52 protein-coding genes are annotated in these 55,040 nt (G+C 50.0%); 16 read left to right on the forward strand and 36 right to left on the reverse strand.

What is annotated here, in order from left to right:
* Window positions 1–4: 4 nt before the first annotated feature.
* The 3 genes from PSHG_RS08900 to polA form a co-directional block, all read right to left on the reverse strand.
* Window positions 5–748, reverse strand: a complete 744-nt coding sequence (locus tag PSHG_RS08900) for an MntP/YtaF family protein (RefSeq protein WP_010272017.1) — start codon at window positions 746–748, stop codon at window positions 5–7.
* A 131-nt stretch (window positions 749–879) separates the two neighbouring features.
* On the reverse strand, window positions 880–1,737 hold the full coding sequence (gene mutM, locus PSHG_RS08905) for a DNA-formamidopyrimidine glycosylase (RefSeq protein WP_010272019.1): 858 nt from the start codon (window positions 1,735–1,737) through the stop codon (window positions 880–882).
* A gap of 107 nt (window positions 1,738–1,844) precedes the next feature.
* Window positions 1,845–4,496 carry a DNA polymerase I gene (gene polA / locus PSHG_RS27060; protein WP_010272020.1) on the reverse strand — a complete coding sequence of 884 codons (2,652 nt, stop codon included), beginning with the start codon at window positions 4,494–4,496 and terminating at the stop codon, window positions 1,845–1,847.
* A 203-nt stretch (window positions 4,497–4,699) separates the two neighbouring features.
* Between polA and PSHG_RS08920 the strand changes: the two genes are divergently transcribed.
* A complete protein-coding gene (locus PSHG_RS08920) occupies window positions 4,700–5,458 on the forward strand; it encodes an HAD family hydrolase (RefSeq protein ID WP_010272022.1) in 759 nt (252 codons plus the stop codon).
* Window positions 5,459–5,501: 43 nt separating this feature from the next.
* On the opposite strand, the gene phoU is transcribed toward PSHG_RS08920, so the two are convergent.
* The 5 genes from phoU to PSHG_RS08945 all read right to left on the reverse strand — a co-directional run bounded on the left by phoU (window position 5,502) and on the right by PSHG_RS08945 (window position 10,358).
* Window positions 5,502–6,161, reverse strand: coding sequence for a phosphate signaling complex protein PhoU (phoU, locus tag PSHG_RS08925; RefSeq protein WP_010272024.1), 660 nt, complete (start codon window positions 6,159–6,161; stop codon window positions 5,502–5,504).
* A gap of 47 nt (window positions 6,162–6,208) precedes the next feature.
* Window positions 6,209–6,970: a phosphate ABC transporter ATP-binding protein PstB gene (gene pstB / locus PSHG_RS08930; RefSeq protein WP_010272026.1), complete on the reverse strand. Its 762-nt coding sequence runs from the start codon at window positions 6,968–6,970 to the stop codon at window positions 6,209–6,211.
* Between the two features lies 1 nt (window position 6,971).
* The gene (gene pstA / locus PSHG_RS08935) at window positions 6,972–7,835 is read right to left on the reverse strand and encodes a phosphate ABC transporter permease PstA (protein WP_010272028.1); all 864 of its coding nucleotides are present in this window, start codon (window positions 7,833–7,835) and stop codon (window positions 6,972–6,974) included.
* The gene (gene pstC / locus PSHG_RS08940; RefSeq protein ID WP_010272032.1) at window positions 7,832–8,791 is read right to left on the reverse strand and encodes a phosphate ABC transporter permease subunit PstC; all 960 of its coding nucleotides are present in this window, start codon (window positions 8,789–8,791) and stop codon (window positions 7,832–7,834) included. The genes pstA and pstC overlap by 4 nt, the downstream gene beginning before the upstream one ends.
* Before the next feature lie 640 nt (window positions 8,792–9,431).
* A complete protein-coding gene (locus PSHG_RS08945; RefSeq protein ID WP_010272035.1) occupies window positions 9,432–10,358 on the reverse strand; it encodes a phosphate ABC transporter substrate-binding protein in 927 nt (308 codons plus the stop codon).
* A 245-nt stretch (window positions 10,359–10,603) separates the two neighbouring features.
* Here PSHG_RS08945 and PSHG_RS29270 point away from each other — a divergent pair, with 245 nt between their 5' ends.
* On the forward strand, window positions 10,604–11,728 hold the full coding sequence (locus PSHG_RS29270; protein WP_010272037.1) for a LysM peptidoglycan-binding domain-containing protein: 1,125 nt from the start codon (window positions 10,604–10,606) through the stop codon (window positions 11,726–11,728).
* A gap of 342 nt (window positions 11,729–12,070) precedes the next feature.
* Here the strand turns inward: PSHG_RS29270 and PSHG_RS08955 are convergent, their stop codons facing one another.
* A complete protein-coding gene (locus PSHG_RS08955; protein ID WP_010272039.1) occupies window positions 12,071–13,156 on the reverse strand; it encodes a Gfo/Idh/MocA family protein in 1,086 nt (361 codons plus the stop codon).
* A 197-nt stretch (window positions 13,157–13,353) separates the two neighbouring features.
* Between PSHG_RS08955 and PSHG_RS08960 the strand changes: the two genes are divergently transcribed.
* Window positions 13,354–14,544, forward strand: a complete 1,191-nt coding sequence (locus PSHG_RS08960) for an oxalate decarboxylase family bicupin (RefSeq protein ID WP_010272041.1) — start codon at window positions 13,354–13,356, stop codon at window positions 14,542–14,544.
* A 159-nt stretch (window positions 14,545–14,703) separates the two neighbouring features.
* Here PSHG_RS08960 and PSHG_RS08965 read toward each other — a convergent pair whose 3' ends face one another.
* From PSHG_RS08965 to PSHG_RS27070, 4 genes are all read right to left on the reverse strand, one after another.
* Window positions 14,704–15,678 (reverse strand): Gfo/Idh/MocA family protein, encoded by a 975-nt coding sequence (locus tag PSHG_RS08965; RefSeq protein ID WP_010272043.1) that lies wholly within the window; start codon window positions 15,676–15,678, stop codon window positions 14,704–14,706.
* Between the two features lie 79 nt (window positions 15,679–15,757).
* Window positions 15,758–16,474, reverse strand: a complete 717-nt coding sequence (locus tag PSHG_RS08970; RefSeq protein ID WP_010272045.1) for a response regulator transcription factor — start codon at window positions 16,472–16,474, stop codon at window positions 15,758–15,760.
* Window positions 16,475–16,568: 94 nt separating this feature from the next.
* Window positions 16,569–16,970: a sensor histidine kinase gene (locus PSHG_RS31440; protein WP_235782041.1), complete on the reverse strand. Its 402-nt coding sequence runs from the start codon at window positions 16,968–16,970 to the stop codon at window positions 16,569–16,571.
* Window positions 16,971–16,984: 14 nt separating this feature from the next.
* Complete coding sequence (locus tag PSHG_RS27070; RefSeq protein WP_235782042.1) at window positions 16,985–18,373, reverse strand: sensor histidine kinase; 1,389 nt, start codon at window positions 18,371–18,373, stop codon at window positions 16,985–16,987.
* 562 nt (window positions 18,374–18,935) lie between these two features.
* On the opposite strand from PSHG_RS27070, the gene PSHG_RS08980 reads away from it, so the two are divergent.
* Window positions 18,936–19,784, forward strand: coding sequence for a polysaccharide deacetylase family protein (locus PSHG_RS08980; RefSeq protein ID WP_010272048.1), 849 nt, complete (start codon window positions 18,936–18,938; stop codon window positions 19,782–19,784).
* Window positions 19,785–19,836: 52 nt separating this feature from the next.
* Window positions 19,837–20,448 carry a 5'-deoxynucleotidase gene (gene yfbR / locus PSHG_RS08985; protein ID WP_010272051.1) on the forward strand — a complete coding sequence of 204 codons (612 nt, stop codon included), beginning with the start codon at window positions 19,837–19,839 and terminating at the stop codon, window positions 20,446–20,448.
* Window positions 20,449–20,497: 49 nt separating this feature from the next.
* Here yfbR and PSHG_RS08990 read toward each other — a convergent pair whose 3' ends face one another.
* From PSHG_RS08990 to PSHG_RS09045, 12 genes are all read right to left on the reverse strand, one after another.
* Window positions 20,498–20,683, reverse strand: coding sequence for a hypothetical protein (locus PSHG_RS08990; RefSeq protein ID WP_010272054.1), 186 nt, complete (start codon window positions 20,681–20,683; stop codon window positions 20,498–20,500).
* Window positions 20,684–20,878: 195 nt separating this feature from the next.
* Window positions 20,879–21,820: a malate dehydrogenase gene (gene mdh / locus PSHG_RS08995; protein ID WP_010272056.1), complete on the reverse strand. Its 942-nt coding sequence runs from the start codon at window positions 21,818–21,820 to the stop codon at window positions 20,879–20,881.
* Between the two features lie 69 nt (window positions 21,821–21,889).
* Window positions 21,890–23,188, reverse strand: a complete 1,299-nt coding sequence (gene icd / locus PSHG_RS09000) for an NADP-dependent isocitrate dehydrogenase (RefSeq protein WP_010272059.1) — start codon at window positions 23,186–23,188, stop codon at window positions 21,890–21,892.
* Window positions 23,189–23,353: 165 nt separating this feature from the next.
* A complete protein-coding gene (citZ, locus tag PSHG_RS09005) occupies window positions 23,354–24,466 on the reverse strand; it encodes a citrate synthase (RefSeq protein WP_010272062.1) in 1,113 nt (370 codons plus the stop codon).
* Between the two features lie 174 nt (window positions 24,467–24,640).
* Entirely contained in the window at window positions 24,641–25,036 is a 396-nt protein-coding gene (locus tag PSHG_RS09010; protein WP_010272064.1) for an FxsA family protein, read from the reverse strand.
* A 2-nt stretch (window positions 25,037–25,038) separates the two neighbouring features.
* Window positions 25,039–25,638 (reverse strand): acyl-CoA thioesterase, encoded by a 600-nt coding sequence (locus tag PSHG_RS09015; protein WP_010272066.1) that lies wholly within the window; start codon window positions 25,636–25,638, stop codon window positions 25,039–25,041.
* A gap of 511 nt (window positions 25,639–26,149) precedes the next feature.
* A complete protein-coding gene (gene pyk / locus PSHG_RS09020) occupies window positions 26,150–27,904 on the reverse strand; it encodes a pyruvate kinase (protein ID WP_010272068.1) in 1,755 nt (584 codons plus the stop codon).
* Between the two features lie 205 nt (window positions 27,905–28,109).
* The gene (locus tag PSHG_RS30455; RefSeq protein ID WP_157213436.1) at window positions 28,110–28,274 is read right to left on the reverse strand and encodes a hypothetical protein; all 165 of its coding nucleotides are present in this window, start codon (window positions 28,272–28,274) and stop codon (window positions 28,110–28,112) included.
* 139 nt (window positions 28,275–28,413) lie between these two features.
* Window positions 28,414–29,379 (reverse strand): acetyl-CoA carboxylase carboxyl transferase subunit alpha, encoded by a 966-nt coding sequence (accA, locus tag PSHG_RS09030; protein ID WP_010272070.1) that lies wholly within the window; start codon window positions 29,377–29,379, stop codon window positions 28,414–28,416.
* Entirely contained in the window at window positions 29,369–30,238 is an 870-nt protein-coding gene (gene accD / locus PSHG_RS09035) for an acetyl-CoA carboxylase, carboxyltransferase subunit beta (protein ID WP_010272072.1), read from the reverse strand. Before accD ends, accA begins: the two co-directional genes overlap by 11 nt.
* 37 nt (window positions 30,239–30,275) lie before the next feature.
* Window positions 30,276–30,464 (reverse strand): hypothetical protein, encoded by a 189-nt coding sequence (locus PSHG_RS09040; protein ID WP_010272074.1) that lies wholly within the window; start codon window positions 30,462–30,464, stop codon window positions 30,276–30,278.
* Between the two features lie 236 nt (window positions 30,465–30,700).
* Complete coding sequence (locus PSHG_RS09045) at window positions 30,701–34,624, reverse strand: DNA polymerase III subunit alpha (protein ID WP_010272076.1); 3,924 nt, start codon at window positions 34,622–34,624, stop codon at window positions 30,701–30,703.
* A gap of 241 nt (window positions 34,625–34,865) precedes the next feature.
* Here PSHG_RS09045 and PSHG_RS09050 point away from each other — a divergent pair, with 241 nt between their 5' ends.
* The 4 genes from PSHG_RS09050 (at window position 34,866) to PSHG_RS09065 (ending at window position 36,341) form a co-directional block, all read left to right on the forward strand.
* On the forward strand, window positions 34,866–35,198 hold the full coding sequence (locus PSHG_RS09050) for a YtrH family sporulation protein (protein ID WP_026021269.1): 333 nt from the start codon (window positions 34,866–34,868) through the stop codon (window positions 35,196–35,198).
* A complete protein-coding gene (locus tag PSHG_RS27075; protein WP_010272081.1) occupies window positions 35,195–35,674 on the forward strand; it encodes a prefoldin domain-containing protein in 480 nt (159 codons plus the stop codon). The genes PSHG_RS09050 and PSHG_RS27075 overlap by 4 nt, the downstream gene beginning before the upstream one ends.
* A 161-nt stretch (window positions 35,675–35,835) precedes the next feature.
* Window positions 35,836–35,994, forward strand: coding sequence for a hypothetical protein (locus PSHG_RS30460; protein WP_157213437.1), 159 nt, complete (start codon window positions 35,836–35,838; stop codon window positions 35,992–35,994).
* 47 nt (window positions 35,995–36,041) lie between these two features.
* Complete coding sequence (locus PSHG_RS09065; protein ID WP_010272084.1) at window positions 36,042–36,341, forward strand: YtpI family protein; 300 nt, start codon at window positions 36,042–36,044, stop codon at window positions 36,339–36,341.
* Between the two features lie 381 nt (window positions 36,342–36,722).
* Here the strand turns inward: PSHG_RS09065 and PSHG_RS09070 are convergent, their stop codons facing one another.
* The 4 genes from PSHG_RS09070 to PSHG_RS09085 all read right to left on the reverse strand — a co-directional run bounded on the left by PSHG_RS09070 (window position 36,723) and on the right by PSHG_RS09085 (window position 40,771).
* Complete coding sequence (locus tag PSHG_RS09070) at window positions 36,723–38,063, reverse strand: DRTGG domain-containing protein (RefSeq protein ID WP_010272087.1); 1,341 nt, start codon at window positions 38,061–38,063, stop codon at window positions 36,723–36,725.
* A 489-nt stretch (window positions 38,064–38,552) separates the two neighbouring features.
* Complete coding sequence (locus PSHG_RS09075) at window positions 38,553–38,840, reverse strand: hypothetical protein (protein ID WP_010272089.1); 288 nt, start codon at window positions 38,838–38,840, stop codon at window positions 38,553–38,555.
* Between the two features lie 400 nt (window positions 38,841–39,240).
* Window positions 39,241–39,582, reverse strand: coding sequence for a YlbF family regulator (locus PSHG_RS09080; RefSeq protein ID WP_010272092.1), 342 nt, complete (start codon window positions 39,580–39,582; stop codon window positions 39,241–39,243).
* A gap of 22 nt (window positions 39,583–39,604) precedes the next feature.
* Window positions 39,605–40,771: a DUF445 family protein gene (locus PSHG_RS09085; protein WP_010272094.1), complete on the reverse strand. Its 1,167-nt coding sequence runs from the start codon at window positions 40,769–40,771 to the stop codon at window positions 39,605–39,607.
* A gap of 116 nt (window positions 40,772–40,887) precedes the next feature.
* On the opposite strand from PSHG_RS09085, the gene PSHG_RS09090 reads away from it, so the two are divergent.
* From PSHG_RS09090 to PSHG_RS09110, 5 genes are all read left to right on the forward strand, one after another.
* Window positions 40,888–42,246: a YheC/YheD family endospore coat-associated protein gene (locus PSHG_RS09090; RefSeq protein WP_010272097.1), complete on the forward strand. Its 1,359-nt coding sequence runs from the start codon at window positions 40,888–40,890 to the stop codon at window positions 42,244–42,246.
* Window positions 42,247–42,260: 14 nt separating this feature from the next.
* Window positions 42,261–43,418, forward strand: a complete 1,158-nt coding sequence (locus PSHG_RS27080; protein ID WP_010272099.1) for a YheC/YheD family endospore coat-associated protein — start codon at window positions 42,261–42,263, stop codon at window positions 43,416–43,418.
* A 208-nt stretch (window positions 43,419–43,626) separates the two neighbouring features.
* The gene (locus PSHG_RS09100; RefSeq protein WP_010272101.1) at window positions 43,627–44,997 is read left to right on the forward strand and encodes a YheC/YheD family endospore coat-associated protein; all 1,371 of its coding nucleotides are present in this window, start codon (window positions 43,627–43,629) and stop codon (window positions 44,995–44,997) included.
* Window positions 44,998–46,128, forward strand: a complete 1,131-nt coding sequence (locus PSHG_RS27085) for a YheC/YheD family endospore coat-associated protein (RefSeq protein ID WP_010272104.1) — start codon at window positions 44,998–45,000, stop codon at window positions 46,126–46,128.
* 6 nt (window positions 46,129–46,134) lie between these two features.
* Window positions 46,135–47,469 carry a YheC/YheD family endospore coat-associated protein gene (locus PSHG_RS09110; protein ID WP_010272106.1) on the forward strand — a complete coding sequence of 445 codons (1,335 nt, stop codon included), beginning with the start codon at window positions 46,135–46,137 and terminating at the stop codon, window positions 47,467–47,469.
* A gap of 211 nt (window positions 47,470–47,680) precedes the next feature.
* Here PSHG_RS09110 and PSHG_RS09120 read toward each other — a convergent pair whose 3' ends face one another.
* From PSHG_RS09120 to PSHG_RS09135, 4 genes are all read right to left on the reverse strand, one after another.
* Complete coding sequence (locus PSHG_RS09120; RefSeq protein ID WP_010272107.1) at window positions 47,681–48,349, reverse strand: HAD family hydrolase; 669 nt, start codon at window positions 48,347–48,349, stop codon at window positions 47,681–47,683.
* A gap of 248 nt (window positions 48,350–48,597) precedes the next feature.
* Window positions 48,598–49,167, reverse strand: a complete 570-nt coding sequence (locus PSHG_RS09125; protein ID WP_010272108.1) for a manganese catalase family protein — start codon at window positions 49,165–49,167, stop codon at window positions 48,598–48,600.
* Window positions 49,168–49,222: 55 nt separating this feature from the next.
* On the reverse strand, window positions 49,223–49,531 hold the full coding sequence (locus PSHG_RS27090) for a spore coat protein CotJB (protein WP_010272109.1): 309 nt from the start codon (window positions 49,529–49,531) through the stop codon (window positions 49,223–49,225).
* A 16-nt stretch (window positions 49,532–49,547) separates the two neighbouring features.
* The gene (locus PSHG_RS09135; protein WP_010272110.1) at window positions 49,548–49,757 is read right to left on the reverse strand and encodes a spore coat associated protein CotJA; all 210 of its coding nucleotides are present in this window, start codon (window positions 49,755–49,757) and stop codon (window positions 49,548–49,550) included.
* A 265-nt stretch (window positions 49,758–50,022) separates the two neighbouring features.
* Between PSHG_RS09135 and PSHG_RS27095 the strand changes: the two genes are divergently transcribed.
* A complete protein-coding gene (locus PSHG_RS27095) occupies window positions 50,023–50,511 on the forward strand; it encodes a MarR family winged helix-turn-helix transcriptional regulator (protein ID WP_010272111.1) in 489 nt (162 codons plus the stop codon).
* A complete protein-coding gene (locus PSHG_RS09145; protein WP_010272113.1) occupies window positions 50,486–51,808 on the forward strand; it encodes an MFS transporter in 1,323 nt (440 codons plus the stop codon). The genes PSHG_RS27095 and PSHG_RS09145 overlap by 26 nt, the downstream gene beginning before the upstream one ends.
* Before the next feature lie 24 nt (window positions 51,809–51,832).
* Here the strand turns inward: PSHG_RS09145 and ytvI are convergent, their stop codons facing one another.
* From ytvI to PSHG_RS09165, 3 genes are all read right to left on the reverse strand, one after another.
* Complete coding sequence (ytvI, locus tag PSHG_RS09150) at window positions 51,833–52,867, reverse strand: sporulation integral membrane protein YtvI (RefSeq protein ID WP_010272115.1); 1,035 nt, start codon at window positions 52,865–52,867, stop codon at window positions 51,833–51,835.
* 44 nt (window positions 52,868–52,911) lie between these two features.
* Window positions 52,912–54,027: a radical SAM/CxCxxxxC motif protein YfkAB gene (yfkAB, locus tag PSHG_RS09155; protein ID WP_010272117.1), complete on the reverse strand. Its 1,116-nt coding sequence runs from the start codon at window positions 54,025–54,027 to the stop codon at window positions 52,912–52,914.
* 191 nt (window positions 54,028–54,218) lie between these two features.
* Entirely contained in the window at window positions 54,219–55,034 is an 816-nt protein-coding gene (locus tag PSHG_RS09165; RefSeq protein WP_042121746.1) for an undecaprenyl-diphosphate phosphatase, read from the reverse strand.
* Window positions 55,035–55,040 lie beyond the last annotated feature (6 nt).

The following is a 55,040-nucleotide window of genomic DNA, read 5'->3' on the forward strand; positions in this document are numbered from 1 at the left end:
TGCTCTACAGCCATAATTTATAGATACCGATCACCATCAGCAGGAGCCCGGGGACCCAGTTCAGCTTATGCATTAGCCGGATACCTGATAAACGAAAACCGAGATGCAGGCCCGCCGCAAGGAACAATGCTCCAAACAGGGACACGGCTGCTGCCGTAAGCCACGGGTTAAACCCCAGCATGGCGGCACCGATTCCGGCTCCGAAGGAGTCCAGCGATAAAGCCAAGCCGAGCATAGCCGCTTCTCCCGCAGAAATCACTCCTGATTTGTCCACATCGGCCGCCGATGGGGACTTTAAAATCTGAATAACGAGTCCAAGTCTTTTCATCTCGATGCGCAGCACCGATTGATTAGCGGACTTGGTTTGGTCCGCCGAAGCAGTAGGGTCAGTCGCCACGGTGTGCGCATCCCTTGCTGGAACCGGGTTCAGCACTCCCTGTTTTTGTCCCGCCTGCGGGCTCTCATTCTCCCGGGAATCCTCATGGGACCTTCTGACCTGCCATATGGAGAAAATCCCGATTCCAATTAATATAAAAGCGCCTATTGCTTCGGCCCAGCTTGTGGCAAGAAACCTCGCTAGCCAGGCTCCAAGCTGCATAGAGAGCAGAACTGTAGCCGCAGAGCATAAAGCAATGACTAAAATAGAGCGAACGGGAATCTTTAACTGCCGCAATCCGTAGGTGACACCTACACCGAATCCATCTAAACTGACGGCAAAAGCCACTAGCAACAAGGACAAGGTATACAATTCCGATCCCTCCCATAAAACTGCGGCCCTCCCTGTACGCTCACTACAGCTTTGGATATATCGCAAGCCTTAGTGAAGAAGGAGGAGCCTAGGCTATCATATGGGTTGAACCGGAAAGAAGTGCCTGTTTTTTAATTTTGCTGTATTCGCTTCCTGCTGCGTTTGGCAGGCTGACAGCGGCTGCAATAATGAGTGCCCCGGCCGCCCAGAACGATTTTCACAATCTCCTGAGTGCAGCGCGGACAGGGCTGATTATTGCGCCCGTATACATTAAGCCGCTGCTGGAACATTCCCATCTCTCCTTGTCCATTCACGTAGGACTTGATAGAAGAGCCGCCAGCATGGACAGCCTCCTGAAGCGTGCCGACAATTGCCGTGTGGAGGCTGGCCGCCTCCTGCCGCGTCAAGCTGCCGGCGGTGCGTTCGGGATGAATGCCGGCGCGGAATAACGCTTCATCCGCATAGATATTGCCGATACCGGCAATTCTCTGCTGATTGAGCAGCAATGGCTTTATTTTAGTTGAACGCCCGCGCAATTGAGCACGAAAGGCATCCAGCGTAAAGGCAGGATCAAGCGGTTCTAGTCCAAGTTTATGCAAAGGAGGCAGCTGCCATTCTTCCCCCGGGTTAAATAAATGCATCGTACCGAACTGCCGGACATCCTTATAACGAAGCTCCGTGCCATCGTCAAAATGGAAAATGACATGCGTATGCTTCTCAACCGGCTCATCACGGGAATACAGCCCGTAACGCCCTTCCATTCTCAAATGGGAAACCATGACCAGGTCATTCAAAATAAACCGGATAAATTTACCCCGCCGCTCAATGCTGGCAATACTGCGGCCGGCAAGAACCTGGCTGAACTGTTCCGGTTCCGAGGGCCTCTGGATGATCCGCGGCAGGTGAACGCTCACTTTCTCAATCCGTTTGCCGCTTACCAGCTGATTCAGAGTGCGGACTACTGTTTCGACTTCGGGAAGCTCTGGCAACTTCACTCACCTCCAGGAAAAGCAGATTATGCAGGTTGATTAAAGATTACTATTGCAGTCCGTTATATGAATAGGGTTAAATCTGGAAGACCAGGCAATTAGAAAAGCTATTTGGCCTCATACCAATTGCTGCCGAAGCTCACGTCGGCTTTAAGCGGTACACTTAAGTCGAGGGCGTTCTCCATCACATCCGGAACCAGTACCTTCATCTCTTCGAGCTCCTCTGCGGGCACCTCGAACACAAGCTCATCGTGTACCTGTAAAAGCATGCGGCTTCTGCGCTTCTCCTCTTTCAAGCGTTCAGCCACCTGAACCATGGCCAGCTTGATGATGTCCGCCGCCGTCCCTTGAATCGGCGTATTCATCGCCGTTCTTTCAGCGAAAGAGCGCAGATTGTAGTTGGAGGCCTTGATCTCCGGCAAATACCGCCTGCGGTGCAGCAAGGTTGTGACATAGCCGTCAGTGCGCGCACTGCTGACGATATCCTCCATATACTTGCGTACTCCCTGGAAGACAGCAAAGTACTGCTCAATAAATTTTGCAGCCTCTCCCCGGGTAATATCCAGGTTCTGGGACAGTCCGTAATCGCTGATTCCATATACGATACCGAAGTTTACCGCTTTGGCGGAACGGCGCATATTCGCATCGACTTCATCTTCAGCAACACCGAACACATCCATAGCCGTCTTGGTATGGATATCCATCTCCTTGAAGAAAGCCTCCATCAGCTTTTCGTCCTGAGAGATGTGGGCAAGCACTCTAAGCTCAATCTGGGAATAATCCGCAGCAAGAATGTACCAGCCTTCCTCAGACGGGACAAATGCTTTGCGAATCTTTCTGCCTTCTTCAAGCCGGATCGGAATGTTTTGCAGATTGGGGTATTGGCTGCTCAAGCGGCCTGTCGCTGCAATGGTTTGCTTATAATACGTATGAATTTTACCGGTTTCCTCGCGCACCTCTTTAAGCAAGCCTTCAATATAGGTCGATTGAAGCTTGGCCAATTGCCGGTAAATAAGCAGGTGGCGGACAATCTCATGACGCGGGGCCAGCTTCTCAAGCACCTCCGCATCGGTCGAATAGCCGGTTTTCGTTTTCTTGATAACCGGCAGGCCTAAACGGTCAAACAGCACCTCACCCAGCTGCTTGGGAGAGTTCAAATTAAATTCGCCGCCTGCCAGCTCGTGAATCTGCTTAACCAGTTCATCAATCCGTTCGCTGAGCTCTTTCCCCAGCCTCTTCAGCTCATCCGCATTGACCTTCACTCCCTGCTCCTCCATGCCGGCGAGCACATGAGACAGCGGCAGCTCCAAATCATGAAAGAGACTTTTCATATCATTGCTATCCAGCAGCTTGTCCAGCTCGGGAGACAGCTTGGCGACATAGGCCGCCTTTCGTCCCAAATGCTTAGCCAGCTCTTCAACTGCCGGCAGCTTGAATTTCGCTCCCTTGCCATACACAGCGTCATCTTCCTGCAGGCCCGGGAACGAGTAGCGGGATGCTATTGCAGCCAGGGAATGGCTGGCTTCGGTCGGGTCCAGCAAATAACCGGCCAGCTGCACATCGAAACGGCATCCCTGCAGGACGATACCCTGCCAATGCAAAGCCACTTCCGCCCGGTGCACATCGTAGGACACCTTCTCCACGTCTGCATCAGCGAGCCAATTTCTGATCGGCTCAGCCGCCTCCAGCTTTAGATCCTCGATCGCTATATAATAGCTTTCGCTGCCATCCGACAAGCCGATCCCCACCACTTCAGCCAAGTGGGGGTTATCTCCGATTGCCTCAACGTAAACGGAGCGGATACCCTGGAGCTTGGATGCTAGCTTGTCCAGGCTTTCGCTGTCAACGACCGTAACGGAAACCTCGATCGCAGTATCCGCAGCTTCCGCTCCGCCGCCGGTACCAAGCTCCATTTTGTCCAGCAGCGATTTAAATTCCAGCTTTTGAAACATCTGGCCAAGCGCTTCTTCTTCGTACCCTGAAAAGGCCATCTCATCTAGCGAAAGCTCCATCGGGACAGCACGGAAAATGGTGGCGAGCTCCTTGCTCATACGGGCATCGTCTGCGTGACTCTGCACTCTTTCCTTCATTTTTCCTTTCAGCTCGTCTGAGTTTTCCAGGACCGCTTCCACGCTTCCATACTGATGCAGGAGCTTGAGCGCCGTCTTTTCACCTACTCCGGGAATTCCCGGGATATTATCGGATGAATCTCCCATAAGCCCCTTTAAATCGATGATCTGATGCGGGGCAAGTCCGTAAGTCTCTTTAATGTAAGCGGGAGAATACAGCTCTACTTCACTAATTCCTTTGCGTGTAAGAGCGATGGTTACATGGTCGGAGGCCAGCTGCAGCATGTCCTTGTCCCCGGTGACGACCAGCACATCCAGCTTCTGATCATCCGCAAGCTTGGTCAATGTACCGATAATATCATCCGCTTCGTAGCCTTCCAGCTCAAACTGCTTAATGCCGAATGCCCCCAGCAATTGTTTGAGAATCGGGAATTGCTCGGACAGCTCGGGTGGAGTTTTCTCGCGTCCCCCCTTGTACTGCTCATAATCTTTATGGCGAAAGGTTGCTTTTCCGGCATCAAAAGCAACCAGGAAATGTGTAGGCTTCTGTTCTTCAATCAGCTTCAGCAGCATAGTGGTGAAGCCATATACAGCGTTGGTATGCAAACCGCTGGAGTTGCTCAGCAAAGGCAGCGCATAAAAAGCGCGGTAAGCAACACTGTTTCCGTCAATAACGATTAATTTACTCATGCATGCACCCCGTTTCTCATTCCAGCATTTCATGCAACATGCTCATTCTACAGACCATCATATCACACGTTAGACTTCGCTTGAAAGCAAGAGGATAAATTCGTCCTTTAATGCATATTCATGTAAATAACCCGCTTACGCAATTCAGCTGAAATGACTCTTCTTGGCCAAATCGTAAATTAACGATTCGAGGTGATTAAGGTTTGAATCCCCAATGGTCCCCCCGAAAGAAAAAAGCAATATTTTTCGATCTGAATGAAACCTTGCTCGATACAAGAAGAACCTTTACAGACAGCTTCGTCACGGTTTTACAGGATTATATCGGCCGCTGGAATCCCGATGAGGGGGTCCCTCTGGAACAGGTAGCCGCCCAGTACCAGTCTGAGTGGCGAAAACGTATCAAAAACAAGAAAAAGTCAGCGGTTCCTATGGATCGAATCAGACGAACGTCGCTGGCCGCTGCGCTGAATCCGCTGCCTCTTCCGACCAACAGGGCTTTCGTCGAAACCTTCCTGCAAAAGGTGGACCAAGTAAACGCTCAGCAGCCCAAGTTATATCCCGGCGCAAGAGAAGCTTTGCAATTTCTGTCCCGTCATTACAAATTAGCGCTGATCAGCAATGGCAAAGAGGAGAAAACCGAGCGTTATATTAACCGCCTTCACCTCCAAGACTATTTTCCCGCGTCTCATCGCTTTACTTCCGTTCGCAAGGACCGGAAGAAGCCGAATGCCTACTTGTTTCTGCAGGCTTTAAAAGCGCTTCAGATCAGCAAGGAAGAGGCGGTAATGGTCGGCAACTCTTGGCATCTGGATATTCTCGGAGCGGTGCGCTGCGGCATTGACGCGATCTGGTTCGATCCTCTGCATAAAGAAAAAAACTCCCATAAATCAATAGGGAGTCAGTCTGTCTATATCGTGCGCAGCTGGGAACAGCTTGCTTCCCTGTTTGCCCCGCATTCCTGATGCTTATAGAAATTAGCGGGCCGCCTATCGGGCTCCGATTGTGCTAGGGATTGAGATCCTTGCGCTGGCCGGTGACCAGAAAAATAACCCCTTCACCAATATTGGTCGCATGATCGGCCACCCGCTCCAGGACATGGGCGACAAGCGTTAAGTGAATGAGCTGCCGTCCGGATGCCGGCTGTTCACCGACAAGCTTGCTCAGCTCCTGCAGCAGGCCTTTGTAAATATGATCGACTTCATCGTCCTTGGCAGCCAGAGAGGCCGCCCGCTGGATATCCTGTTCTGTAAACGCGACGAGACTGTCTTTTAACATTTGAATAGCGAGCTCAGCCATACGGGGAATATCAACGAGCGGCTTGATCAGCTTTTCACCGCTTAATGTAATTGTGCCTTTGGCAATATCTACAGCATGGTCAGCCGCTCTTTCCAAATCGGTTGCAATTTTGATGGCCATGCCTATAATCCGCAAATCTTTGGCCATCGGCTGCTGCAGGGCGATCAGCCGCAGACAGCGCTCCTCTACTCTCAGCATCATCCGGTCAATGGCATCATCCTGGTCGATCACATCGCGGGCCATTTGCGGATCCAACTCGCTCAGGGACTGAACAGCAGCAGAGATTTGCCGCGTAACCTCGTTCCCCATCGTGATTAAATATTTCTGCAGCTCATCCAGTGACTGGTGATAGGTTTTTCTCGTGTCCATCGCGTTTCTCCCTCCATCGGCTTCATCCTGTAGGACAGCAACGTATATTAACCGAATCGTCCGGTAATGTAGTCCTCTGTGCGTTTATCACTCGGCGCTGTAAACATCCGGTCGGTTTGATCGGTTTCTACCAGCTGTCCGTTCAGAAAGAACGAGGTATAATCAGAAATCCTCGCAGCCTGCTGCATATTATGCGTTACGGTAATGATGGTATAGCGTTCTTTCAATTGTTGAGTAAGCTCCTCAACCTTCAGGGTCGAGATCGGATCTAGAGCCGAGGTAGGTTCATCCATCAGCAGCACATCGGGCTCCACTGCTAGCAATCTGGCGATGCATAAGCGCTGCTGCTGGCCTCCTGACAAGCCGAGAGCGGATTTATTCAACCGGTCCTTGACCTCATCCCATAATGCCGCTTGACGCAGGCTCCGCTCCACTATCGGGACAAGCTCGGATTTTTTCCGGATCCCGTGAATTCGGGGGCCATAGGCAACATTGTCAAAGATGCTCATCGGGAAAGGGTTAGGTCTTTGAAATACCATTCCGACTCTCTTGCGGAGCGATGCTACATCCATATCCTGATTGTAGATCTGCTGGCCATCTACCAATACCTTGCCTGTAATTTTCACACCGTGGATGAGATCATTCATCCGGTTCAGCGTGCGCAGGAATGTCGATTTGCCGCAGCCGGAAGGGCCGATCAAGGCGCAGATTGACTTTTCCGGAATATCCAGGTGAATATTGTTAAGCGCGTGATTGTCCCCATAATACAGATTCAGGTCGGATACATGAATTTTCGGTTGAGTAGTCATCTTAATGATTCCCTCCTGAAAGTCGTTTTTGTACAATCCTTCCGGGAATTGTGATCAACAGATTAAAGAATAATACGATAAGCACCAGCAAAGCCGCGCTCGCTTGTGCAATTTGCTCCGCATCGGGAGCCAGCGAGCTCGTTCCCGCATACCAGAGATGGAGAGAAAGCGTGCCGCCCATGGACATCGGGTTTAAGTCCGGAAAGTTTCGGGATACGGACAAACCTGCGGTGTAGATCAGCAATGCTGTCTCGCCCAGGGCTCTCCCGGCCACAAGAGTGACCCCGGTGATCAATCCTGGCAATGCGCTGGGCAGAAGCACTTTGCGGATTGCCTGCCAGCGCGTTGATCCTAGTGCCAGCGAGGCTTCCCAATAAGATTCGGGCACGGCTCTTAACGACTCCTCCGTAACCCTTACCAGCACAGGCAGATTGAGCAGCGACAAGGTAAGTGCCCCGGAGAGGATAGAGAATCGGAAGCCCAGCAGGCTGACAAACAACAAGGCGCCGAACAAACCGAATACGATGGAGGGAACCGAGGACAAAGCTTCCACCGATACTCTTACCAAATCAGTAAATTTATTTTTTTTCGCATATACGGCCAAATAAATACCGGATCCTATTCCTATTGGCAGGGAGAACAGCAAGGACAGAAACAGGATATAGAAGGAATTGAATAAAAAGGGGCCGACACCGCCGCCTGCTCTTACTTCTGAAGGTCTTCCTGTCAGAAAGCTCCACGACAGATGGGGCACACCGTCACCCAGAATTTTCACCAGGAACGCTGCCAAAATAACAATAATCACTAATCCCGACAACCAGAAGAACAATGTCGCTAACCGATCCGTCCAATGTGCTATTTTCATGGCGTTTCACTCCTTCTGGCTATTAGACGAATAATCAATATCAGCAGCAGCGAGATGAGAAGAAGCAGAAATGCCATCATATACAAGGCATTGCTCCAAGTCGTACCATAGAATGTATTCCCCATATCTTTAACGATCGCAGTCGTTAGCACGGTTGTAGATTCCAGCAAAGAGCTTGGCACCGAAACGGAGTTTCCTATTACCATAAACACCGCCATCGTTTCACCAATCGCCCTTCCCATTCCTAAAATAATGCCGGTGATAATCCCCGGGCCTGATGCGGGTATCAGCACCCGCCATATCGTCTGCCACCGGGTGGCGCCAAGCGCCAGGGAAGCCTCCTCAAGTCTGGTCGGCAGGCTGCGAATAGCATCCTCGGTGATCGACATAATCGTAGGCAATATCATGACCGCTAATATTACCGCAGCTGGTAAAAGCCCATATCCGGGCCCTCCGAACGTCCTCCCCATCCAGGGAACAATCACGGTCAAACCGATCAGCCCGTATACAACGGAGGGAATACCGACGAACAAATCGGCCGCCGGACGAAGCAGCTCCCGCATCCATTTTGGGGCGATTTTCGCCATGAACACAGCACCCGATACGGCTAGCGGCACCGCCAGCGCGATCGACAGCAGCGTAAGCAAAAGCGTGCTGTAAATAAAAGCAAAGGCGCCGAAGCGGGGCTCGCTAGCCGAAGGCGCCCAACTGGAGGAGAAGAAGAACTCGGCTATCGATATATCTCTAAATACTTGTATCCCTTGAAAACCGACAAATAAAATAATTGAAAATATTATGATTGAAACCAATGAGGCACTGCCGATAAACAGCCACTTCATCCGGAGATCCATACGCCCCTGCTTCTTCATCCACCGGTTGAATGAAGGGGATGTGCTTTGGTTATGGCTCTCTTTTTTCGAGCTTGAAGATGATGAGCTAACAGTTGAGTAGGACAAATGGAATTCCTCCTTACGAAACGCTGGTTTGCGGCAAAGTCTCACGTTAGTTTCGCGGACATTATCGCTGTAGCCATTTCATCATAGTGGATGAATGTTAAAGGGAAAGCTATGCTTTGTTAACGGATTGTAAAATTTCAACCTTGCATAAATTAACAAAAATCACCTCAGCTTTCCCTCGGTTTTTCCCCGGTTTTCCGCATACATTTCGCACTTTTCCCGGTTTTCCGCATACATTTCGCGCTTTTCCCGGTTCCGGCACTTTTTATACGATTTTCCGCATACATTTACGCCGGGGGCGCTCGCAAAAGCAAAATGTATGCGGTTCTATGCGAATTACTGTATATCTAAAAACCAGGGGCTGTCCGCAAAGCTGCTTTTTTAGTACGACATCTTAAAAAGTCAAACACCCAAGGATGCTGTTGAATCAACATTCTTGGGTGTTTAATTATGACACCTTGATTTGGAGAGGACCTATTAGACGGTCCCTTTAATTTCGATAAAAAGGACTTTCGTAATATCAGGTTCCCAGGATTTCTGGTTCGATTTCTGGTTCCATTTTCTCGTTCGATTCTCTAGTTGGATTTTCTGGTTCGATTTTCTCGTTGGACATTTGGGACAGCCCTTGTAGACTTTCGGATTATTTCAGCAAATTAGCCGGAAGGAAGCCTAATTCCTCAACTTTTTCGTTCTGGAACTCATCGCTCATGATAAAGTCCAGAAACTCCTTGACCACGCCGGTAGGTTCACCTTTGGTGTACATACGCTCCAAGCCATAGATTTTGTAGGTCCCGTCCTGAATCGTTTCTTTGGAAAAGCCTACTCCATCCAGCTTCAGAGCTTTAATGTTGTCGTTCAAATATGGGGTGTCCACATAGCCGATCGCTCCCGCAGTTGAAGCTACAGCTTGAGCAACCGTCTGACTCGATTCCTGGGTGATTCCTTCATTGGAGAAATCACGGCCGTTCATAACAAGCTCCTGAATGATTTTGCGGGAGCCTGAGCTGTCTTGACGATGAATGAGCACAATCGGCTGATCTTGTCCCCCGACTTCACTCCAATTTGTAATTTCTCCAGCGAAAATAGCGATTGCCTGCTCTTGGGTCAAATCATCTACCTGCACATCTTTATTTACAATTAATGCAAAAGGTGCGATAGCAACGATATGCTCAACGAGCTGATCCTTGAATTCATCCGCGGCAGGCACGTCCGAGTTCCCGATATCCGAGGTTCCGTCCGCAACATTCTTCACTCCGGTTCCCGAACCGCCGCCCGTTACATTGATCGTCACTTGTTGATGCAAATCCATGAACTCTTCCGCAGCCAGATTCACAAGAGGCAGCAGCGCCGTGGAACCCGATGCCGTAACGGTACCGGAGAGCTCTGTTTTCGGCTCCTCGCTTGGCGGTTGCTCGGTACCCGCGCCTCCTTGAGTGTTTCCTTCATTTGGGGTAGCAGAACCACCGCCGCCGCCACCATTTCCTCCAGCAGCTCCACAGCCGGCCAGCAGAACAATGCTAAGGATTGCGGTTAAAACAAATCTCAGTTTAGGTATCTGTCTAAGCATGTGTTGAATCCTCCCTTTTTTCGCTTCCTATTTGCAATCTCTTTCATCGGTACGTATTCATCTTAGCAGGACATTGTTAATGTTAAGTTCGTGTAACGTAAACCGAATGTAAAAATTGAAAAATAGATTATGCCCCTTTGCAGACTTTGATTAAACAGTCAAGCCCATTTTTCCGGGCGTTTGAACCTATGCCCAGAATCAATCATAGGATGGGGTAAAAAAATAAAACCTGGGAGGAAATTGTCATGTCACAAGTGCATCAAACCGAGCTTGTCGAAACAAGCGAACAGGAGGTGAGAAGACCTCCGTTCTATCCTTATCCTTTTGCCCCCTTTCCATATCCGTATCCCTTTTTCCCAAGAAGATTTTTCCCATTCTTCTTCCTTTCGCCTTTCTTGTTCCCATTCTTCCGGGAGGACGACGAGCGCAATGTCGACTTTTACACCCACCACAGCTGCAAAGAAGGAGACACTCTGGATACGTTAGCGGAGCAGTATAATGTTCCTAAGCCAGTCATGAGTGCTCTTAATCCACATATTCAAAAATCAGGGGCTCTGAAGGCTGGAGAAAAAGTAGGCATTCCCAAGCTCCATAACATGTACTGCCAAACCTTCTATCGGGAGGACGAATCCCAATTGGAATCGTTTGATGCCGCTAAGCCAGGTGCTTTGAACGTTTCTCCGAAGGGCACAGCCGGCATGCTGGAAGCATACGAATCTCATAAATCTCCCGGCTTCGCAAGCACTGCAAATATGGCTAATATGCCTAACGTCCAGGGCTTGCAGGCTTATCCGAATCTGCCCAACCAGCCAGGCGTGCAGGGGCTTCAAGCTTTCCCGAATTTGCCCAACCAGCCAGGCGTGCAGGGGCTTCAAGCTTTCCCGAATTTGCCCAACGAGCCAGGCGTGCAGGGGCTTCAAGCTTATCCGAATTTGCCCAACGAGCCAGGCGTGCAGGGGCTTCAAGCTTATCCGAATTTGCCCAACCAGCCGGGCGCGCAGGGGCTTCAAGCTTATCCGAATCTGCCCAACCAGCCAGGCGTGCAGGGGCTTCAAGCTTATCCGAATTTGCCCAACCAGCCAGGCGTGCAGGGGCTTCAAGCTTTCCCGAATCTGCCCAACCAGCCGGGTGTGCAGGGGCTTCAAGCTTTCCCGAATCTGCCCAACCAGCCAGGCGTGCAGGGGCTTCAAGCCTTCGCTAACACGCCTAATGCGGATTTTATGCGCTATCCGGGATTGCAAAGCTTGGAGGCACCGGAATTCAGCGCTAATTACGCACCTATGCCGCTGGCTCCGCACGAATTTTCCAATATGGCCACTTCCAATATGGCCAGCTTTCCAAATTCGCTAGAAAACTGGCAGGCGGACTAAGTATAACCTCTAGCGGTAACTTTTCATGGCAAGCGGAAAGCGAGTTTTCGGATATCGAAACTTTTACTTTCTAATGGGGTAAAAAAAAGCTGATCCCAGATCATGCTTCCATGATCTTAGGATCAGCTTTTTGCTTTTCTCGCTTTATTATCAGGCTTTATTACCGTCATTACCAGGCTTTACTTACCAGGTATTATTAAGGACCTTATTAAAGACCTTATTACGGACCTTATTACGGACTTTATTACCAGCCTCTTTAACTCACTTTATTACGGACTTTATTACCGGGTTTTATAACTTTGGCGCCAGCCTATTGTGTGGGCGAATGTCCGGCCGGAAATATTATTCATTGAAATAAATCGCTTTGCCCGTTCTCGAAGATTCGTAGATCGCCTCTAAAATTTCCGATACGACAAGCGCCTGCTCAGGCGTAACGACAGGGTCGGTATCATTAAGGATGGCGTTAATCCATGAGCGGGCTTCCAGCACGGCATCGTTCTCTTCTTTGGAATCGTAGAAAGCCACGCCTTTGCCGCCAAGCTGAACCTGGGTTTGATACAGCTTGCCGTGCTTTTCTCCATTGATTCGGAGTCCGTCCAGCATATCAGCCCCGCCTTCCGTGCCGCAGAGCGTTACTTTGGCTTCGCCATCCTGCAGCGTATTCAGCGCCCAGCTTGATTCCAGAACGATAGTTGCCCCGTTCTCCATCGTAATCATTCCGAATGCGGAATCTTCAACCGTGAACTTGCTCGGATCCCAAGGCCCCCATGCATTGGCTGCATTTTCCTTCTGGGAAAGCTTATGGAAGGCTGTACCCAGCACTACCTTCGGCTTGTAGTTGTTCATCATCCACAGCGTCAAATCAAGCGCGTGGGTTCCTATATCGATGAGCGGACCTCCGCCCTGTTTATCCTCATCCAGGAACACTCCCCAGGTCGGTACTGCACGGCGGCGCAAAGCATGAGCTTTGGCATAATAAATTTCACCCAATTCTCCATCAGCGCATAGTTTTTGCAAGTAAAGGGAATCCTGGCGAAAACGGTTATTGTAACCGATAGTCAGCTTTTTACCCGTACGCTTCGCAGCTTCCAGCATACGGCGGGCATCTGATGCTGTTTTGGCCATTGGCTTCTCGCACATTACATGCTTGCCTGCCTCAAGGGCCGCTATGGAAATTTCCGCATGAGAATCGTTAGGTGTACAAACATGCACTACATCAATAGACCCGTCCTGCAGCAGCTCCTTGTAGTCTTCATACACTTTGGCTCCTTCGCTTCCATATTCTTGAGCAGCTTTATGAGCACGCTCTGGAATTATGTCACAAAATGCAGTCATCTCCACGGAGTCAATTTTGGAAAGGGCTTTCAAATGTTTGCCGTTAGCTATGCCTCCACAACCAATAATGGCTACTTTCAGTTTTTTGGTCATTGTTTACTCCTCCTATACCTCCATTGATTTCCGGTACCATTCTGTTTCTTCATAGTCATTCCTCTTTAGTATAGCATTGCCTATAAAAAAATGGAGGTCTTAATTTTGCACCCACCCTAAGAATAAAAGGCTAGGCGGGGGTATATATATACATAAAAATGCCAGGACAGAACCATCAATAATAAAGAGGTGTTGCTATGTCTGACCTGCCTTCTAACCGGTCGTCCTCATCGGTCCCTCAGCCCATTCGGCGTGACGGAGCAGGGGGACCCGACCTTGGTCCCCGCAATATCGCGAGAGATTTGCAAAACCCTGATATGCTTGTCCCCCCGGTGACGGATGCAGGACTCATTCCCAATCTCAAATTCTCATTCTCCGATACGCATATGCAATTAAATCACGGCGGCTGGTCCAGGGAAATCACAGTACGGGATTTGCCAGTTGCAACAACACTGGCCGGTGTGAATATGAGCTTGACGCCTGGCGGAGTAAGAGAGCTGCATTGGCATCAGCAAGCGGAATGGTCCTTCATGCTGCTCGGTCGGGCGAGAATCACCGCTGTCGATCAATATGGGCGCAATTTTATAGCTGACGTTGGTCCGGGAGATCTGTGGTATTTTCCGCCCGGTATTCCCCACTCTATTCAAGGGCTCGAGGAAGGCTGTGAATTTTTACTCGTTTTTGATGATGGTCACTTCTCCGATCTTAATACGCTGTCCATATCCGATTGGTTTGCTCATACGCCAAGGGAAGTACTCTCCGCCAATTTTGGCGTACCGGAGAGCGCATTTAGACATATCCCTGCGGAACAAGTGTACATTTATCAAGACGAAATACCTGGCCCCCTATCATCTCAACAAATAACCTCTCCTTATGGTCAGGTTCCACTGAGCTTCAAGTACTCCTTGCTGGCCCAGCAGCCGCTCGAAACACCCGGCGGAAGCGTTCGGATTGTCGATTCCAGCAATTTTCCAATATCCAAAACAGTGGCAGCGGCTCTTGTTGAAATTAAACCGGGAGGGATGCGCGAGCTCCATTGGCATCCGAATAATGATGAATGGCAGTATTATTTGACCGGGCAAGGCCGCATGACCGTATTTGCAGGGAATGGCGCTGCAAGGACTTTTAATTATCGAGCAGGAGATGTCGGTTACGTTCCATTCGCCTTTGGCCACTATATTCAAAACACAGGCACCGACTCCCTTTGGTTTCTGGAAATGTTCAAAAGCGACCGGTTCCAGGACGTCTCTCTTAACCAATGGATGGCCTTAACCCCCCGAGAATTGATCAGCAGCAACCTTCATGTGGACTCCGAGCTGATCGATAAATTGCGCAAACAGAAATGGCCTGTAGTCAAATATCCCGGCTACTCTTATCCGCCAAGGTAGCGCAATATTTCCATCCCCTTTGCTGATTTTGTTTCTCCATCCGCTAAAGTCCCCATCTCCTTCCACTGAAAAAGGAATGCCCGGGGTTCCTGGCATTCCTTTACTTGCACATGCGCATTTGGCTTTATTCCGATTTCAACGATGTATAGGCCAACCGCTTTAAGACAAGGCTATGCGCCGTTTCTCCTCATGAGCCTTGAACAATGCATCCGATATGTTCATTTGCTGCACCGCATCCTCTACCGAGTAGGAGAGCGGCTTGTTGTTTAATATTGCTGCGGAAAAATTCTCAACCTGTGAAATGTACGCCTGAACCCGGTCTGAAATCCACTTTTGCGTATGTCCGCCATACTCGGCAATGATGGTCACACTGTTGGGCTCGATTACAGAACGCACAGACATTCTCCCTTTAGTTCCATAGAGCTCGAAGCTTGAACCATTCATCATATCGAGCGCGGCGCTGCAGTGGGCTACTCTGTTACCCGGGTAATACAAGGTCCCGACAAAACGGGAATCGACTCCTGTTTTCGCAAAAGTCAGTCTGCAGTCAACCTCTTCCGGCTCCGCCTGCATATAATAACGGCTCCAGGCTATCGGATAACAGCCCAGATCATATAAAGCTCCGCCTCCCCATTCCCGAATCCAGCGCGTGCTGTCAGGCGGCGCCATGAACGAAAAATGCCCGCACATGACTCCAATCTCGCCGATAACTCCTTCACGCAGGATCGAATGAATGGCGGAATACGCTTCCTGATGACGCCAAGCATGGGCCTCCATAATTTGAGCTCCGCTGCGCTTCGCGGCCTCCATGATTTCCAGCGCTTCACCCTTGTTCAGGGTAAACGGCTTTTCCAGCAGCACATGCTTGCCTGCTTCCAAAGCTTTGATCGCCCACTCCTTATGCAGATGATTCAGCAGGGCAATATACACCGCATCAATTTCGGGATCATCGATTAAATCCTGGTATTGGCTGTACTTAGGAGGCAAGCCATATTTCATTGAAGCTTCCTTGCTGCTGTCTTCATTGCGGCCCGCTATGCCAATCCACTCGCTGTTGTCCGCGTTATGAATCGCTAGTCCAGCCTTGGAAATAATTTTGCCCGTTCCGAGAACACCCCATCGCAATTTACGCATCCGTTCCACCTCTCTCCAAAAAGATTGAACTATTTGCTGAGCCCTATAAAGAGAACCAATGTTCCGCCCGCATACATGCTCAGCTATCCTTTTTCGATTTGTCCAGCAGCTTGTAGCCGACCCCGCGTATGGATTCTATTTGCACGGATTGCTGGTTCATTTCCAGCTTCTTGCGAAGTGAACTCACATGGACGTCCACCGTCCGCTGTCCGCCAATGTAATCGAATCCCCAGACGACATTCATCAATTCATCGCGAGTAATGACGGCTCCCTTTCTTTTAATCAGGTATAGCAGTACTTCAAACTCCTTGGGACGAAGAGCTATCGATTCTCCGTGCAGAATGACTTCATATTTTTCCGGGTAAACCTTCAATTCCCCGATACGAATAACCTGCTCGTCGTCTTCTCTTTCCAGGGTGTCTCCGTCCGCGACAGCTCTTCTCAGCACCGCTCCAACCCGGGCCAGCAGCTCAGCAACGCCAAATGGTTTTGTGATGTAGTCATCGGCACCGTGCTTCAGGCCCTGTACGATTTCCTCCTCCGCATTACGGGCCGTCAGCACAATAACAGGCGTCTGATTACCGTTGCGCCGCAGCTTCTCCAGTACCTCGAAGCCATTCATGCCCGGAAGCATAATATCGAGCAGAATCAAATCGTAATGATGCTGCAATGCCATCTTCAGGCCTTCCCCGCCATGCTCGGCCACCTGGACATCGTAACCTTCCTGGGCCAAATTATAGGATAACAGCTTGGCCAGCGTAGGCTCATCTTCTATTATTAATAATTTATGTGTCAATAGAAACCCATCCCTTATCTAAAACTGTCTATACTCCAGCAGGTAAAGCGGCGCGGCCGGTCACCCATAAGTCTATTGTTGCATAAACCGCTGGTTATGAATAGTCAGTTATTTCTTGTATAACGGGAAGTTCGATAATAAAGACAGATCCGGCCCCCAATTCACTTTCCACCCGGATGCTGCCATGATGAAGCTCCGTCAAATGCTTGACAATCGAGAGGCCAAGCCCCGTTCCTCCCGAACTTCGTGATCTCGCTTTATCAACGCGATAGAACCTTTCAAAGATGCGCGGCAGATCTTTCTTCGGTATCCCCATTCCCGTATCCGCAATGGTGATCCTCACTTTTTCCGGATCGCCTGCAGGATCCTCGACCGGGTAAGCTTCGATGCGGACACTGCCCCCTTCCGGGGTATAGGCTACCCCATTGGATAACAGGTTGACAATAATTTGCCGCATGCGGTCTTCGTCCGCCTCTATAAACAGACCGGAAGCCACCTCGGCCGTCACCTCTATATTTTTTTGCGGGCCTCCGCATTCATAAGGTGAACCGTCTGTCCGATCATTTGCTCCAGATCTACCGGAGAAAAATGCAGCGGCTCCCGCTTGGATTCAATTTTCGACAGCTCCAGCAGGTCCCCGATAATCCGGTTGATTCTTTCGCTTTCATCATGAATGATTTGCAGAAAGGAATTTGCCGTTTCCCGGTCATTGACCGCACCGGCAAGCAGCGTCTCGGCAAAGCCTTTGACCGATGCAACAGGCGTTTTCAGCTCATGGGACACATTCGCCACAAATTCGCTCCGCATCCGTTCCAGTCTCCTGACAGCAGTCAGGTTATGCAGTACGACCAGCACCCCGTAGCCTTCTTCTTGAAAATCAGGCAGCGGATTTATGCTGACATCAAGAATAGCCTCTTCCGGATAGTGTACCGTTAATTCGCTCTGAATGGATTCTTGATTGGCCAGACAAAGCTGAATTTTCTGGAGCAGCTCCTGGGGAAGCTCAACATGCTTGTACGGCCGGCCAATGACTTCACGTGATGAAATGCCAAAGATGCCTTCCCCCGAACGGTTGACCAGCACCACATTGCCGTGGCGATCAATCATCATTACCCCGCTGTGCATATTGTCCAGCACCCGCTTCAGGCGGCTCTCATTCTGCCGGGTCTGCTCCACTTGCTTCTGCAAACTGTCAGCCATCGTATTGATAGCCTTGCCTAATTGCCTGATCTCGTCCATTCCTTGTCTTTCGATACGGACTTGTGAATTATGATGAGTGATTTGTCTGGCAACCTTCGTCATTTGCTCAAGCGGCGCTGTCAATTGATTTGCGGAACGATTAGCGAAGTACATAGCTGCAGCTAAAAAAAGGATAAGTCCGGTAATAATAAAGAACCAGAGCTCATTCAAGGGAGGGTGGAAATCCTCCGTTTCCCTGGCTATTCTTATATATCCTTCAGGTGCTTGAGCATTACCGATGGCAGCAGCGGCGAACAGGATATCCTGGCCTGTACGGTGATTCATCCGTGAAGCAAAGCCCACTCCCTCATTGATCGCCTGCTGAATTTCCTCATGCTTTAACGGGCCGTCACCTGTACCGGAAATCCCTTCCGAATCAAAAAGCACCCGGCCATCAGCCAGCATCCAGGTTATTCTCGCTTCGATAGCCTGAGCCACCTTCTGCAAATAGGCGAGGAGCTCTGGATTTGCATCTCCAGCGTCCACATTCTGTCCTTCAAGCAGCACCCGAAAAATGGACAGCTCCTGCTCCATATGGGTTCGCTCCGCTTCCATTGCCTTGTCTTTTAGCCATTCGGCAGCCACTGCCCCTGTCAGAATCGAGGATAAGAAAACGAGAACGAGTACCATTAACGTGAGCTTCTTTTTGTAAGAATTCATATTCGGCTCCTTAATCAGAATGATACGGCGATGAGGTATTATAACCACTTCAACGGTTAAAAACCGGGGACAAAGGCAGGCGCTTCGCTTCTCCTGTCTCCCTCTTCCCCTCCACTTCTGCACAGTTATGATCGCAAGCACTTATTCCTGGTTTGAGCCCGTTTTTCAACACCCAATTCTTATTGCCTTCTCAGCCGCTGGATAACCTGCAGGCTCATTTTCAGTTCTATCGTAACCTGTAGCTCCCGAGAAATCCACCGAAGACCGCTATAGTTTTTTTAAGAAATTGTAAAGAAATCCTGGCTCTGTCCTTTCATGCCCAGATCCAGGCGTCCTTTGTTTGACTGTTCTCCCGGCTGTTTGGCTGTCATTTCACTTTGCATACCGAGAAGGTCCGCTGAGATCATTCCATGGCGTGGTAATCGCACTCGTGACGAGGTATAATGGAACATACGCTGACCCTTCGTCTGCCCAATAGCTTTTAACCTTCTGGCAATAACCGAATTCATTATTTTTGAAGTAGTATTTTGCATTCAAGATTATTTTATTAAGGAGTTACATCATGCTGCTGCGTATTATGATAAGTGGCCTGGTAATCGCCATGACCTGCTTTGCCGCCCTTCATTCGGGTATGGACAACTACAAGACCGGTCAATGGCATCGCGATCAGGTCGCTGTCCTTATGTATCATCATCTTCACTCTGTAGATGAAAGCTCTAGCACGATTACACCGGAACGGTTCGAGGCCCAATTAACCTATTTGCTGGAGCAGGGGTATGCATTCATCACTTTGGATGATTTCCGCAGCTATTTAGATGGAGGAACCGTCCCGGACAATGCTTTGCTGGTCACCTTTGATGACGGCTATGAAAGCTTTTATACCGAAGGCTTTCCTATTCTCGAGAAGCTGGGCATACCGGCTGTTAATTTCGCCATTACCCAGGATACTTTGAATCCGAATGCCAGCTATATTCCCTATATGTCGGAGGCTCAAATCACTGAGCTCAAGGGAATAGCCCCGCAGCTCATTGAGATTCAATGCCATACTCATGCTCTGCATAATAAGCTTGGGGATGATGCGCTGCTTACGACTCGTTTGCCATTGGAGTCGGGCCAGGAAAGCGACGCGGAGTACCACCAGCGTATCGTTCAGGATACCCGAACCTGTTTTTCCATACTCGAAGCAGCCAATGCCGGGCCTGTTGATGCTTTCGCTTATCCTTTCGGTATTTATAGTAAAGACGCGATCCAGGCTATTCAGGAAGGCGGCGTTCGCTACGCATTCACAATAGCGCCTGGAATGGCGACCCGTTCTACGAACCGCTATGCTATTCCAAGAATTAATGCAGGAAATCCTAAGATCACCCCTGAATATCTCCATAAAGCAATCCAGCGCAGAGCGCGTCCGTAAACTCATAGAAGCTGTGCGCTTCTTCTAGACAGGGGCGGGGAAGGGAGGTTGAATGGTGAGTCAATATCATTTTTTAGCGTATCTGTACCGTCTTCGTTACATTAAACGATGGAGCCTGATGCGCAATATGGTCAGCGAAAATGTGGCCGAGCACTCCTACCACGTCGCTCTGCTGACCCATGTCTTATGTACGATCGGCAATGAGATATACGGTCGCCATTACGATACCGATCGGGCCGTATCTATGGCGCTTTTCCATGATGCAACCGAGGTATTTACGGGAGATATTCCGACCCCGGTCAAGCATCAAAATAAGGACATCCTCTCCAATTTCCGGGAAATTGAACATACCGCTGCGCACAAGCTTTTGGATATGGTGCCGGAGGAATTGGCATCCGTTTATAAGCAAATGGTGGGCATTCCGCTTGCAAACGGGGAAGACGATGCTAATGCTCATAGGCTGCGAACGATCATCAAGGCAGCCGATCAACTGGACGCATTCATTAAATGTACGATGGAGCTATCTGCAGGCAACCGGGAATTTGCAGTCGCCAAGAATCAAATTGGCGAAGCTCTACAGCGGATGGAGCTGCAGGAAGTCGATTATTTCCTAACCCATTTTGCCCCGAGCCTCGAAAAAACGCTGGATGAACTGTCCGACTGAACGGACTGGCCAACCAGCGTTTTATTTTTCCCTTGCTTTATCCCTTGCTTTAGCTTACAACTTGCTTCTTTTGCTTGCGCCAAGCGTTCAGTTTGCGGCTGAATCGGTCCCAATCAGTTAAATCCACTTCCCGGCCCTGCTTCTGTTGATCCTTTATAAAGTCGTTCAATTCCTGCAAATCAGAAGTTATGGCGGATGAGCGATTTCTCGATCTACAGGTTACCGTTAATGTCATGACCCGTTTCACCTCGATGTTATTAAATGAATACGTATTTGTATTAACCTACTCATCTTTAATTGAAACGTCCGGGCTAAAACTAATCCCAAGCTCATCATGATCTCGGCTATAAGTCAAAAAACGCAAGCTCCAGGGGCTTGTACAAGGTACTTGCCTTATCCTAGAGCTTGCGCTTCTATCGCTTAAAAAATATTATCCTTGCAGCACTTTAATAACACTGCGGACGGAATCCGCCGACTTATCGAGCGCCGCTTTTTCCTCGACAGTCAGCTCCAGCTCGAATACTTTTTCAATGCCGTCGCCGCCAAGCAAAGTAGGCACACCGAGGAATAAATCCTTGTAGCCGTATTCTCCCTCCAGCAAGGCGATGGAAGGGAGTACCCGCTTCTTGTCTTTAAGAATGGCTTCCGCCATCTGAACCAGAGAAGCAGCCGGGGCGTAATACGCACTGCCGTTTCCTAGCAGGTTAACGATCTCACCGCCGCCTGTGCGGGTTCTTTGCACAATCGCTTCAATGCGGTCAGCGGGAATCAATTTTTCGATGGGAATTCCGCCTACATTGGAGTAGCGGACGAGCGGAACCATATCATCGCCATGACCGCCAAGCACAAAGCCGCGTACATCCTCCACAGATACATTCAATTCCTGGGCAATAAAGGTACAATAGCGAGCCGTATCCAGTATACCGGATTGACCGATGACACGATTCTTAGGAAAGCCTAAAGTTTGATAGGCCACATAAGTCATCGCATCGACCGGATTACTCAGAATGATGACGATGCTATCCGGACTGAACGTCTTGACATTCTCACAAACCGATTTCATAATGCCCGCATTGGTATTCACCAAATCATCGCGGCTCATTCCCGGCTTGCGCGCTATGCCCGCTGTAATAATGACAATATCGGAATTGGCAGTATCCTCATAATTCGCTGTACCGATAATGTTGCTGTCAAAGCCTTGGACAGGGCTTGCTTCCAGCATGTCCAGCGCCTTCCCCTTTGTCGGGTTCTCCAGTTGAGGAATGTCCAGTAAAACAACATCGCCTAGTTCCTTCTGGCCAATCATTAATGCGGTAGTCGCTCCGGTAAATCCTGCTCCGATAACTGAAATTTTGTTGCGGCGTATACCCATTGCTAACCATTCCTTTCTTGTTGGAGGCTTGTCTCTGGGAATCTTCGAAGCTGTGCTAAAGCTGCAAGCTTATTCCATATTTTTGATGACTTCGTCGGCAAATTCGGAGCATTTCACTTCAGTTGCTCCATCCATCAAGCGAGCAAAGTCGTAAGTAACGGTTTTGTTGTTAATGGATTGTCCCATACCTTTATAAATGAGGTCAGCCGCTTCCTGCCAGCCCAAATGCTCGAGCATCATTACACCGGACAAAATAACGGATCCAGGGTTAACTACGTCTTTGTCAGCATATTTAGGTGCAGTTCCGTGAGTCGCCTCAAAAATGGCGTGACCCGTTTGATAGTTAATATTGGCTCCAGGTGCGATACCTATACCACCTACTTGCGCAGCAAGCGCGTCGGACAGGTAGTCACCGTTCAAGTTCAGGGTCGCAATGACATCGAAGTCAGAAGAGCGAGTCAGCACCTGCTGCAGAGCGATATCGGCGATGGCGTCTTTAATAATGATTTTGCCTGCATCTTCAGCTGCTTTTTGAGCTGCGTTAGCTGCATCAGTACCTTGCTCTTCTTTAATTTTGTCATATTGAGCCCAAGTAAATACCTTATCACCGAACTCTTTTTCAGCCAGCTCATAACCCCAGTTTTTAAAGGCTCCTTCTGTAAATTTCATAATGTTGCCTTTGTGTACCAGGGTTACGCTCTTACGGTTATGCTTCAGAGCATACTCGATAGCAGCGCGGATCAAGCGGGAAGAACCTTCCTTGGAAACGGGCTTGATTCCGATACCGGAAGTTTCAGGGAAACGGATTTTGTTAACTTTCATTTCTTTTTGCAGGAATTCGATCACTTTCTTAACTTCTTCGCTGCCTTCCTGATACTCGATACCCGCATAAATATCCTCTGTGTTTTCGCGGAAAATAACCATGTCTACCAGTTCAGGGCGTTTAACCGGGGAAGGCACACCTTCAAAATAGCGGACCGGACGAAGACAAACGTAGAGGTCCAGCTCCTGGCGCAGAGCAACGTTCAAGGAACGAATACCGCCGCCGATTGGAGTAGTGAGAGGACCCTTGATCGCAACGATGTACTCGCGAATAGCGGTCAGAGTGTCTGCAGGCAGCCAGTCATTGAACTGGTTGAATGCCTTTTCGCCGGCGAATACTTCATACCATGCAATTTTTTTCTCGCCTTTGTAAGCTTTGTCTACCGCTGCATCTAGAACGCGCTTGGATGCTCTCCAAATATCACGGCCTGTTCCGTCTCCTTCGATAAATGGGATAATCGGGTTGTTAGGCACGTTGAGAACGCCGTCATTAATCGTAATTTTTTCCCCTTCGGTTGGCAAAGCATACTTTTCAAATTGAGCCATAAGCTAAAACTCCTCCTTGAAATATAGTAAGTTAGATTGGCTATAGCAATAAACTATAGAAACACACAAAGACAAACGGGTGTGCGGAAAGCTTCCGAACGGCCCGTTAGTCCGCGGCAATCAGCAAGGCTGCTGGTGTCAAACATGTTACAAGCTTGCGATGACTTATCGCTTTTCAATAGGTACGTAAGCCTGGCTGGAAGGTCCCGTATATTCGGCGCGAGGACGAATGAGACGGTTGTTCTCATACTGCTCCAGAATATGAGCGGTCCAACCGGACATGCGGCTGATCGCAAAGATTGGAGTAAACAAATCTCTCGGTATTTTCAGAGAAGTGTAAACCGATGCGGAATAGAAATCTACATTCGGCTTGAGACCTTTTAGATTGGTGACAAGCTCTTCAATTTGAACGGACATATTGTACCAGTTCATATTGTTCGTAATTTTGCCCAGCTCTTTGGACATCTTCATTAGATGCTTAGCGCGAGGATCTCCGTTCTTGTAAACGCGATGGCCAAAGCCCATAAGCTTCTCCTTGTTATCCAGCTTCTTCTTCACGTAAGCTTCAACCTGGTCCGGCGTTCCGATCTCCTCAAGCATAACCATAACCGCTTCATTTGCTCCTCCGTGAAGAGGACCTTTCAAAGCTCCGATAGCGGAGGTAACCCCGGAATAAATATCGGATAGGGTTGCAACCGTTACCCGCGCCGCGAAGGTGGAAGCATTCAGCTCATGATCAGCATGCAGGACAAGAGCTTTGTCCATAGCTTCAACGGCTATTGGCTCAGGCGTCTCGCCAGTAAGCATGTATAAGAAGTTTTCCGCGATGGATACCCCGGATTTAGGCGAAATCGGTTCCTTGCCTTCACGAATTCTGGCAAAAGCCGCTACGATTGTAGAGGTTTGGGCCTGCAGGCGAATCGCTTTGCGGATGTTCGCTTCGGGACTCATATCATTAGCTTCTTTATCAAACAAAGCCAGGCTGGAGACGGTCGAACGGAGCGCAGCCATCGGATTGGTGTCTGCAGGATAGCTCTTTATTTGATCGATCACTTGCTCAGGAACAGCACTGTTCGCTTCCAGATCCTTATGTAGCTGATCCAGCTCCGATTGAGTAGGAAGCTTGCCATACCAGAGCAAGTAGACGACTTCTTCAAAGGTGGCATTTTCAGCCAAATCATCAATATTGATGCCACGATAAGTCAACGTGCCATCAATAATAGAGCTTATCGATGAAGTTGTCGCGACAATTCCTTCTAGCCCTTTAGTCGCAGTCATCTGTTTATCTCTCCTTCTGCCATAAAATTTTTATTTCACATAGGATGGTATTTAGTTACTACATTTTATCATAATGGATTTCAGTTAAGAAGGAAACAGCAGAACCATAAAACAATATTATCACAATCATAAAGTTTTTTATCCGCTGCTCTTCACTTAGTTTCTAATTAGGCCTTAACGCCTGACAAAAAACATAAAATTTCCACGGCTCATCATCCGCTCAATTAAGCGGTACAGAACCCGTTTAGGCAAATTTCTAGTAAAGGGAAGGAGGAGGAAAATCCCCACAATGTCGGTAAAAAAGCCAGGCGCAATCAATAGTATGCCCCCGATAAAAATACAAATACCGTCCAGAATGGCGGCGGTCGGCCTTTGCCCCATGGAAGCCTGCTGCTGCGCATACTGCCAAACCCGCCGGCCCTCCCGTTTCGCCCAGTACACACCAAGTAGCCCCGTAAGAATCATAAGCAGAAACGTAACACCCCCGCCGAGCCAACGGCTGACGGTAATGATTCCCCATATTTCCAGCGCGGGAACCAGAATGATAATGGCAATCAGCCATTTACGCATCGTTATCCCTCCTCCAGGTGATGTTGCTTCAATAAAGTATAGAGCTCAGGCATGTGCTTATCCAGGCGGACAGGCTTCCACATCCGGTTGACCCATGCATGCTTGGTCCTTCCCAGAACGAGCAGCTCCCCTTCCGGCTTATCGGCTTTTTCCGAACCCAGAAACAAGGATGGAGCGGAAGATGCGGGGGATCCGGGAGTTCCGGGTGATCCGTCAGATCCGGGAGTTCCGGCAGATCCGGGAGCCCAGGGAGATGCGGAGGAAGTGGAAGAGGCGGCAGGGACCTCTTGCTGGCCATTCGCTCCTTCTGCCCTTCGAATCTCGTATAGAAAAGTCAATGAAACAGGAGCCAAAGCCATCACCCGCGTATACACCGTCACGATGTCATCATAAAAAGCAGGACGCTTGAATTGCAGCTCGGCGTCTACCAAAGGGAGAAGAAGGTCTTTCTCTTCAAGACTGCGGTAAGTGACCCCCGCCCGCCGGATCATCTCGGTTCTGCCGATTTCAAACCAATTCAAATAATTAGCATGATAGACTACGCCCATTTGGTCCGTCTCTTGATAACGAACCCGGATTTGGTGCTTTACCCATTGTGTCATGAGAACTTGCCTCCTAGAGCCGTTTACCTAGTATCTTTTGCCATTTACCTAGTATCTCTTTGCTGCTTGCCTAATATCTTTGATCGATTACCTAGTATCTCTTTTAAGAATATCATGAATACCGCCCATTTCCTAACCACTCGGGGACGTGAAGGCCCTCCTGTTCCTTATTTTGCTTCAAATCGCGGTTTTCCGGCCTTTTTGTCACAGATAAGAGCGAGGATGAGCGTTAGAAATAAAACCCTTGCTTTTTCGGCCAAATAAGAGCCAGGGCGAGCGTTAGCGCAGAACAGCTTGCTGGACTCCACCCGGCTCACGTGACACTGTGCAGACGCCTCGCGGAAAACCATGTTTGCAAAACATCTTGCGGGTTGGTGCGCGCTAAACACTAATCTAATGCTTACGAGGGATATCCGCGATATGAAGTCTATTTTTGAAACGCAGCAAACGCAAGCCCAGAGGCTGAGTTAGCCTCTGGGCTTGCGCCTGTTTTTCTTGCATCCTATCTAAATTAAATCCGATAAGCCTTACCGGAGTAAATCACGCCCAGCTCAGCATAAACGGTAGCTTCTTCATGGCTTGCGAGCAATTCCAAAGCATTGTCTACACCAACAATGACCGGAATACCCAGACTCAGGCAGACGACTGCGGCATGTGAGGTAATTCCTCCGCTCTCGGTTACGACAGCAGCAGCCTTTTCCATCGCGGGAACATAGTCCTTATCAGTAGTTAAAGCTACGAGAATATCGCCTTCCCTTACATTGTCCAAGGCTTCTTCAGCCGAACGGGCGATGACGACACGCCCTGTTGCATGCTGAGTACCAATACCTTGCCCTTTGGCAATTAACTGGCCGATGTGATGAACCTTAATCAGGTTGGTAGTTCCTGACTTGCCGACAGGTACGCCAGCCGTAATGATAACCAGATCTCCCATCCGCACCAGTTCTTTATCCAGGGCACCATTGATGGCCAGTTCAAACATTTCGTCTGTTGTGCCGGCTTCCTTACCCAACAAAGGTTCTACGCCCCAGACTAACGACATCCGACGCATCGTTCTTTCTGAACGGGTATAAGCAATAATCGGAGATTGCGGACGGTACTTCGACACCATACGAGCGGTGTAGCCGCTCTCCGTAGGCGTAATGATCGCCTTGGCCTGAAGATCCAGTGCAGTTCCGGCTACAGCCTGGCTGATCGATTCGGTAACCGTCGTCTGCTGATCACGGGTTTGTTTTAGGAAGATTTCCCTATATTGAAGCGCGCTTTCTGTCTTCTCTGCGATACGTGACATCGTCATTACCGATTCAACAGGATATTTACCCGCTGCGGTCTCCCCGGACAGCATAATGGCATCCGTGCCATCCAAAATTGCGTTAGCTACATCGTTAGCCTCTGCGCGCGTAGGTCGCGGGTTGCGCTGCATGGAGTCCAGCATTTGAGTAGCTGTAATAACCGGCTTGCCCGCTAGATTGCATTTGCGGATCATTTCTTTTTGTACCAGGGGCACTTCTTCTGCAGGAATCTCGACCCCGAGGTCTCCCCTGGCGACCATCAATCCGTCGGACACCTCCAAAATTTCATCCAGGTTGTCCACGCCTTCCTGATTCTCGATCTTGGAAATGATCTGAATATCCGAAGCATTATGGCGCTCCAACAGCTCCCGGATTTCCATTACGTCACTTGCTTTGCGCACAAAGGAAGCGGCAATAAAATCAATTCCCTGCTCAATCCCAAATACGATATCGTTCGCATCTTTTTCTGTAATCCCCGGCAGAGAGGTTTTGACACCAGGCACGTTGACACCTTTTTTGCTTTTAATCGATCCGCCGTTCACGATGATGCAATCGATTTCGCGCTCTCTGATTTCTGTCACACGCAGTTCGATCAGTCCGTCGTCAATTAAAATAGTGGAGCCAATTTCAACATCTTGAGGCAGGCTTTCATAGGTCACGGAAATCCGTTCCTTCGTACCTAAAACTTCTTCCGTTGTCAACGTTATCGATTCGTTCTCGACCAGTTCGATAGGCTCAACAGCCAATTTTCCAGTCCGGATTTCAGGTCCCTTCGTATCCAGCAGGAGCGCTACCGTCTTGTTCAGTTCCTTGCTAACTTTGCGGATGTTGTTAATACGCGAGCCATGCTCTTCAAAATCTCCGTGAGAAAAGTTCAGTCTGGCCACATTCATTCCAGCCTGGATCAGCTTTCTCAGCATTTCCGGCGGTTCGCTTGCAGGTCCGATAGTACATACAATCTTCGTTTTACGCATTTCCATGTCCTCCTGTGGGTTAACCATTCGTTAGTGCCTAGGTGAAGCAATGTGAGTCACTGGTGAAGCAATTTCATAATGCCTATTCAGTTTTATAAAATTACTTCGGGGGAAGCAATTTCATAATGCCTATTCTGTTTTTATGAAATTGCTTTGGGTGAAGCAAAAAAATTATATGATAAAACTTCAACAACGTTTAAAAGCATTATAGAAGTTTCTTCATTTCAGTATCGCCGGGCACAAGCACCGCCATGCACAAAAGCGCATTTGCCCGTTGTATTCCATGTTCCGCAAAGCGGCTGACCGCCAAGCCGATGACCTTAAGCTCACCTGGAACGTCATCAAGCTTAGCATCAGCCTGTTCTTTCATCCGCTAATAGCTGCTACCGTTCGTCTCCTGCTTGCTTTCCAGCCCGGTCAGTCGTGTTCATTGGCAGTACAAGTAGTACAAGGAGCGATAATGCGTCTATGTACGGAGCCGAAAGCTATTAACCAAGCAGGCAAAAATGCTAGATCGGGTCATCATAAGTAACCGCGCCGATGGAGCGGAACTTCTGATAACGGCCTTCCTTTAAGGCTTCTTCGGACAAAGGCAGAAGCTCCTGAAGGTGCTTCCACAGCTTGTCCCGCATATAGCCGGCCTGCTCCTCCAGATTTTTGTGAGAGCCGCCCTTCGGCTCAGGAATAATATCGTCAATTACGCCCAATTCATAAATATCCTGGGCGGTAATTCTCATAGATTCTGCTGCCTGCAACGATTTTCCGGCATCTTTGAACAAGATTGAAGCGGCACCTTCAGGTGATATGACGGAATAGATCGCATTTTCCAGCATCAGCACACGGTTGCCCACGCCCAGCGCCAGCGCACCTCCGCTACCGCCTTCCCCGATGACGGTACAAATAATAGGAACACGAAAGGAAGCCATCTCCCTCAAATTACGGGCTATCGCTTCCGCCTGACCCCGTTCTTCCGCAGCTCCTCCGGGATAAGCGCCAGAAGTGTCAATAAACGTAAAGATCGGTCGATTAAACTTGTTGGCCTGCTGCATAATTCTCAATGCCTTGCGAAAGCCTTCCGGATGGGGCATCCCGAAATTGCGGGCAATGTTGTCCTTTGTATCTTTTCCCTTCTGATGGCCGACAACGGTTACCGGTATTCCATTCAGCTTGGCCAACCCGCCGACAATAGCCAAATCGTCAGCAAACAAACGGTCACCATGCAGCTCGATAAAATCGGTAAATATATTTTGGATGTAGTCCAGCGTCGTTGGTCGCATAGGAAAACGGGCGATCTGGATCTTTTGCTTTACGCTTGATTCAGCGTAAATTTCTTCTTCCAGTCGGGCATAGCGCTGCTCCAGCCGGGAGATTTCTTCACTGAAATCGATCCCTTTTTCTTCTCCGAACTTAACCAGTTCATCGATTTTGGCGCGCAGCTCACTAAGCGGCTGTTCAAAAGGCAGCTCATTGGCCATCCGCAGCCACCCCCTTCACCGTATGCATGTCCAAAATTTGCGTGAGCATCGCTCTCATATCCTTGCGGTGCACCACCATATCCAACTGTCCGTGCTGCAGGTTGAATTCAGCGGTCTGGAAATTGCCCGGCAGCTTCTGACGGATCGTCTGCTCCACTACGCGTCTGCCCGTAAAACCGACAATCGCTCCGGGCTCAGCCATAATAATATCGCCGAGCATTGCAAAGCTGGCGCTGACCCCGCCTAATGTAGGCTCCGTAAATACTGAAATGTACAATCCGCCCTGCTCATGGAATCGGCTAATCGCCGCACTGGTCTTGGCCATCTGCATAAGAGCCAGTATGCTTTCCTGCATACGGGCCCCGCCCGATGTAGAGAAAATAATGAGCGGGTATTTCTTCTGCATGGCGATTTCGACTGCATGAGTGATCTTCTCACCGACGACACTGCCGAGTGTTCCATTGAAGAAATCATAGCTCATTACACAAACCACAACAGGAAAACCGCCAATGGTACCTTCTCCGGTAATGACTGCGTCCTTTGCTCCCGTTTTCTCCATTGTTGCCTTTAATTTATCCGTATAACCAGGGAAGTTCAGAGGATCGGCGGAGATCATTTGGCTGTCAAACTCAAATAAGCGGCCTTCATCCAAGGTCATTTGAATCCGCTCATAACCAGTCAATATAAAATGATACCCGCAGGAAGAACAGACTTTCAGGCACTTTTCCAATTCCATGCTGAATTGAATCGTTCCACACTTCGGGCACTTGTTGGCAATTCCTTCCGGAATTTCTTTCTTAGCCTTTTCCGATGGAATAGTCGCATATTTTTTCTTCTTGTGAAATAAATCCTTTAGCACGTTTACACCTCACCAGGCGTTAATTTCAGCAGGCCGGTTAGCGGTGGAGGATTGAGTTGAGCACATCCTGCACTTCTTCCAGCTCTCCTTCCGGAACTAAAATCTCGAATTGGTTTTTATTCAAGCTAATGGCCCGGATTTGGACAAGAAAGCCTTCCTCCGTCAGTCGTTGCTTTATACGTTCCGCAATTTTCACGGTCGGAGCGATATAAATGACTGTCCACATGCCCGTTAACCCCCTTAACCCTGCTTCATAAGCCCATACAATGGAATAATGATATCACAACTCGTCTTTTTCCCGCAACAAAGATTCCATCTTGACAAAGCTTGTTATGTCTGGGTCAGCTGCCGTTTGGAACAGAAAAAGAGCTCAAGAAATCGTCTCAAGTCAAGGGGGCGGCCGCTGTTTGCCGGCCCGTCCAAAGGACCGGTATTACCATAACTATGCCTGGATATTTACGATTATTTCACAACCACCGTTCTCTTTCCAAGCAGTTTTTCAATTGCCGCAAACAAAAACGGGGACGGTTTTACCCGGTATTGATCGTTCAGCATAAGGGTTTGCTGCTTGCGCTCGTAGAAAAGAACAACCGGCAGCGGTCCCGGATGCTGCTGCAGAAGCTCGCGCAGGGCATCCAGCCTTTCCGTCTTCTCAGCATCCGGCGCTATCCTGACGTACACCCGCTGCTCCGCTGCCGGCCGCTTGCGACCCGCCGGCGACGCGGATTCCCGCGGCGCTCCGCCGCGCGCCTGTCCGGCCCCCATGGTCTGAGCCGTTCGCCCCGCCTGCGTTGCTTCCGAGTCCTGCCCCTCGGGCGCGCTGCCGGGCCGCTCTGACGGGCCGCCGGCTCGGGCCGGGCCTGCGGCTGCGCCGCTTGGGCCGCCGCGGACGGCCGCTCCGGGTGCCCCCATCCGGGCACCCGGAGCGGACCGGCTCCTGCGGCGGCGATCCGCGGCGTGGCGGGCGAGCTCGCGCCACGCTTCTTCGCTGTCCAGCGCGAAGACCTGGTCGGCGATCAGCTTCGCGCTTTCGTCCTGGTGCTGGACCTTCGCTTTGACGAGCAGCAGCTGCCCTTTGTCGACCAGATCCTTGGCCCGCTTCCACGTCTCCGGGAATAGCACAACCTCGATATGGTCTATGCGGTCCTCCAGCTCCATAAAGGCCATCTGCTGGCCCTTGCGGGTGACAATCATCCGCTTGGACACAACCATTCCGGCAACCGCAACCTGGGTATGCTCCGGCAGCTCGGACAGCTGATGCAGCTCGTCCGCTTCTTCTTTTCTTAACCGCTCCGCATACTGGTCAAGGGGGTGTCCGGATAAATATAAGCCGAGCAGCTCTTTTTCCAGCTCGAGTCTCTGCATCTGTGAATAGACCGGAAGCTCCGGGTAATCGATCGTCCAGTTCGCTTCCTCATCGAAGCCAAACAGATGGAGCTGCAGCTCCTCGGATTCCTTTTTCCATTTCGCCGCGGCTTCCACAACCTCATCCAGCACGGCATACAGCTGTGCCTGGTGACCCGGCAGCGATTCGAAAGCGCCGCTCTGAATCAAAGATTCAATCACTCGCTTATTGCATGATCTCAGATCAATCCTCCGGCAAAAATCGAGCAAATCGGCAAAAGGCTTCTCCGAACGGGCCTTGCGGATGGCTTCGATAGCTTGATATCCGACATTTTTTACCGCTGCCAAGCCGAAGCGGATCGCGCCAACCGTTGCACTACGGCGCTTGCCATCCGCGCCCGATTCTGTCTCCTTTAGCCGCTTAATGGCGTCGATAGGGGAATCGCCAGGCTGCTCATGCTCGACTCCCTCTCCCCCGGCAGCGAGCGCGCCATCTGCTTCGACTGGGGTTCCCGGTGCGAAGCTCTCTGCCTCCTGCTCACCGTTTAACGGCTCATTCGCGGACAGCGACTGCTCATCTGCGTCCGCAATCGGGGTAAAATAAGTCCCGCTCTCATTCACATCAGGAGGCAGCACCTCTATCCCCATCCGCTTGCATTCATCGACATATTCCGCCACCTTGCGGTGATTTCCCATCACCGCCGTCAGCATCGAAGCCATAAATTCAACCGGGAAATGGGCTTTTAAATAAGCGGTCTGATAGGCCAGTACTCCGTAGGCCGTCGCATGAGCGCGCGGAAAACCATAGTCGGCAAAACGCACAATCATATCATAAACATGATTCGCTTCCTCCTCCCGGTAGCCCTGCTCGATGCTTCCGGCGACAAAAGCAGCGCGCTGTTCATCCAGTACCTCGCGCTTCTTCTTCGATACCGCTCTGCGCAGCAAATCCGCCTTACCCAGAGAGAAGCCGGCCATCTCTGCGGCAATCTGCATAATCTGCTCCTGGTAGACTATGATCCCGTACGTGTCTCGCAGGATCGGAACCAGTGAAGGATGAGGATATTCCACTTCGATCAGCCCGTGCTTGCCTTGAATGTATTTGGGTATAAATTCCATCGGACCCGGCCTGTACAGAGCGTTGACCGAAATAATATCTTCGAATTCGCTCGGCTTTAGTTCTCTCAGCACTCTGCGCATCCCTGGCGACTCCAGCTGGAAAACGCCGGTCGTATCCCCCCTGCTGAGCAAAGCATAAGTCGCCGGATCATCATAAGTTAAAGTGGAAAGGTCCAGATCGATCCCCCGGTCCTGCTTAATCATGCGCAGCGTCCGTTCAATTATGGACAGCGTCCGCAGACCGAGAAAGTCCATCTTCAGCAGCCCGACTGCCTCGAGGTGCTCCATTGAAAATTGGGTCAGCGCCGTACCTTCTGTTCCTTCCTGCAAAGGGACAACATTCGTCAACGGCTCCCGGGAAATGACAACACCGGCGGCATGAGTCGAAGCATGACGGGGCATGCCCTCTACCTTGCGAGCCATGTCGATTAAGCGCGCAGTGGACGGGTGGGTGCGGCACAGGCTAACCAGTTCGGGAGACAGCTCCAGCGCTTTATCCAGCTTCATTCCCGGCGCGCCCGGGATCAGCTTCGCTGCTTTGTCCACCTCATTATAAGGCAGACTCAGTGCGCGCCCCACATCCCTGACAGCCGCTCTAGCGGCCATTGTACCGAATGTGATAATTTGCGCTACACGGTCTTTGCCATACTTGCGGGATACATAATCGATCACCTCATCCCGCCGCTCGTCGCTGAAGTCGATATCAATATCCGGCATCGACACTCTTTCCGGATTGAGAAACCGCTCAAACAGCAACCGATAGCCAATCGGATCGATATTCGTTATAAACAGTACATACGCTACCAGACTGCCGGCTGAGGAGCCCCTGCCCGGTCCGACAGCAATTCCCTTCTCATGCGCATAGCGAATAAAATCCCAAACGATCAGAAAGTAATCGGAGTAGCCCATCGATTCGATGACACCCAGCTCATACGAAAGCCTCGCTTCCAGCTTGTCCCGAAAGTCCTGCTCCTGCCACTTCGGGTCTGCCTTATATCGGGCTTCAAGCCCCTCCCTGCACAGCTGTCTCAGATAGCTGCCGGCGGTGTGGGGCTCGGGTATCGGCTCGAAGGCCGGAAGAATCAGGCTGTCAAACTGCAGCTGCAGCTCGCACTTCTCCGCAATTTCTAACGTATTAGTCAAGGCCTCCGGCACATCGGCGAACAAGCGGGCCATCTCCTCGGCGGATTTGAGATAGAGCTGGTTCGTCTCCATCTTGAAGCGGTCCGGGTCGTCTACCGATTTTCCCGTGCCAATGCACAGCAGGATATCCTGCACCGCCTGATCTTCCTGGCGAATATAATGGACGTCATTGGTCGCGACAAGCGGAATATCTGCTTCCTTGGCAAGCTTTTTCAGTTCCTGCATTACTTTCCTCTGATCCAGAATGCCATGATCCTGAAGCTCCAGATAATAATCAGCCCCGAATAGCTGCTTATACCGCCTGGCCGTTTCCAGAGCCTCAAGGTACTTGTCCTGCAGCAGCAGCTGCGGAATTTCCCCTCCCAGGCAGGAGCTGAGACAAATTAATCCTTCAGCGTAGCGCGACAAATGATCAAAATCAATTCTCGGCTTGTAATGAAAGCCCTGCAGATGTCCCACAGAGCACAGCTTCATCAGGTTCCGATAGCCCGTCTCGTTCTTCGCGAGCAGGATCAGATGGTAGATTGGCTGCTCCTGGCGGCTTCCTTTGACCGCAATAGAACCAGAGGTGTAATACATTTCACAGCCGATGATCGGCTTGATTCCTCTCCGTACACAAGCCTTGTAAAAAGGGACCGTCCCGTACATGACTCCATGGTCCGTTAAGGCAAGAGACGTCATTTTAAGCTCCGAGGCCCTCTGCACCAGCTCCTCAATGCGGGCAGCACCGTCAAGCAAACTGTATTCACTATGGACATGCAGATGGACAAAGCTGCTCATATTCCGCTCTTCCTCTCTTCAAATTCGGTTGTCTTTATTTTAGCATAAAAGGGTGCATCGAAGCGAACTTATATTCGCCTCGATCGTTTGCTTGCTGCTGCAGCGGCGTTCGTTCATTTTCGCCTGTTTTCCGAAAGCCTGTCTTCTATATTCGTTTTCCCCGTCATAGACATAATTTAAGGAAGTTGTCCCTGATGTAAAGCATTCTATTATGTTAAAGGTGGGGTTTGCCATGACACCAATGACCCAATTTCTCACAAAACTGGCGATCGATTTTTCCGTTGCTTTTGGCATCGTGCTGGGCGGCAGTATGCTCGGAGGTATAGCTGCGGTTATCATTCTTCAGCCTCCGGGCGATTATATGGTCAAAATCGCAGGAAATATAAAAATTTGGGCAATGGTTGCAGCCATTGGCGGTACCATCGATCCGATTCGAGTCATTGAATTCAACTTTGCGGAAGGGTATATATCTCCCGCTATCAAACAAATCTTATATTTCATCAGCGCTTTTATCGGCGCACAAATGGCGTTTAATTTGATCGAGTGGATCGGCAAGGGCAGTGGGCCGGCATGAGAGTTCCCAACTTCAGGCGCTATACTCACTGGCTGGCGGGGCTCGGTATGTTCTTGTCCGGCATGATCGTTGGCTGCGCGGTATTCCTCAGCATTTATCAACAAAATTTTACCATTCTCGCCACACAAAAAGCCGACCTGGAAAATGAAGTGCGCGAGCTTCAAAGCACAATCGAAACTTCAGAGAAAAACCAGAAAAAAGCCGCTTATGTCGGCGGAATTTTTGTCGAATGGGAGAATCGCGACAATCTGGATGACCTGACCCGCATCGAGCTGGAAAAAAGAGTGCACAAAGACTTGTCTGTTTTAAGTGGAAAGCTGATCGCTGACATCCGCAAAGACCCTCTCCTATTCTTCAAATTAATTGAGAAGCCTTATACAGACGTGCATGATCGTGATTATGAGGTGAAGGTAGCGGCGATGCTTATCGTCCAGTCCGAGCTTAGAGTTTGGATCAGAGCCACCCTTACCAATTGATTCATACATATGTCCGCGAACAATATGCAGTATAACTATGTCCGTGAACTATGTGCAGTAAACTATGTGCCGTTAGCCATACTGTCGAATTCCCGTGATGCCCTCGCCGCGATGCTCTTGTGCGATGCCCTTGTTTGAATCATACAAGGAGCTTCTCAAGCATGACGGAAGCTGACCCTGAACCTACGCTGGCAAGCCTTCCGATTCTGACGGAAACTTGCCGTGAGCCTATGCTGGCGAACTCATTATTAAACGGCCAATTCGAAAAAAGAGGCATTGCCGCAGCAATTGATTTTTGCCGCCATAATCGTTACAGTTAGTAGCAGGACTTGGTCCGTGACTAAACTGAAAAAGGAAGTTGGTTGGCATGATCACCTGGTATCACTATGTGCTGCTTGCCTTAGTGCTTGTTTCTCTCGTTTTGTCGGTCTATTTCAGCATTCGCTACCGCCGCAGCAAGGAACCGTTAGTGCGCGGATTATTCGCAGCCAAAATGAATATAGCAATGGGCACGATGCTGATGTGCATCGCTCTTATTCAATTCCTGCTTTTCGAGCCAAGCTTTCTACGCGGAGCAATCGGGGCTGTTTTTCTAATTCTAGGCTTGTTTAATGTCTATGCCGGCTCCCGCAACCATTCCTCCTACAGCAAAAGGCTGAAATCCTAGATTTTTCGCCTAATGATGGAACTCCGCCTGCAAACACCTGCATGACTGCAAAGCTTTTATACTTGTAAATCCGCAAAACCATTAATGCTTGCTAAATCTGTAATGAAATCTGTAATACTAAAACTATAATGCTAAACCTATAATGCTTGTAAAGCCAGAACTCTGTATCCCGGTTTCGTCAATTACGCTGCTACAGTTATGTGTTTTGCAATGTTTGCGGGTTTTGCAATGTTTGCGGGTTTTGCAATGTTTGCGGGTTTTACATGTTGTGTGTTTGCGAGGCGGAATTTGAGTATTCAAGTGTATTTGCGTGTTTCCGTTTACGTCAGTTCTGTTGTTGTCGTGTTAGGCTTGCAACGCTACTTTGGGCTATTTATACTGTTAGGACTGATCGAACATTTGGGCTGTTACCATCGCTTTTGAGACGAGCTGACTGCCAAGATAGATTTCCACATCGATCTTGCCGAATTTGCGGCTCACTTCGATAACTTGCGGACGAACCTCCACCTCAGACTCCATCTGTACTGGACGCAAATAATAAGTGGACACGTTATCTATGACCAAATCCCCCTTGCGAATGTGCTGCACAGCCCAGTAAGCAGCCTGAGTCATCAGTGTTGTTAACACTCCTGCAGACGCCGTCCCAAGGTGGTTAGTCATTTGGGGAGTAATTTTTCCGTAAAAACGGATTTCCCCCTCCTCATTCACTTTCTCTTCAAACCCGCTCCAAATCAAATCCTCAAAGGTTTCACCAATCTGCGGCTGTCTCTGAATGTACTGCATCACCTTCAGAACATCCTTACGGCTGATTACGCCAACCATTTTCCGATGGGCATCAATAACCGGAAGCAGTTCTATACCTTCCCAGACCATCAGATGAGCGGCAGAAGCAATTGTGGCCTGCAGGTTGATCGTAATCGGATTACGGGTCATCAGCTTGTCAATTGTCTGCTTCACCGAAGCATCAACCATATCCTTTGAGGTAACCATACCAACCACCCGGTTCCATTCATCCACAACAGGAAAACGGTTATGTCCAGTTTCTTCAATCAACTTCCGCAAATCACTTACTTTGCTGCTAGCTTTTAACGAGTAAACCTTGCTCTGCTCCGACAAAATATCTTGAACAAGCATGATTTTCTTTTTGATCAAACGGTCATAAACCGCCCTGTTTATCATCGAAGCAACAGTAAAGGTATCATAGCTGCTTGACAGAATCGGCAGACCCAGCCTATTGGCCAGCCGGACTACTTCCTCGCTCGCTTCAAAGCCCCCGGTAATTAATACAGCTGCCCCGTGCTCTAAAGCAAATTTATGAGCTTTTTCCCGGTTACCGACTATTAACAGATTGCCTGCTTCTATGTATCTGAGCATTGCCTCTTCCTGCATTGCTCCGATAACAAATTTATTAAGGGATTTTTCCAGTCCCTCATGGCCTCCGAGCACTTGCCCATCCACAATATTAACAATCTCGGCAAAGGTGAGACGATCAATATGATGGCGCTCTTTTTTCTCAATACGTACCGATCCGATGCGCTCCTTCGTGCTGACCAGCCCTTGATTCTCCGCTTCTTTCATCGCCCGGTAAGCGGTACCTTCACTTACGCCCATATGCTTGGCTATTTGCCGAACCGAAATTTTGCTGCCTACTTCAAGCTCCTTGATATAGCTTAAAATCATCTCATGCTTGGTCGCTGCTTCCATACCCGAAGGCTCTCTCATCTGTTACACCCCATCCTACTAATCTGTACTATCTCTGTTATAGTCCATTATAGTATGGTTCCCTTGGGAAAGCTAATGCCATCCGTTTTTTCAATTGTATAAAAGAAAGGGCCTCCCATTGTTTATCCGAGCCATGATCAATGAAATTTAGTACGCGCTGCGGTGGCGTTTCTATGCGGTTTTCCGCTTACATTCCGTCTCAGCACGCTTGTTCCGCCTGCTCATTCCATTTAATGACACACGAAAAACACCACGCGCTTGAAACTGTGCGTGGTGCTGCATTTGAACTTTACATGATAGGCTGCTTTGATTTTGCTAAACTTTTTCTTGATATACTGATTTTTTGTATCCTCTGCATTCCGGTTTTACATGATATGTTACTTGGATTCGGCAGTATAGGCTATCCGTTTTGCTTCAATCAGCACTTTCTATCCCGATCGATTTGCCCCTTTCTCCAGTCCTACCGTTTTGTCTTGTTTCTGCAAGGAATTACTTTCTAACCTGGAGACGCTTGCCTTTGCCTTCGAATACTTGCTGCATCTGCCATTTTTTCATGTGCTTCACCTTGACTAATTCCTTGCGCGTTTCTTCGTCCACGCCAAGAATATAGTGCAGCTGAGCTCCAATAATCAATAGAGCAAATCCAATCCATACGATGCTAAACACCGTGGGCAGTGTAAAACCATTCCCTACCTCAAGTCGGGGGATGGCGTACATCAGCATACCTAGAGCCATGCTTAAATACAGTAAATTGGAAAAATCCTTTACTTTCTTCATCACTTCTACCCCTCCCTAGCTTGTATAATCATCTTCAAATGCCATCTCTTCTGCTCAAAAACTAATACCGGGCATACGAGCTGTTCCAGGTTTTCAACCCGTTTTGCATTTGACAATAATCCGCAAACAAATAAGTTGTGCTCGACTGGCAGGAAGTCTCGATTAACTGTGAATACCAGTTTGTGCAGCGAGCAGCGAGGAAGTTTGCAAACGGGCATCCATGATATACCGCCATCACACCCTGTGCACCTTGCTACAGGCACCTCGACATACCACCATCACGCCCTGAACTGCTGCTACGGATATCCACGATAAAACGACAGCAACACATACTTAAATGAAAAGCGGATAGTGCATATTGCCAGACTATATATACAAGCTTATTCAGGAAGAAGCCGCATTATGATGGGCTGTACAAATCTTGCAGCGATTCCATCATAATTTTTTGCACATCCTCCATAACGACGGAAAGCCTTCTCTCTGATTCCATCAGCTTGCGGATTGAGAAATTAAGAGAAAGCACCTCGTACAGCTTTTCCATCTTATCCAGCTCCTCCTGGGCCGGCTGCTGCCCGGACATCATTTGCGACTGCAGCTCCATCTGCTTCTGGCGGAATTGATCCATCATCCGTTTCGATTCCGGATCCGCATTGACCGCTTGTTGAGCGAGCTTAACGTCCTCATATTCTTTGCTTTCCCTAATTGCTGCGGACAGTTCCCTTGCTTTGTCGTGTACATTCATTGGTATCCACTCCTAATGTTTTTTAGCGGGTCCAGAGCATAAGCATCGCCTGAAGCAAGCCGATAAAGCCGCCAAGCGCCGCACCCATCCATGTTATCGCTTTTAACTCCTTACCCGCTACGCTAAGTATGATGTTCTCCAAGCGTTCTACGGGAAACTTGTTCACCTGCTCCTCCACCATAATAGGCAGCTCCAGAACGGCTACCAGCTTGTCCATTCGGGATGAGATAAAAGCTAGTCCTCGGCTTGTTTCTTCCGGGACCTTTTGCTGAAGCCATTCCTTACGCGGGGCGAGCAATTCCCCAATAGTTTTCTGGCCCGCCTTGTCCAACCATTGCTCCCACATGAGAAGCCGGTCAGCATAAGCGGCTATGGCCACATCCGCTTCCGCCCCGGTTATAAAGCTGATTATCTCGCCGAGCGTGAGCTCCTCAGCCTGGTTCAGCTTGCGTTCAAGAAATCCGCTCAACGTCCCTTTGATCGAAGGCGAATCGAGCTGCCTGTACAAGGCGGACTTCACTTTATTGGCCAGCTTGTCCTCGTCCATAAAAACGCCTGCCAGTGTGCCCAGCAATCCTCCCGCTTGCTCAAGCATCTGCATTGTAATGCTGCGAAGCAAACGGTCACCCTCCGGTGTCTCCAGTTCGGCTTTTAGCTGCAGGATGATCATATCACTTGTTTGCTGGATCAACCGGGTTTTGAATTCGCCGTTTCCGGCAGGCAGCCATTCGCCTATTTTTCGCTCAGACCAGCCGCCTTCAATCCAATAGCTGCGAATCCCTTCCCTGGATTTCTCCCTCAGCCATTCCGCCAGTCGAACCTTGCTCTGCTCCAGCTGCCCAGGCGTCCAAAAACGCAAAGCCCACTGCTCCAACGTATCCTCGCTTGAGCTTAATCGTTCAATCTGATCGACCAGCTTCGTTTCTATCTTCAAAACGAATTCAGGCTTGCGCAGCAAGGAATTGAGCCCCTCACTGGTCACTAGGTAATCGGCTACGATCTTCCCGAGGGACTTGCTGATTTCAGCCTTCCGCTTGGGGATAAGACCCGGGGTAAAAGGGAGGCGCTTGCCCCGAAAATAGCGAGTCTGCCTTGGATGAAACAGCATTTTGATTGCCAAATAATTGGTCGCCCCGCCTATAAGAGCGGCTGCGGTTATCCCTATAAGAACGGTCACAACATCCTTCATGGTCTACTCCTTTAAGGCAAGATGGGCATTTTCCAATCACCAAGAAAATTAGCTTTTCATATGATGAACTAGTTAAATATAACAAGTTGCAGTTAGCGGTGGAAGGGGACTTGTTTATGGCGAAAGCCAAATTAACCATACGACTGCAGACCAGCTCCAGTCTGGACAGCCAAACGATCCTGCTTAAAGAATCGATAATGAAGCAGTGGAAGCTTGCAGCCAATCAAACTGTCACGCTCCAATTCGGTTCCTTGAGAAAAGAAGTTACCCTTGTACCGATCGCCAAATCGACTACGCTACGCGTACATCCGCACTTGGCATCGGAAATGAATCTATACGAAGGTGCCAAGCTAAACGGCCGCTATTCTGCGGAAACCCGTACCTTCCATTTAGGTCCGCTGATCGCTGTCATGGTCAGCCGGGTTCACAGTAAGTCAAGCGACCGACCATTCGGTGCCAACACCTCTTTTTGCAGAGAATTAACATTGGCTTGTGAAAAATTCGGCGGCCTGGTGTACTTCTTCAGTCCCGCAGAGCTGCCAGCTGAGTCCGGCCGACTATCTGGCTGGATCTATGACAAGGGATGGAAAAAACGGAGCTTCCCCATCCCGAATGTAGTGTACAACCGGTTGACTAAGCGCCGGCTGGAAAACAGCGATAGAGTGCAACAATTTATTCACGAGGTCAAATCGACTTACCGATCACATGTTTTTAACGAGAAATTCCTAAACAAAACAGAAGTGTTTCAAATTTTGAAGCAAGTACCGGGAGTGCAATCCTATCTTCCCGAATCGTATGCCTACAAAAGCAGCACCCTCCAGGCTATGTGCGCCAGACACTCTACCGTATACCTTAAACCTGTTACAGGAAGCCTGGGCAAAGGAATTATTAGGATCAGCAAAGCTCCCAAAGGCTATTTATGTCATTTTAACCAAAGTTCCGGTGTACGTAAACTTTCCTTCGCATCTTTAAAAGCAATGACCCAGGCTATCGGAAGCCGCATCAAATCCCGCTACCAAATTCAGCAAGGAATTCGCCTCATTCAATCCAACGGCAATCCGATTGATTTCCGTGTGCTCGCGCAAAAAAATAATAAAGGCGTCTGGGCCATTACCTCAACAGTAGGCAGGATTGCCGGAAGCCACACCTTTGTCTCCAATCTGGCCAGAGGAGGCACGCTCACCTCTGTCAGCACTGCCTTGGCCAGGGGAGGGTTCGGGGCTGCTCAGCGATCCGCCATCTATCACCGGCTGCAAAAAGCGGCGCTTTCTCTGGCCGCAGGTTTGGACGAAAAAATTCCTGAGCATTTTGCCGAGCTGGGCATTGACCTGGCCGTGGATACAAGCGGCAAAGTCTGGCTTTTGGAGATTAATTCCAAGCCGTCAAAGGAAGAAAATTCATCACTTGCACCTAATAAAATTAGACCTTCGGTGCGAAGAATCGTTCATTATTGCCAACACCTCGCCAAATTGTGAAAGGCGGTACGTCTATGCTTGCTGCACCCTTCTTAATCGGCATTCTGGCCTGCCGCGGGGGAAAGGATCTCCCTTTTTGCGATGCCGATTTCTACATGCTGCTTATCCGTCATGCGAAGCGTCTCGGCATGAAAGCTTTTGTTTTTACTCCGGAAGGCCTTGCGCCTGACCAGCAAAGTGTCGAAGGCTTCGTATGGACCGGAGAGCAGAGATGGAGCACGGAAAGACTGCCGCTGCCCGATTTGATCTACGACCGGTTCTTCAGCACAAACCCGAGCTATCGGAACGGCTATCACACCCTTATGAATATAATGGCACATAGCCGGCCCAAACCATTGGTTCTCGGCAACCGGCTTATGGGCAAATGGGCGGTTCACCGCTCCCTCTCCAACGATCGGCGGCTGCGGCCGTACCTGCCTAAAACGAGCATGCTGGCCACTTTCGGCCAGCTGCTGGAATGGCTGGAAAGAGAAAGTCAAGTGATTGTTAAACCGGATGGAGGGACACAGGGCAAAGGAATCATACTTCTCCGAAAGCATGCCAAAGGGTTCGAGGCTGCCGGACGCACCAGCAGCAACCTTCCGTATACGTGTTCCTTTGCCGGGGATCAAGCTATGCTCGACTGGCTGGTTCCTAGACTAAACAAGCAATACCTGCTGCAAACCTTTCTTCATCTGACAAATGCAGAAGGTAACGTATTTGATATCCGCTCCCTCGTTCAGAAAAACGGCAAGGGGTTGTGGAGCCACACCGGCATGGCTGTTCGCCTGGGCGAACATGGAAGTGTGACCGCCAACCTTCATAGCGGAGGCTGCGCGGTGCCGGCAGCTGAATTTCTACACCGGGAATTTGGTGAACATTCAGCGGACCGGCTTATCTCCCAGCTGCGCGATCTCTCTTTGATCATCGCCGAAGTTCTGGAGCATTATTACGGGCGCCTTGCTGAGCTAGGAATCGACTTTGGAGTGGACCGTCATGCCCGGCTGTGGATTATCGAGGTCAATTCCAAGCCAGGCAGAGCCGTTTTCCGCAATATTAAAGACAAGCGCGCCCGCTGGCTATCCCTGCATCAGCCTATGGCTTACGCCAAATATCTCCTGGCCCATAGGAACGGCTGGCGGAAACATACGGCAGGAACCAGCGGCCGCTCTCTACTCACTTCATTAGGTTAAAGCAAAGCCCAGTGTTGGCTTACGAAGCAGGCTTTGTGTTTTCCAAACTTTCCAAAACAAGCAAAGCCCAGTGTCGGCTTACGAAGCAGGCTTTGCAATCAAAAGTTATAATTCTTTCAATAAAAGCAAAGCCCAGTGTTGGCTTACGAAGCAGGCTTTGTGTTTTCCAAACTTTCCAAAACAAGCAAAGCCCTTAGGAGGGTAAAGAATGAGTCTGACAACCTGCAACATTCTCATCTCACAACAGAGCGAAAGAACGGTAACCGTCACCCGCTCCCTAAGCAAACTGCTGCAATTAAACACTTCACGGACCATAACCGTCCGCTTAGGCAATAAATCCTCCACCCATCCCGTCAAAGTCGTTAACCGCAAAGGCTATTTCGTCGTTCTCCCGCATGCTGTCGCCTCTCAAATCAGGCTGCCTTCCGGAGGCAAATGCATGGTCAAAAGCAATACCGGCAAAGACCTGCAGTTCGGACCTTTAATCGGAATTATGACCAGCACCAGCAACAACCCGGTTCTTCCTTTCGGCTCGCGCACCGGCTTCGTCAAAGAATTCCTGCGGGCGGCCAGCAATAAGTTCGCCTATTACTTTGTTTTCTCCCCCCGTAACGTAAATTGGGATGAAGAAGTCGTCACCGGGTATTTCCCGTCCTCCGGCGGCCGCTGGGTCCGCAAAACAGTTCCGCTGCCCGATGTCATCTATAATCGCCTGCCAAGCCGCAGTGCAGAGAAATCGATCTCGATGGAGGATTTCAAAGAAAAGTTCGTCCGCCGGAATATTCCGATTTTCAACTGGAGCTTCTTTGACAAATCCGATGTTTACCGCTTGCTCGCTGGAGATGAAGCTAACGAGCACGTTCCGGAATCCCACAACCGTCCAACGTCCCAAATAATCCGGACCATGATGGAGAAGCACCGCTTTGTCTATTTGAAGCCTACAGCCGGGAGTCTCGGCATTGGAATTTACCGCCTGACCTACAGTCCCGAAAGGGGGTATTTCGCCCGGTTCCGCCGCAATGGCAGCAATGTGCTCATGCGCTTCTCCCGTTTTGAAGGACTCATGCGGCTGCTCAAAAACCACGGAGTCCGCATGCAGTATTATGTCGTCCAGCAGGGGATCCGCTTGATTGAAATTGACAGCTGTCCGATCGATTTCCGCTTCCATATGACCAAGAATGGCGATAATGAATGGGTAACCTCCGGGATCGGCGCCAAAAAGGCAGGGAAAGGCAGCGTAACTACCCACGTCCGCACCGGCGGACAGCTGATGACTCCAGAGCAGGTGCTAAACCGGGTATTCGGCAGCCGCGGTGACAGTGTGCTGGAGAAAGCCAAAGCCGTTGCCATCAAGCTGGCCAATTCTATTGAACGCAATTATTCGAGACCTTTGGGCGAGCTCGGCTTTGACCTCGGCATCGACAAAAATGAACGCATCTGGATGTTCGAAGCCAACGCCAAGCCCGGACGCTCTATTTTCAAGCATCCTTCCCTTAAATCCCAAGGCAAAACCTCGTTAAAAAATCTAATCGATCACTGCATGTACCTGAGTCGATTTCAGCTGAGGAGGGAGGGCTAGGTGGAACTTTTTCTGCAGCATGCCTCTCCCCTGCCCTCGATTGCAATTCTAACGATGCATGATAATACAAGACCTTTCCGCGGCAATCATTATAACTTTATCGATTTAATTCAATGCGGCAAGGAACTGGGCGCCTTTGTCTATGTCGTTGTGGTCAAGGATTTGAAGCTTTCGCAAAGGAGAATCAACAGTTACGTCTACAATACATCGACAAAGACCTGGTCTCAGATGATGCTCCCGCTTCCCCAGGTCATCTACAACCGGATCCCGACGCGTAAGGATGAGCTTCAGCCCGAGGTGCAGCAAACGATTAAAGCATTAATGAGGCATTCTCAAATTCGTTTTTTCAATCCTTTCTTTTTTAACAAATGGGCGTTATTTGAGTGGCTGAATAAAGCCAAGCTGACGAAAAAATATACCCCTGCAACTAAAAAATTGTCAGGCCCTCAAGACCTGGAGCTATATCTCAAGCATTTTCCCACCATCTATTTGAAGCCTATCCGCGGTAAAGCCGGTAAAGGCATTATGAAGGTCGAGCTGAGCTCTGTCAAAAGCAAGCCATACCGCCTGAGCTGGCAGAATACTCGCAAAAGCCATCTGTCCGCCCATGCAACACTCTCCAAGCTGTGGGTGCAGCTCAAGGAATTGATGGGCTCGGAGGAATACATTGTCCAGCAAGGAATCAAGCTGGCCAGTTACCAAAGCCGGCCGTTCGACCTTCGCGTGCTTGTCCAGAAAAACGGCAAAGGCAAATGGAGCCTCACCGGCATTGGCGCCAGAGTCGCCGGTAAGCGCAGCATCACCACCCACGTTCCGCGCGGGGGCTCTATCGATGAGCCGGAAAAGCTGCTAAGCGCCACTTTTGGAAGGGAAGCTGCCGCTCTTCTCCTCGCTAAGGTCAAGCGGGCGGCTCATACGATCGCCCGCCGGATCGAGAAGGCATCCGGGCACGTCCTTGGAGAAATGTCTATGGATTTAGGTGTGGATACTTCAGGCCAAATCTGGTTTTTCGAGGCGAATTCGCGTCCGATGAAATTTGACGAGCCAGACATCCGGCAGAAATCCTTGGAGCGGATTATTCAGTACGGAAAATACTTGAGCGGCAGCCCGAAGAAAAAGGGAGGTGGATAAAAAGCTATGGCTGAAATGGTCCTTGGCGTGATGGCCTTATACATCCGCAACAACCGCATGGAGGATATTTCGTTTTTCCGCAAGTTAAGTATTGAGGGAGAGAAGCTAGGGGTGAACATTCAAGTGTTCACTCCCGAAGACATTTCTGCCAAAAACGATATGGTTCACGCCCATATCTACAACAGCTCACTGAAAAAATGGACCAGAAAATGGGTGCCGATCCCCCAGCTTATTTACGACCGCTGCCGATACCAGAAGACGTACCGGTTCCAGCTGCTCAAAAAGTTTAGATCCCGCTACGGGCATCTGACTTTCCTTAACCGCCCCATAATGCATAAGTGGGGAAACCAGAAGCTGCTCGCCGCGAACAGCTTCATAGCCAAACACCTGCCGGATACAACGCGCTACCAGAGCCGCGAGGATCTATACCGCTTTCTGCAAAATTACCCTCTAGTCTACTTAAAGCCGGAAGACGGCACCGGCGGACGCGGGATCATCAGCATTCGGCGCCAGTCAAACGGATTGTACCTGATCCGGGGACGCAATCAGGGGCGCAAAATTATAGCCCCCCTGCTCGTCCGGAAGGAGCAAATTCCGCTCAAGCTCGCCTCTTTTCGGCTGAAGAACGGTTACTTGATTCAACAGGGGATCGATATTACCCTGCCGGATGGAAGAGTGCACGACTTTAGAATGCTCATCCAGAAGAACGGACAGGGGCAATGGGAAGTCACAGGCTGTGCGGGCCGCATCGGTCCTCCTAAAAGTGTCACCTCCAATCTGCATGGAGGAGGCTCCGCTGCGACGATGGAGGCTCTTCTGCGCCGCCGCTTCGGCACGGCCCAGATTGAAGAGATCCGCAGCAAGATGGAAACATTGAGCCACCGCGTCGTTGAGCACGTGGAAAGCAAATTCAAACATCTGTGCGAGATGGCACTGGATCTGGCTGTTGACCGCAAAGGAGGCGTCTGGCTGCTGGAGATTAATCCCAAGCCGGCGAGAGAGGTCTTCTACCAAATCGGAGAGAGGCGCACTTACACTACTGCCATACGCAGGCCGCTGGAGTATGCTATTTGGCTAAGACAGAATTCCTCCAAGGCTTTATCCAAAAAAATGGACAGAACCTCTTCCGAAAAATGGAAACCTGCCTTAAGCACTCTTCGTGATAAGGTCAAAGAGCTTGGGCTACATGCCCGGGAAGAGGAGCAGGTAGCTTCCATTGCTTCCCTGGCGGAAGAAGACTCTTTGCAGACAGAGCGCAGCTCTGAAGATAACCGGCAAGACAATTCTGCCCGGCAGCACAGCGCCGCACGCGAACCGGATGACAGCTGCACAAAGGAATAGGGCGTGTGGTTAACTATCATCTTGTAACGATTATCTCCCGCGTCCCAGAAGCTTTGCGCTTCGGGGCAAAACAAGGCCGCCCCGCTCCTAAATTGCAAGGAGGGGAAGCGGCCTTGTAAGCTTATTGGCACCATAAGGCATCCCGCCTGTCGCGCAGCCCGTTTCGGCTGGCCATCGTCCCGGAAAGCCTGCTAATGTACCTCTTCGCCAATCAGTCTAATAAATCCGGCAATTGCCTAATGTCGGTAATAAGATGGTGGGCACCCGTAAGCTCACCGCCGGCTCCAAAGTCTGCGTAATTGCAGCCGACCACTGTCAACCCGTTCTTCAAGCCAGCTTCTACATCAGACGACCGGTCCCCTACCATCCAGCATCTGCTCACTCCATGGGTATCCATCAGCAGCCTAACGAGCACGGCCTTGGAAGGCGTCTGAAATTCCCCCGCACTGTACAGCTGTTCGAAATACTCGGAAATCCCTTTATGTTGAACGACCTGCTTGACATAATCCTCCAAACCGTTGCTCGCTACAAACAGGCGAATCCCTTTTTCCTTCAATGCGGCCAGCATTTCAGGCACACCCTCGTAAAGCTCGCCGGTTCCATTCTCCAGCAGCTTCAGTTGATGTTCCAGCATCAGATCATTCATCCGATTGATCAAGTCATCGCTTGCCCCAGGAAGCACCCTCTCCCAGATTTGCCGCAGCAGCATGCCGAGCCCGCCCAGCAGTCTTTCTACCGGCGGCGTCTCTCCCTCATAGCTGCCCTCTTCGCGCAATTGATCAAACATAGCGAAATAGGCTGGTTCCATCAATGTTTCCGCCTTGAACAACGTGCCATCGAGGTCAAACAGGATGGCTTCCGGATACTTATTGCCACTCATCAATTGATCTGCCCCTTAACATTATTTCGTCAAATTTCTCTCATACGTTTCTCCGTTTGACAATTGATATTATCAAATCATGAAATGCGCGTGAAGTCAACGGCCAGACATTATACAGACCGGGAACCGAGCCTCTCCAGGTTCTTATACCCTTATAAATCAACAAAGAAGCATATCAGCCGCTTTAGACTTTATGCTTCTTAATTGAACGAGATCATATTATGCAGCATTTGCCCTTAAATGATATACTAAAAAATTTGCTTGCGGTCCCGCTCCATTTTCAATATTTCTACCGCTTCCCGGAATCGCTGGGAATGGACGACTTCCCGCTCCCGCAAAAACTTTAAGCTGTCCTGCAAATCCACATCATCCGTCATGTCAATCAGCCACTGATACGTTGCCCTTGCTTTCTCTTCAGCGGCGATGTCCTCGTACAGATCAGCTATCGGATCGCCCTTCGCCTGAATATACGCTGCAGTCCATGGGACACCCGCTGCATTATTGTAGAACAGCGCTCTGTCATGGTTGGCATAATGGTCACCCAGCCCGGCTTCCTTTAACTGCTCTACCGTCGCATCCTTGGTCAGCTTGTAAACCATGGTCGCGATCATCTCCAGATGAGCGAACTCTTCTGTTCCGATATCGGTCAGCAGGCCAATGACTTTGTCGGGAATGGTGTAGCGCTGATTCAAATACCGGAGAGCGGCAGCCAGCTCGCCATCTGCACCGCCGTACTGCTCAATCAAATATTTCGCCATCCTTGGATCGCACTTGCTTACCCGCACGGGGTACTGCAATTTCTTCTCGTACACCCACATAACTGGTAACTCCTCCCGCTCCATATATGGTTCTCTCTATATTTTTATTGCAAAGCTAAACCTGCCAGGGCCACGGGGCTTCCGCCCACTGCCACGGGTAACGGCTGAAACTATGCCCAAATCCGAGTAAGGGGCCGAATTCCTGCTCGAATCGAGCCGCTTGCTGCTGTCTGATTTGGGATAGCTGGTTGAACTGCTCCAGCGCCTTCAGATCATGGGGATGAGTGTCCAGATACAAGGTCAGCTCCACTAAGGCAAAGTCCGTTTCCTGCAATTGCTGCAGCAATTCATAGTAACGGGGAGAGACTGTGGCCTGCTCCGTTTTGCCGGACTTATGCTGCTGGACAGATTTTCCCTTACTCATGATTAACAACTCCTTTCTACGGTTGGGGCTCATACGGACTATAAAGCGCAGGCCACAAGGTTCCTTGCCGCAAGGCTTCCGGCAAGCTGTTCTGAGGCAGCTGCGGAGGCTGGAAGCCTAAAAACAGCTGAGGCGGCGTTGAATAGGTTTTCACCCGGATCGGCGGGCACGGATCAAATGGGCCGATGAACGGATACCATACTCTTGTTTGCGTGAATGCTTTCATTGTCTGCTCCTTTCTGCAGCATCTTGACATACTTTCCTTTACCTTATGATATTGGCCTACAGGTGGTCTGGGCGGCTGCCCAGACGAAGGAAACTTTTCCTTGCCTGATAATGATTGTTCCACATATAATTGCTATAACAACTAATTAACGTGAATAATGCGCTTAATGCTTCTCGCATGGTCGGCTCAATGCTCTTTTAATGCTGCAGGCTGGGCATGCCCGGCTTTGGTAAGATGCATACACGGCACACTGGAGTGAAAGGTGATGGCCATGAATAAACCGCGGCTGGAGCAATCTATCGGCTTTCAGTTATCTATAACTTCGCGCAAGCTTTCTCATTTGTTTACCCTGCGTTTGAAGCCATTTCGAATTACCCCGGAACAGTGGCTCGTGCTGAGCTGTATCCGCGAGCATAACGGCATCATCCAGAAAAGCATAGCCGAGCGGACGGGCAAGGACAGACCGACCGTTACCCGAATTTTGGATTCGCTCGCAAGGAAGAACTGGATCCGCAAGCAGGCAGATCCGGGAGACCGCAGATCCTTTTTGGTCTTTACGACACCGGCCGGAGACCAGCTTCTCGAACAGACTGCAGGAATAGAGCAGCATCTGGTCCGGCAGGCCACAGAAGAAATTGCTAACCATGAATTGGAGGAGCTGTTCCGCCAGCTTCTATCCATTCGCCGCAAAACTGACAGCTTGATTTTAGAAGAACAGGAGAAAGAAAATGTCCGACATTTCCACACAAACTAAACCCGAACGCATCGTTCCCATTCAACCGGAGCCCTTGTGGACCCGGCCTTTTATTTTATTAACCTTATGTTATTTTCTATTGTTTCTATCGCTGCAAATGCTGCTTTCACCATTTCCGGCCTATGTAACCGAACGCTTTAATCCCGGAGATGTTAAAGTCAGTTTGACTACTACTTTGTTTGCGCTGGCGGCGATTGCTGCCCGATTTGCTACGGCCGCTTTGATGAAGGCTATATCCCGTCATTTGCTGCTGTACGCCGGGCTAATCCTGACCGTTATCTGTACGGCCGCCTATCCGTTTGCCAATTCGTATGCTGTCCTTCTGGCGCTTCGCATAGGCTTTGGCATTGGCTTTGGAATGGGCAGCACTATCATGGCAACGATGGTTTCCCACATTATTCCTCCCCAGCGTATGGGAGAAGGTATCGGCTACTTCGGCCTGTCTACCAGCCTTGCCATGTCTCTCGGACCGCTGGCCGGACTTTCCCTGCTCGACCATTATGGTTTTTTGAGTTTATCCATGTGGGGGACTTTAGCCATCTCCTTAATCTTTCCGCTCCTTATGGGGATCGGTTTGCGGCAAGCAAGAATAGCCCGTACCTCACAGGCCTCCTCTGCAGATAAGAAAAGCTTGGCTGGAAGCGGGAAGAAGCAGGCGGCTGCAGAATCGAATCCTCAGGCCGGCCTGCCCGGGAAGAATGGAAGAGAGCGACGATCGATTCTATTCATCCTGCCCCCGGCTTTTCTTAACATGGTAATGGCAGTAACCTATGGCGGGCTGCTGGCTTTTCTCGCGCTGTACGGAATCGAGAGAGAGCTTGAGGCTATTGGATTGTTTTTCCTCTTTAATGCTTTGACGATACTAGGCGTCCGTCCGATTGCAGGCAAATTATTTGACAGAAAGGGGCACGGAGCAGTTCTCATTCCCGGAAGCTTATTTCTTGCGGGCAGCTTGCTCATCCTGTCTTTTGCCGATCAGATGCTCCTGCTCGTGCTGTCAGCCTTGCTCTACGGACTCGGAATGGGCTCCGTCCAGCCTACCTTGCAGGCCTGGATGCTGAAAGAAAGCGATCCGGCCCGCTACGGAACTACGAACAGCCTATTTTACAATTCCACGGATCTGGGCATTGCCGTAGGCTCATTATGTCTCGGGGTCATCGCTTCAGCATCCAGCTATGCGTTCATGTACCGATGCTCTTCATTCCTAATGCTCGGATTCCTGATCCTCTATGGAGTTATCCGCTTGATTCTGAGCAGAAACAATAAAAAGCGGTCCGCAATCGGAACCGCTTCGTAAGACAGTCAAGCTTCCGCCGCCCAATCAATCCAGACGGATATTGAACCTTATCAGGCCTTCATTGCGGAGGGCCTGGTAAATAATAACCAGGACCGGGCCCAGGAACAAACCAACTGGCCCGATCAGCTTGTAGCCGACAAACAAGCTGATCATGACGGGCAAAGCTCCCACCCCAATCGCATCGCCTACCACTTTGGGCTCGAGAATACGGCGAATCAGCGTAACGGCAAGCAGCAGCAGAGCAAGCCCTGTCATCAAATAATAATCGCCTGTCAAATAATTGTAGACCGCCCAGGGCAAAAGCACTGCACCGGCCCCGAGTATGGGCAGAACATCAACCAGCACGATGAAAAAGGCAGTTGCCAGCGCATAATCCACCCCCATGAAAAACAGACCGGCCAGCACCAGATTAAACGTAATCATGCTCAGCACTAACTGGGCGGAGAAGAAGCCGAATACCGCTTTGCGAAGGGTTTCCAATACGGAAACGACCTTTCGCCGGGACTCTTCTTCAAACAGAGAAAGAAAAGATTGATAGATGGCGGGCAGCTTTAAGCTGATCATGTAGAAGGAAATGAGGAACACGATTACCGATAGAAGCATCTCCGGTATGCCTCTTGCCAGTGAGAACAGAAAGCCGGAGAAGGTCGCCATCCAATCCGAGAGTGTGCTTAAGAATGTGCCCAGCGCCGCTCCTATTCGTGAAGAGAACCCCGGATAAAGCTTATCCAGTGCGGAGGTCACCTGATTGACTGCCTGATTAAAAATAGTGCTGGCCTCCAGCAGCAGTACGGGCGCCCGCCGCGAAAGCTGAATCGCCTCCATAACAATTTTGGCTCCCAGGCCATAGGTAATGGCCATCAGACTGAACAAGAACAAGGAGCAAATTAAGGGGGAGACTAAACTGCGGCTAAGCTTAAACCATTTTGCAGTCTGGATAATAAGCGGCTCCAAAAACACAGCAATTAACAAGGCAAATAAAAACGGACTCCCCACTGTAAAGAGCATATAAAGCAACACAATTCCGATCAAAGCATAGACGACCTGTTTGCCGGACATGGTTGGCCCTCCTTACAAAAGGGAGGCCGTCCAGCAGGCAGCCGCTAGAGGATGGCCTTCCGTTGTTTGAAATTTACTCCCTTGTAATAAGCGTCCGCTACGAGCAGATTTGGCCCGCAGCACCGGGCTTCGGGACAATAGCAGTTGACCATCAGATTAAGCGGATGGTCGAGCCACCGTGCAAACACATCGTCCAGGCGATCCTGTTGAATAGTTCCGAGCGAAGCCAGCGAAGAGAAGTCGGTGACGAACACTTCTCCGGTGAACAAGTTGACGTTCAGCCGGTTGCGGCCATCCGGATCATTGCGCACGGTTACCATGGGGGCTTCACGAAGTCTGCGGATCAATCGCTGGTCCTCATCACTTGGACTGCAGCTGTAAAAGGGAAGCGTGCCGAACAGCATCCAGACATCAGGCTTGCGGTGATCCAGCAAATCATGAATCGCTGTGCGGGTTTCGTCCAGGCTTAAGGCAGGCAAATTCGCAGCGAACGAGCTGGGGTACATCGGATGCACCTCATGGCGCCTGCAGCCCATTTCTACGATCATCTGATGGATCTGCGGCATTTTCTTATGCGTCCGGTAGTTAATCATCGACTCGGCCGATACGAACACCCCCCCTTTGCTAAGGGCGATGGTGTTGCTAATCATCTGCTCGTACAATTTGACAGCGGTAGCCTTCTTCACTTCGCGCCCGGTATGGGCAAAGCCGATTTGCAGAAAATCTTCGGCATCGGCGTAATTAAACGATATGTGAAGCACGTCCAGAAAGGGGGCCAGCCGTTCATAGCGGCTAAGATCCAGCGTGACATTAGAGTTGATCTGGGTAAACAGGCCCCGATCCTTCGCATACTTCAATAGCGGAAGCACGTATTCATTGACGCTGCGTTCATGAAAGGTTGGCTCGCCGCCGGTTATGCTTATCGTTTGCAGATGCTCCACTTCTTCCAGACGCTGCAATATAAGAGGAAGCGGGAGCTTTTCTTCTTCTTTCATGACGAGCGCATCGCCAACTGCGCAATGTTCACAGCGCATATTGCATAAATTGGTTACCGTCATTTCCACACTGGTCAGCACATGTTTTCCATGCCGGGCAAGGGAATGAATCGGATCCCACGGATCATTTTGCGGACTCATTACCGGTTTCATTATCGCATTCATTGTTGTTACACACACCTGACTTTTAGCAAATTATAGGAGCTCAAAGGCTCTCCTGATGGATGCTCTTATTGTACCTGATGTCGGCTTAAAGTTAAACAGCCGGATCCTGCGCGCTAATCGCCAGATTTTCGGGAACAGGCCTTACGGCCTTGTCCCTATATATGTATTCCGAATAATTCCGATTTAGAATACTAAAAACCAACCAGTATCAAATACAGAATGACGATCCCTGCTAGTACAAAGCGGTAATAGGCGAAATAAGTTAATTTCAAACGGGCTACCAGTTTAATGAAGGTAGCTACCGCTAACAGAGCGACGACGAAGGATACGAGGAATCCGACCGCAAAAAACAGAACATCGCCCCCCGCAAGCAGATGATAGTTCTTAAAAAGATCGTAGCCTGAGGCGGCAAACATAATCGGAATCGCCATCAAAAAGGTGAAATCAGCCGCGGCGGCACGGCTCGTTCCGGCCAGCATACCACCTGCTATAGTTGCGCCAGAACGGGAAAAACCGGGCCACAGAGAAAGACATTGTGCTGCGCCTATAAACAAAGCCTGCTTGTAGGTAATATCCTCCAGGGTAGGCGCTTCAATGACGGAAGGGCCCTGCTTCTCGGCAATGATCATGAACAGCCCGCCAATTATTAAGCCGAGCACAACGGTCTCCGGCATAAATAGCAGCTTAATGTAGCTGTGGAGAAAAAAAGCAAGCAGCATAGCCGGAAGAATACCGATCAAAATGTGCAGCAAATTCAAGCGGGGGCCCGGCCGGTACCTCTCCGCCGCATCCTCAATCCCGATCAGCCGCAAACATCGCTTCCAGTACAGCACAACGACCGCCAGTATGGCGCCCAGCTGAATGACAATTTCGAACGTTTCGGCCTTGTCTCCCTTGAAATCGATAAGATGTCCAGTCAAGATCATATGACCGGTGGAGGACACAGGTAAAAACTCGGTCAAGCCTTCTACAATTCCAATGATGACAGCTTTCCAAAGATCCAGGATTACCAC

Source organism: Paenibacillus senegalensis JC66, assembly GCF_000285515.1.
Classification (GTDB): domain Bacteria; phylum Bacillota; class Bacilli; order Paenibacillales; family NBRC-103111; genus Paenibacillus_L; species Paenibacillus_L senegalensis.

What these genes read in the sequence shown, in the direction of transcription:
- polA (WP_010272020.1), bottom strand. Translation starts at nt 4,496, where the DNA reads ATGAGTAAATTAATCGTTATTGACGGAAACAGTGTTGCTTACCGCGCT.
- phoU (WP_010272024.1), bottom strand. Translation starts at nt 6,161, where the DNA reads ATGGACACGAGAAAAACCTATCACCAGTCACTGGATGAGCTGCAGAAA.
- pstB (WP_010272026.1), bottom strand. Translation starts at nt 6,970, where the DNA reads ATGACTACTCAACCGAAAATTCATGTATCCGACCTGAATCTGTATTAT.
- pstA (WP_010272028.1), bottom strand. Translation starts at nt 7,835, where the DNA reads ATGAAAATAGCACATTGGACGGATCGGTTAGCGACATTGTTCTTCTGG.
- PSHG_RS08945 (WP_010272035.1), bottom strand. Translation starts at nt 10,358, where the DNA reads ATGCTTAGACAGATACCTAAACTGAGATTTGTTTTAACCGCAATCCTT.
- PSHG_RS29270 (WP_010272037.1), top strand. Translation starts at nt 10,604, where the DNA reads ATGTCACAAGTGCATCAAACCGAGCTTGTCGAAACAAGCGAACAGGAG.
- PSHG_RS08955 (WP_010272039.1), bottom strand. Translation starts at nt 13,156, where the DNA reads ATGACCAAAAAACTGAAAGTAGCCATTATTGGTTGTGGAGGCATAGCT.
- PSHG_RS08960 (WP_010272041.1), top strand. Translation starts at nt 13,354, where the DNA reads ATGTCTGACCTGCCTTCTAACCGGTCGTCCTCATCGGTCCCTCAGCCC.
- PSHG_RS08965 (WP_010272043.1), bottom strand. Translation starts at nt 15,678, where the DNA reads ATGCGTAAATTGCGATGGGGTGTTCTCGGAACGGGCAAAATTATTTCC.
- PSHG_RS27070 (WP_235782042.1), bottom strand. Translation starts at nt 18,373, where the DNA reads ATGAATTCTTACAAAAAGAAGCTCACGTTAATGGTACTCGTTCTCGTT.
- PSHG_RS08980 (WP_010272048.1), top strand. Translation starts at nt 18,936, where the DNA reads ATGCTGCTGCGTATTATGATAAGTGGCCTGGTAATCGCCATGACCTGC.
- yfbR (WP_010272051.1), top strand. Translation starts at nt 19,837, where the DNA reads ATGGTGAGTCAATATCATTTTTTAGCGTATCTGTACCGTCTTCGTTAC.
- PSHG_RS08990 (WP_010272054.1), bottom strand. Translation starts at nt 20,683, where the DNA reads ATGACATTAACGGTAACCTGTAGATCGAGAAATCGCTCATCCGCCATA.
- mdh (WP_010272056.1), bottom strand. Translation starts at nt 21,820, where the DNA reads ATGGGTATACGCCGCAACAAAATTTCAGTTATCGGAGCAGGATTTACC.
- icd (WP_010272059.1), bottom strand. Translation starts at nt 23,188, where the DNA reads ATGGCTCAATTTGAAAAGTATGCTTTGCCAACCGAAGGGGAAAAAATT.
- citZ (WP_010272062.1), bottom strand. Translation starts at nt 24,466, where the DNA reads ATGACTGCGACTAAAGGGCTAGAAGGAATTGTCGCGACAACTTCATCG.
- PSHG_RS09010 (WP_010272064.1), bottom strand. Translation starts at nt 25,036, where the DNA reads ATGCGTAAATGGCTGATTGCCATTATCATTCTGGTTCCCGCGCTGGAA.
- PSHG_RS09015 (WP_010272066.1), bottom strand. Translation starts at nt 25,638, where the DNA reads ATGACACAATGGGTAAAGCACCAAATCCGGGTTCGTTATCAAGAGACG.
- pyk (WP_010272068.1), bottom strand. Translation starts at nt 27,904, where the DNA reads ATGCGTAAAACGAAGATTGTATGTACTATCGGACCTGCAAGCGAACCG.
- PSHG_RS30455 (WP_157213436.1), bottom strand. Translation starts at nt 28,274, where the DNA reads ATGAAAGAACAGGCTGATGCTAAGCTTGATGACGTTCCAGGTGAGCTT.
- accA (WP_010272070.1), bottom strand. Translation starts at nt 29,379, where the DNA reads ATGGCCAATGAGCTGCCTTTTGAACAGCCGCTTAGTGAGCTGCGCGCC.
- PSHG_RS09040 (WP_010272074.1), bottom strand. Translation starts at nt 30,464, where the DNA reads ATGTGGACAGTCATTTATATCGCTCCGACCGTGAAAATTGCGGAACGT.
- PSHG_RS09045 (WP_010272076.1), bottom strand. Translation starts at nt 34,624, where the DNA reads ATGAGCAGCTTTGTCCATCTGCATGTCCATAGTGAATACAGTTTGCTT.
- PSHG_RS09050 (WP_026021269.1), top strand. Translation starts at nt 34,866, where the DNA reads ATGACCCAATTTCTCACAAAACTGGCGATCGATTTTTCCGTTGCTTTT.
- PSHG_RS27075 (WP_010272081.1), top strand. Translation starts at nt 35,195, where the DNA reads ATGAGAGTTCCCAACTTCAGGCGCTATACTCACTGGCTGGCGGGGCTC.
- PSHG_RS30460 (WP_157213437.1), top strand. Translation starts at nt 35,836, where the DNA reads ATGACGGAAGCTGACCCTGAACCTACGCTGGCAAGCCTTCCGATTCTG.
- PSHG_RS09065 (WP_010272084.1), top strand. Translation starts at nt 36,042, where the DNA reads ATGATCACCTGGTATCACTATGTGCTGCTTGCCTTAGTGCTTGTTTCT.
- PSHG_RS09070 (WP_010272087.1), bottom strand. Translation starts at nt 38,063, where the DNA reads ATGAGAGAGCCTTCGGGTATGGAAGCAGCGACCAAGCATGAGATGATT.
- PSHG_RS09075 (WP_010272089.1), bottom strand. Translation starts at nt 38,840, where the DNA reads ATGAAGAAAGTAAAGGATTTTTCCAATTTACTGTATTTAAGCATGGCT.
- PSHG_RS09080 (WP_010272092.1), bottom strand. Translation starts at nt 39,582, where the DNA reads ATGAATGTACACGACAAAGCAAGGGAACTGTCCGCAGCAATTAGGGAA.
- PSHG_RS09085 (WP_010272094.1), bottom strand. Translation starts at nt 40,771, where the DNA reads ATGAAGGATGTTGTGACCGTTCTTATAGGGATAACCGCAGCCGCTCTT.
- PSHG_RS09090 (WP_010272097.1), top strand. Translation starts at nt 40,888, where the DNA reads ATGGCGAAAGCCAAATTAACCATACGACTGCAGACCAGCTCCAGTCTG.
- PSHG_RS27080 (WP_010272099.1), top strand. Translation starts at nt 42,261, where the DNA reads ATGCTTGCTGCACCCTTCTTAATCGGCATTCTGGCCTGCCGCGGGGGA.
- PSHG_RS09100 (WP_010272101.1), top strand. Translation starts at nt 43,627, where the DNA reads ATGAGTCTGACAACCTGCAACATTCTCATCTCACAACAGAGCGAAAGA.
- PSHG_RS09110 (WP_010272106.1), top strand. Translation starts at nt 46,135, where the DNA reads ATGGCTGAAATGGTCCTTGGCGTGATGGCCTTATACATCCGCAACAAC.
- PSHG_RS09120 (WP_010272107.1), bottom strand. Translation starts at nt 48,349, where the DNA reads ATGAGTGGCAATAAGTATCCGGAAGCCATCCTGTTTGACCTCGATGGC.
- PSHG_RS09125 (WP_010272108.1), bottom strand. Translation starts at nt 49,167, where the DNA reads ATGTGGGTGTACGAGAAGAAATTGCAGTACCCCGTGCGGGTAAGCAAG.
- PSHG_RS27090 (WP_010272109.1), bottom strand. Translation starts at nt 49,531, where the DNA reads ATGAGTAAGGGAAAATCTGTCCAGCAGCATAAGTCCGGCAAAACGGAG.
- PSHG_RS09135 (WP_010272110.1), bottom strand. Translation starts at nt 49,757, where the DNA reads ATGAAAGCATTCACGCAAACAAGAGTATGGTATCCGTTCATCGGCCCA.
- PSHG_RS27095 (WP_010272111.1), top strand. Translation starts at nt 50,023, where the DNA reads ATGGCCATGAATAAACCGCGGCTGGAGCAATCTATCGGCTTTCAGTTA.
- PSHG_RS09145 (WP_010272113.1), top strand. Translation starts at nt 50,486, where the DNA reads ATGTCCGACATTTCCACACAAACTAAACCCGAACGCATCGTTCCCATT.
- ytvI (WP_010272115.1), bottom strand. Translation starts at nt 52,867, where the DNA reads ATGTCCGGCAAACAGGTCGTCTATGCTTTGATCGGAATTGTGTTGCTT.
- yfkAB (WP_010272117.1), bottom strand. Translation starts at nt 54,027, where the DNA reads ATGAATGCGATAATGAAACCGGTAATGAGTCCGCAAAATGATCCGTGG.